A 55,874-nucleotide genomic window follows, 5' to 3' on the forward strand; every position below is an offset into this window, starting at 1 on the left:
GGCTCCGCCTGGGAGGGCGCCACCAAGCGGCTGCTCGACGCCGGCGTGCTGGTCAGCGTCCACTCCGACGACCCGGCGTACTTCGACGGCTACGTCGCCGAGTGCCTCGCACGGGTGCACCAGGAGACTCCGCTGACCATCGAGGAGATCGCCACCCTCGCCCGGAACGCCTTCGAGACCGCCTGGCTGCCGGCGACCCTGCGGGCCCGCTTCCTGGCGGAGATCGACGCCGCTCTCCCCGGTTGAGCCGGCCGGGCTCCTGATCGACCGCAGGACGCCCGTCAGCTGGACAGCGCGGCGGGGGTCTCGCCCATCGGTGTCGGTGAGGGGGCGGTGCGCGCCGTCTGGGCGAGCAGGATGCCGGTGAGGACGACGGCGCCGCCGACGATCTGCCAGCCGGAGAGCACCTGCTCCACCCACAGCCAGGCGACCACGGAGGCGAGCACGGGCTCGGCCGTGGCCACCAGCCCGGCGGCCGTCGGCGGCAGGTGGCGCAGCGCCGCGATGGACAGCCAGAACGGCATGATCGCGCCCATCACCGCGATCCAGGCGACGAGGACCCAGAGCGGCAGCTCCAGCGAGCCGATCGAGACGGGCACGCTGCGGGCGAGCACGCCGGCGTCGAACTGCCACCACGGCGCGGCCACCGCCCAGAAGACCGCCGCGGCGACGAAGGCCCAGCAGGTGAGGGTGACCGGGTCGCGGGTGACGGTGCCGCGCTCGCCGATGAGGTAGTAGGTGGCCAGGGCGAGGGCCGCCCCGAGGCCGGCCGCGACGCCCACCGCGTCCAGCGAGCCGCCACCCGTCCAGATCTCGGTGACCAGCGCCAGCCCCGACAGGGACAGCACCAGGGCCAGCCACACCCGACTGCGCACCTTCTCCCTGCGCACCAGCCAGACGTAGAGGGCGATGAACACCGTCCCGGTGAACTCGAACACCAGCGCGATGCCCACCGGCAGCCGGCCGATGGCCACGTAGAAGAGGTACTGCGTCATGGCGATGCCGATGACGCCGAGGACGGCCAGCAGCGGGAGCTCCCGGCGGCTCACCCGCAGCCGCCCCGGGGAGACCACCAGGAGCACGGCGAGCAGGCCCACGGCCGCCCCGGTGCACCGGAGGGCGGTCAGCCGGGGAGCGGAGATGCCGGCCTCGAGCGCGAGCGCCGACACGGTGCCGTTGACGGCGAAGAAGCCCGCCGCGGCCAGGGTGAGGCCGTAGCCGAGCGCGGGGCGGGCGGTGCGGGGCACGACGGCAATGTAGTCCCCGTCGCGCCCCTAGCCGCCTACGCCCCTAGCCACCTACTGGGTCGGCCGCCCGTCGGCTGCCGGATCCGCACCACGCGGGGGGATCGGCGAGCCGACGTCCTCGACACCCGCCGTGCCGTCGGAGGTCTCGCGGCGCGCCGCCTCCCCGGGCGAGGTGCCCGAGCCGTCGGACGGCTCCACCACGAGGGAGAAGTCGTCCCCGTGCCGGCTGATCCCGTCCACCACGGCCTGCCGGACGGCCTCCAGCGCGGCCGTGCGGCGCAGCATGATCGGGTCGTGCCGGATGTCCCGGGTGAGCGACACCGCCAGGCCGGCGATCACGATGGCGAACGGCAGCGCGCCGATGATCGTGAGGTTCCGCAGGCCCTGCAGGCCGACATCGCCCCCGGAGAGCAGCATCACCGCCGCCACGCCGCCGGTCAGCACGCCCCAGAAGATGACGATCTTCGACGACGGCTCCCGGTTGCCCCGTTCGGACAGCGACGCCATGACGATCGAGGCGGAGTCGGCGCCGGTCACGAAGAAGATGGCCACGAGCAGCATCACGATGACCGTCATGACGCCGGTCCAGGGGAGCGTCTCGAGCAGCCCGAAGAGCTGGGCCTCCTCGCTGGCCGCGCCGGCCAGGTCGACCCCGTCCTGCTGAGCCGACAGGGCGGAGCCGCCGAAGACGGCGAACCAGAACAGCGTGACCACGCTCGGGACGAGCAGCACGCCGGTCACGAACTCGCGGATGGTGCGGCCCCGGCTGATCCGGGCGATGAAGACGCCGACGAACGGCGTCCAGGAGATCCACCACGCCCAGTAGAAGACCGTCCACCCGGACAGCCAGGTGGCCATCGCGTCGCCGCCGACGGCCTCGGTGCGGGCCGCCATGTCGGCCAGGTCGCCGAAGTAGGCGCCCAGCGCGGTCGGCACCAGGTTGAGGATCAGCACGGTCGGGCCGACGAGGAAGACGAAGAACGCCAGGACGAACGCGAGCACGACGTTGATGTTGGAGAGCCACTGGATGCCCCGGGCGATCCCGGAGAAGGCCGAGGCGACGAACGCCGCGGTCAGCACGGCCAGCACGCCCACCACGACGGCGTTGCCGGCCTCGCCGACCCAGCCGATGATCTCCAGCCCGCTGCCGATCTGCAGCGCGCCGAGGCCGAGCGAGGCCGCGGTGCCGAACAGCGTGGCGAAGATGGCGAGGACGTCGATGACCTTGCCGGCCGGCCCGTCGGTCGCCTTCCGCCCGAGCAGCGGGGTGAACGCCGAGGACAGCAGCTGGGAGCGCCCCCGCCGGTAGGTGCCGTAGGCCACCGCGAGGCCGACCAGGGCGTAGAGCGCCCACGGGTGCAGCGTCCAGTGGAACAGCGTGGTGGCCATCGCCGTCGTGACGGCCTCGTCCGTCTCGCCGGCCACCGTGCCCGGCGGCGGTGACACGTAGTGCGCCAGCGGCTCGGCGACCCCGAAGAACATCAGGCCGATGCCCATCCCGGCGCTGAACATCATCGCGACCCAGCTGATCGTGCGGAACTCCGGCGGCTCGCCGTCGCGACCCAGCGGGATCCGGCCGTACTTGCTGGCCGCCAGCCACAGGATGTAGACGACGACGGCCGAGGCGAGCAGGACGAAGAACCAGCCCAGGTTCCGCTCGATCCAGGTGAGCGCGGAGCTGCTGGCGTCCCCCAGGCCGGTGGGGGAGAAGAAGCCCCACGCGACGAATGCGAGGGCGAGCACCCCGGACACGCCGAAGACGACCGTGTCCAGGCCGCGACTGTCGTCGGCGGCGGACGCGGGCGGCTCGGCCAGAGCGGGGTGCGGGCGGCGGCGGCGGCGGGAGGAGGCGGGCTCCTCGGCGGCTGCGGTCGGGTCGGTCGGGGTAGTCGTCACAGTGGTGTGGCGTCGGGAGCGACGCATCTCCGTTCACGGTCGACGATCGGGATCTGATTGCGGCCCGGAGGGGGCGCGGCGCGGTCCACCCTGCTCCAGGACACCGGTCGGGCGCACATTCCCGTGACCGCATCGCGACCGTCCAAACCTCGACCACCCGACGAATCCACCGTGTGGAGGAGCGGTCAGACTGCAGCCCATGGATCTGCCCGCTGCCCTCTACGAGCCCACGGACGACGGCTACCTGGCCACGGCGCTGACCATCGGCCCGTGGGACGCCGGCCTGCAGCACGCCGGGCCGCCGGCAGCGCTGCTGCTGCGCGAGGCCGAGCGGGCCGGCGGCATCGAGGGCGGGCAGACGGTCCGGCTGGCCTACGACATCTTCGCGCCCGTCCCGGTCGGGCCGGTCCGCCTCCGGTCCTCGGTGGTCCGCCCCGGACGGCGGATCGAGCTGGTGGAGACCGTGCTCACCGCGGGCGACGAGCGGCCGCTGATGCGGCTGTCGGCCTGGCGGATGCGGACCCGGCCCGACGGCGCCGCCCCTCCGACGCCGGCACCGCACCCGGCCGCGGCCGGGCCGGAGGACAGCCGCAGCGAGCAGGCCGCCTTCTTCAGCACCGACGTCGCCTACCACCGGGCGCTGGACTGGCGGTTCCCCACCGGCAGCTTCAACGCCCCCGGCCCGGCCTCGGCGTGGACGACCCCGCGGTGCAGCCTGGTCGCCGGGGAACCCATGACGCCACTGCAGCACCTGCTCGTCATGACCGACGCGGCGAGCGGCATCTCGGCGGAGCTGGACTGGACCACGGCGACGTTCGCCAACGTCGACCTGATCGTCTCCCTGCACCGGGCCCCGCGCGGGGAGTGGGTCGGGATGGACGCCGTCACCACCCTGGGCGGCAGCGGTGCGGCGCAGTGCACGGCGGTCCTCTTCGACGCCGAGGGCGCCATCGGCCGCTCCGCGCAGTCACTGTTCGTGGAGCCCCGATGACGGTGTGGCGCCGGCCGGACCGACCGGCCACAGTGGGCAGGACGACGGATCGAGGAGCGGGAGCGGCATGGACGCGCTGATCGAGCTGCGGGACTGGCTGTCCGGCCGCGGTCTCGAGGTCGTGCTGATCATCATCGGCTCGGTGCTGCTGGCCCGACTCGTCTCCTGGGCGGGCGGCCGGATCACCGACCGGATCGACGCGCGGTACACCGGCGGTGACGCCCTCGTCCGGACCGAGGCGGCCAAGCACCGGCACTCGCTGACCCAGGTGCTGACCTGGGCCGCCGTCGTCCTCATCTACTCGATCGCCGTGTTCTTCGTGCTCGACCGGCTCGGGGTGCCGATCACCGGGCTGGTGGCGCCCGCCACGGTGCTGGGCGTCGGGCTCGGCTTCGGCGCGCAGCGGATCGTCGGCGACGTCCTGGCCGGGTTCTTCATCATCACCGAGCGGCAGTACGGTTTCGGGGACGTCGTCGCCATCCAGGTGCTGGGTGGGATGGAGCCCGCTGCCGGCACGGTCGAGGACGTGACGCTGCGGATCACCCGCGTCCGCTCCGCCGACGGCGAGGTCCTCACCGTGCCGAACGGGCAGATCGTCAAGGTCACCAACCTCTCCCGCGACTGGGCCCGGGCGGTCGTCGACGTGCCGGTGCCGACCAGCGTCGACATCAACCGGGTCAACGAGGTGCTGCGCGAGGTGGGCCGGGAGGCCTTCCGCGACCCCGCGCTGCGGCCCCTGCTGCTCGACCCGCCCAGCGTCATGGGGGTGGAGAGCCTCGACCTCGAGCAGGTGAACGTCCGGGTGGTCGCCCGCACGCTGCCGGGCAAGCAGTTCGAGGTGGGCCGCGACCTGCGCGCCCGCGTCGTCCAGGCCTTCCGCAGCCAGGGCATGAAGGTGCCGACGGCGCCCAGCGTCGCGGCCGACGGCGAGCAGGCGCAGGAGGGGGACTCGTGAGCGACCACGACCGCCGGCCCACGGCCGAGCAGCCGACGGTGCAGCAGCCCGAGGTCCGTGCGGACTCCACCACCGACCGGCCCGGCTCCTCGTTCCGCTCCCGGATCCCCTCGCACCTGGGCCGCGCGCGCACGTCCACGGTGGTGCTGTCCGTGCTCTTCCTGGCCATCGGGACGCTGTACCTCAACATCCGCCCGGATTCCCCCGGACCGGCACCGACGAGCGACACGCAGACGGAGCAGCCGGCGGAGACCCCCGACGTCCCGGAGCCGACGCCGACCGAGGAGCCCGCCGAGCCGACGCCCACCACCCCCGGGACGACGACGCCCTCCACCCGGACGCCCACCGGCTCGACGACCACGCCGCGGGACACCACGCCGGACGAGGACACCCCGACGACGTCGGCGCCCGACGAGGGGACGGGCACCGGCACGGACGGCGGCACGGGAACGGACGGCGGCACGGGCACCGGCACGGGGGACGCGCCGGGCTGACGCCTCAGAACGAGGTGACCACGGCGATCCCCGGGCGGCGGCCGATCGCGGCCAGCGCGGCGGGCGCGTCGTCGAGCGGGAGCTCGCGGGTGATCAGCCGGCCGGGGTCGAGCCGGCCGGCCGCGACGAGCCCGAGCAGCTCGGGATAGGCGTGCGCGGCCATGCCGTGGCTGCCGAGCACCTGCAGCTCCAGGGCGAGCACCCGTTCCATGGGCACCTCCGCCCGCCCCTGTCCGGGAGGCAGCAGCCCCACCTGCACGTGCCGGCCACGGGGGCGCAGGCAGCGGACCGAGTTCGCGCAGGTGACCGGCGAGCCCAGGGCGTCGAGCGAGACGTGCGCACCGCCGGACGTCAGCGCGTGGACCGCCGCCGGCACGTCGTCGGCCGCGCGCACCACCTGCTCCGCGCCGAGCCCGCGGGCCAGTTCCAGCGCATCGGCCGACACGTCGACGGCGACGACCCGCGCGCCGGCGGCGACCGCGATCTGCACGGCGGAGAGCCCGACCCCGCCGCAGCCGTGCACCGCCACCCACTCCCCCGCCCGCACCCGGGCCACCTGCGTGACGGCCCGGAAGGCGGTGGCGTAGCGGCAGCCCAGCGCCGCGGCGGTGGCGAGGTCGAGCGCCTCGGGCACGGCGACCAGGTTGACGTCGGCGGCGTCCAGGGCGACGAACTCCGCCAGCGACCCCCAGTGGGTGAACCCGGGCTGGGTCTGGCGCACGCACACCTGGTGCTCGCCCGCCGCGCACTGGGTGCACCGCCCGCAGGCGTTGACGAACGGCACGGTCACCCGGTCACCGGCCCGCCAGCGCCGGACCCCGTCGCCGACCGCCGCGACGGTGCCCGCCAGCTCGTGCCCCGGCACGTGCGGCAGGACGACGTCGGGGTCGTGGCCCTGCCAGGCGTGCCAGTCGCTGCGGCAGAGGCCGCTGGCCGCGACGCGGACGACGACGCCGCCCGCCGGCGGCGCCGGCTCCGGCACCTCCCGCACCGACAGCGGACCGGCGAAGGACTCGAAGAGCAGCGCGCGCACGGGGACAGCCTGCCCCGTCCCTCCCGTCGACCGGACCGACACCCTCCCCGGAGCACCGGCACACCAGACTGGCGGCGTGCACGACATGGACACCCTCCGCCGGGCCTGCGACCGCGCACTGACCGGGCACGGCCCGCAGAGCGCCGCCGACCTGCTCGCGAGCATCCCCGCCGACACCGTGACGGACCGGTACGGCGACGGCGGCGTCGTGGCCGAGCTGGAGGAGGAGGTGGCCGCGGTGCTCGGGCTGCCGGCCGCGGTGTACCTGCCGAGCGGGGTCATGGCGCAGCAGTCGGCGCTCCGGGTGCACGCCGACCGGCGGGGCCGGCGCACCGTCGTCCACCACCCCGAGTGCCACCTCGAGCGGCACGAGGGCCGGGCGCTGGAGCGGCTGCAGGGCCTGATCGGCCGCCCGACCGGTGACCGGGACCGGTTGCTGCTCCGGGCCGACCTGGAGCCGGTCGCCGAACCGCCCGCCGCCCTGGTCGTGGAGCTGCCCCAGCGCGACCTCGGCGGGCAGCTGCCGCCCTGGGACGACCTCCTCGCCCAGGTCGCCTGGGCGCGTGACCGCGGCGCCGCCGCACACCTGGACGGCGCCCGCCTGTGGGAGGCGGCCGCGGGCTACGGGCGCCCGCCGGCCGACGTCGCGGCGCTGTTCGACACCACCTACGTGAGCTTCTACAAGGCCCTCGGGGCGCTCCCCGGGTGCTGCCTGGCCGGCCCGGTCGACGTCGTGGCCGAGGTCCGCGAGTGGCGGAAGCGGATGGGCGGCACCCTGTTCGGCCTGTGGCCCGGCGCCGCCTCGGCGCTGAGCTGCCTGCGCCGCCGCCTCCCACTCATGGCCGGCTACCTGGAGCGGGCCCGCGAGATCGCCGCCACGGTGCGCGACCTGCCCGGCGTCACCGTCGTCCCCGACCCGCCGCAGACGCCGATGCTGCACCTGCTGCTGCGCACCGGCGCCGACGAGTTCCGGGCCGGCGCCCGTGCGCTCGCCGAGGGTGGGCTGTGGACCTGGGAGCGGCCGGCGGCGACGGGGGACCCGGCCGTGCAGCGGGTGGAGCTGGCGGTCGGCGACGCCACCATGGCCCTGACCCTGCCGGAGATCCGCGACGCGGTCCGGTCACTCGCCGGCGGACAGCGCCCGTAGCCGCTCGGGGGTGGCGCCGTCGACGTCGACGACCTTGGTGCGCGAGGTCGCCCCGGTGACCAGCACGACGGACGACCGCCGGACCCCGAAGGCCTGCGCGACGGCGGCGAGCGCCGCGTCCGTCGCCTTGCCGTCCACCGCCCGGGCCGCGACCCGGACCACCAGGGCGCCGTCGTGCTCGCCGCCCACGACGGTCCGCCCGGCGCCGGGCCGCACCCGGATGGTCACGCGCACGGGGGCCAGTGTGACGCCTGTGATCGCGCGTCCTAGGATCGGCGGTGGCTCACGAGAGGCAGCGACAAGCACCTGGCTGGCTGCCCGGCAACCTCAACTCCGTCTGAGGTGCTCCAGGGGAAGAGCCGGTCGGACGGCGACCGCCGCCCGGCAAGGACGGAGTTCCTGCGCGCCGCGGGATCTCCCGCGAGCGACAGGAGACGGCGCAATGACCGATCCGCAGAGCTGGAGTTTCGAGACCCGGCAGATCCACGCCGGCACCAGCCCCGATCCCACCACCGGCGCCCGCGCGCTGCCCATCTACGCGACCACCGCCTACCAGTTCCGCGACAGCAAGCACGCCGCGGACCTCTTCGCGCTGGCCGAGATGGGCAACATCTACACCCGGATCATGAACCCGACGCAGGACGCGCTGGAGCAGCGCGTGGCCTCGCTCGAGGGCGGTGTCGCCGCGCTGGCCGTCGCCAGCGGGCAGTCCGCGACGACGCTGTCGATCCTCAACGTCGCCGAGGCCGGGGACCACGTCGTCGCCTCCGCCTCGCTGTACGGCGGCACCTACAACCTGCTGCACCACTCGCTGCCCAAGCTCGGCGTCACGGTCTCCTTCGTCGAGGACCCCGACGACCCGGAGGCGTGGCAGGCGCTGGTGCGGGACAACACCAAGGCGTTCTTCGGCGAGACGATCGGCAACCCCAAGGGCGACATCCTCGACATCGAGACCGTCGCCGGGGTGGCGCACCGCAACGGCGTTCCGCTGATCGTGGACAACACCATCGCCACGCCCTACCTGATCCGGCCGTTCGAGTTCGGCGCCGACGTCGTCGTGCACTCCGCCACCAAGTACCTGGGCGGCCACGGCACGGCGATCGCCGGGCTGATCGTGGACGGCGGCACGTTCGACTGGGCCGGCGGCAAGCACCCGGGCTTCACCACCCCGGACCCGACGTACAACGGCGTCGTCTACAAGGACCTCGGCGCGCCCGCCTACGCGCTGAAGGCCCGCGTCCAGCTGCTGCGCGACCTCGGCCCGGCGATCTCCCCGTTCAACGCGTTCCTGGTCGTCCAGGGCATCGAGACGCTGTCGCTGCGCCTCGAGCGGCACGTCGAGAACGCCACGAAGGTGGCGCGGTTCCTGGAGGGCCACGACGCGGTGGACCGGGTGAACTACCCGGCGCTGGAGTCCTCGCCGTGGCACGCCGCGCAGCAGAAGTACGCGCCCAAGGGCGCCGGTGCGGTGCTGACCTTCGAACTGCACGGTGGCCGCGAGGCGGGCCAGAAGTTCGTCGAGGCGCTGGAGCTGCACAGCCACGTGGCCAACATCGGCGACGTCCGCAGCCTGGTCATCCACCCGGCGTCGACCACGCACTCCCAGCTGACCGACGAGGAGCAGCTCACCACCGGCGTGACCCCGGGCCTGGTCCGGCTGGCCGTGGGCCTGGAGGGGATCGACGACATCATCGCCGACCTCGAGGCCGGGTTCCGCGCCGCGAAGTCCGCCTAGGCGACGACGGATGGGCGGGTGGGTCGAGGGGGATCCGGTCGGCGACCGGGTCTTCCTCGACCTGCCCGCGTTCGCTCCGGAGCGCGGCGGCGTCCTGCCGTCGGTGCGCGTGGCCTACGAGACGTGGGGGACGCTCGCGCCGGACGCCTCCAACGCCGTCCTGGTCGAGCACGCCCTCACCGGTGACAGCCACGTCGTCGGCGCGGCCGGCCCCGGGCACCCCACACCCGGCTGGTGGAGCGGGCTGGTCGGGCCGGGCGCGCCGCTGGACACCGACCGGTTCTTCGTCGTCTGCGCCAACATCCTCGGCGGCTGCCAGGGGACGACCGGGCCCTCGTCCCCGGCCCCCGACGGCGTGCGGTGGGGCTCCCGGTTCCCCGAGGTGACCGTCGGCGACCAGGTGCGGGTGGAGGCGGCCCTCGCCGACGCCCTGGGCATCGACCGCTGGGCCTGCGTCGTCGGCGGCTCGATGGGCGGCATGCGGGCCCTGGAGTGGGCGGTCGCCCTGCCCGACCGGGTGGCGACGGTCTTCGTCCTGGCCTCCGGCGCGGTGGCCACCGCCGACCAGATCGGTACCCAGACCACCCAGCAGGCCGCCGTCCGGGCCGACCCGCGATGGGCCGGCGGCGACTACGACCTCGACGATCCCCCGGCCGACGGGCTGGGCGTGGCCCGCCGGATCGCGCACCTGACCTACCGGAGCGCGCTCGAGCTCGGCGAGCGCTTCGGCACGACGGTGCAGGCGGACGGGCGGTTCGCCGTCGCCTCCTACCTCGACCACCACGCGGACAAGCTGGCCCGCCGGTTCGACGCCGGCAGCTACGTCCTGCTCACCGAGGCGATGAACACCTGGGACGTCGGCCGCGGCCGGGGTGGCGTCGAGGCGGCGCTGGCCCGCGTGACCGCGCGGGCGGTGGTCGCGGGCGTGGACAGCGACCGGCTGTACCCGATCGGGCTGCAGCAGGAGATCGCGGACGGCCTGGGCGTCCCGCTGCAGGTGATCCCCTCGCCGTACGGTCACGACGGCTTCCTGATCGAGACCGACGCCGTCGGCAAGCTCCTCCGCGACCTGCTCACCTAGCCGGCGAACCCTGCGATCTCGTGGCGATCAGGACGTGATGGCCACGAGTTCGCATGGCTCGAGCCGTCGGTAGCGTCGCAGCCATGAGCTACGACGTCGCCGCCGTCCGGGCGCTGTTCCCCGCGCTGGAGGCCGGTGCCGCCCACTTCGACGGTCCGGGCGGCACCCAGGTCCCGGAGCCGGTCGCGCGCGCTGTCGCCGACACCCTGACCTCCCCGATCGCCAACCGCGGCCGGGTCACCGCGGCGGAACGGGCGGCGGACGACGTCGTGACCGGCACCCGCCAGGCGCTGGCCGACCTGCTGGGCGCCGACCCGCGGGGCATCGTGTTCGGCCGCAGCGCCACCGAGCTCACCTTCGCGGTGTCCCGGGCGCTGGCGGCCGGCTGGGGGCCCGGCGACGAGGTCGTCGTCTCCCGGCTCGACCACGACGCGAACATCCGCCCCTGGGTGATCGCGGCCGAGGCGGCCGGTGCGACCGTCCGCTGGGCCGCGTTCGACCCGGCCACCGGCGAGCTCGGCGTCGACGACGTCGCGGAGGTCCTGACCGACCGCACCAGGCTGGTCGCCGTCACCGGGGCGTCGAACCTGATCGGCACCCGGCCGCCGGTGGCCGCGATCGCCGAGCGGGTGCACGCGGCCGGCGCGCTGCTCGCCGTCGACGGCGTGCACCTGACCGCGCACGCCCCGGTCGACGTCCGCGCCCTGGGCGCCGACCTCTACACCTGCTCGCCGTACAAGTTCCTCGGCCCGCACTGCGGCGTCCTGGCCGCCGACCCCCCGCTGCTGGAGACCCTGCGCCCGGCCAAGCTGCTGCCCTCGTCCGACGACGTCCCGGAGCGGTTCGAGCTGGGCACCCTGCCCTACGAGCTCATGGCCGGGACGACGGCGGCGATCGACGTCCTCGCCGGCCTGGTGCCCGGGTCGGGCAGCCGGCGGGACCGGCTGGTCGCCGCCCTGACGGCGCTCGAGGAGTACGAGGACGGTCTGCGCGTCCGGCTGGAGGCGGAGCTGGCCGCGCTCCCCGGCGTCCGGCTCTGGTCGAGGGCCGCGCAACGGACGCCGACGCTGCTGCTCACGTTCGACGGGCGCGACCCCGCCGACGCCTACCGCTTCCTCGCCGAGCGGGGCGTGAACGCCCCCGCCGGGTCGTTCTACGCGATCGAGGCCAGCCGCTGGCTCGGCCTCGGCGACACCGGCGGCCTGCGCGTCGGGCTCGCGCCCTACACCGACGCCGACGACGTCGACCGGCTGGTGACCGGCCTCCGGGAATGGCTGGCGGCCCGCCCCTGAGCCCGGCGCGGAGCCATGTCCACGGATCCGGCTCCGGGACCATGGGCATGGCTTCCGCTGCCCGGGCGCAACCCCCTAGGAGAGCGCGTCGCCGGGGACCATCCCCGCGGGCGGCAGTGGGCGGCGGACGACGGGGCGCACCTTGCGCGCCTCGGGCAGCCGGTCGTAGTACGCCGCCGCGTTGCCCCGGATGTGCGCCAGGTCGTCGTCGTTGGCCTCCCGCACGACCTTCGCCGGCACCCCGGCGATCACCGACCGCGGCGGGAACTGCTTGCCCTGGGTGACGACGGCGCCGGCGGCGACGATCGATCCCGAGCCGATGTGCGCACCGTTCATGACCACGCTGCCCATGCCGACCAGGACCTCGTCGTCGACCCGGGCGCCGTGCAGGACGACGCGGTGGCCCACGGTCACGTTCCGGCCGACCACCAGCGGGAAGCCGGGGTCGGAGTGCAGCGTGCAGCCGTCCTGGACGTTGGAGCCCTCGCCGATCTCGATGGTCTCGTGGTCGGCCCGGGCGACGGCGCCGTACCAGATGCTCGCGCGGGGCCCCAGCGTCACGGCGCCCACCACGACCGCCGTCGGCGCCACGAAGGCGTCCTCGTCGATCTTCGGTGCGCCGAAGGGCAGTTCCGCGATGTAGTTGTCGGGCACGCCGTCCTCCTCGTGGTCCACGGGCCCGTCCCGTGCCGGGTCCTGCTTACCGCACCGGGCGCCTCGCGGAGCGGTCATGACGCATCGGGGGTGAAGACGTCCTCGATCCGGCAGTCGAACAGGGCCGCGATCCGGAAGGCCAGCGGGAGGCTGGGGTCGAACCGGCCCTTCTCCAGCGAGATCACCGTCTGCCGGGAGACACCGAGCTCCTCGGCCAGGCGCCCCTGCGACCAGCCCCGGGCGGCCCGGCGGTCGGCCAGGTCGTTGCGCACTCAGGCGTTCCGTCTGCGCAGCACGGTGAACCGCACCGCGACGTCGGCGAAGCCGAGCAGGATGAGCGCGGCCAGCGGGTTCTGCGCCTCGATGCGCAGATCGGTGACCGCCAGGGCGAAGCTGGCGATCCCGGCCACGGCGATGATGTCGAGGAAGGCCCCGGTGGCGCTCTCCTGCCACCACTGGTGCTCCACCGTCTCCTCGACGTGGGTGACCGGTCCCTCGGGGATCGCGGGAGCCACGAAGAGCAACCACCCGATCCCGTAGGCGGGTGGCACGGAGCAGGCGGCGAAGACCCCTGCCCGCAACCAGAACTGGTCGTCGCCGAAGCTGCCGGCGAGCAGGCCGACGCCCGAGGCCAGCGCCAGGGCGGTGACCACGGCGGCGAGGTGGCGCAGCAGCACGGAAGTACTCCTAGGTGACAAGGAAGCTTGACACCTGGACACCATCACCCTCTGCCGCCACTGTCAAGCACCCTTGACAGTGGCGTCGTCAGATCAGGCCGTGCGCGTGCACCGCCTCGGCCACCTGGAGGAAGCCGGCCACGTTGGCGCCCAGGACCAGGTCGCCCGGCGTCCCGTACTCCTCGGCGGTCTCGTGGCACCGCGCGTGGATCCCGCGCATGATCTCCTCGAGCTTCGCCTCGCTCTGCTCGAAGCTCCACCGGTCCCGCGACGCGTTCTGCTGCATCTCCAGCGCCGAGGTGGCCACGCCGCCGGCGTTGGCGGCCTTGCCCGGGGCGAAGCCGATGCCGGCCGCGCGGAACAGGGCGACCGCGTCGGGGGTGGTGGGCATGTTCGCCCCCTCGACGACGTACTGGCAGCCGTTGCGGGCCAGGGTCCGCGCCGCCTCGCCGTCCAGCTCGTTCTGCGTGGCGCTGGGCATGGCGACCTCGCAGGGGACGTCCCAGATGCTGCCCCTGGAGACGAAGTGCGCCGTGCCGACCCGGTCGGCGTACTCGCTGATCCGGCCGCGCTCGTGCTCCTTGACCTGCTTGAGGACGTCGAGGTCGATGCCCTTCTCGTCGACCACGTAGCCGCTGGAGTCCGAGCAGGCCACCACCGTGCCACCGAGCTGGTGCACCTTCTCGATGCCGTAGACGGCGACGTTGCCCGACCCGCTGATCACGAAGCGCCGGCCGTCGAACGACTCGCCCCGCGCCCGCATCATCTCGTCGGCGAAGAAGGCGGCCCCGTAGCCGGTCGCCTCCGTGCGCACCAGCGCGCCGCCCCAGCCCAGCCCCTTGCCGGTGAGCACCCCGGACTCGTAGCGGTTGGTGATCCGCTTGTACTGGCCGAAGAGGAAGCCGATCTCGCGGGCCCCCACGCCGATGTCACCGGCCGGCACGTCGGTGTACTCGCCCAGGTGCCGGTACAGCTCGGTCATGAACGACTGGCAGAACCGCATGACCTCGGCGTCCGAGCGGCCCTTGGGGTCGAAGTCCGACCCGCCCTTGCCGCCGCCGATCGGCATCCCGGTCAGGGCGTTCTTGAAGATCTGCTCGAAGCCCAGGAACTTGACGATGCCCAGGTTCACCGACGGGTGGAACCGCAGCCCGCCCTTGTAGGGGCCCAGGGCGGAGTTGAACTCCACCCGGAAACCGCGGTTGATGTGCACCTCGCCGGAGTCGTCCTGCCAGGGCACGCGGAAGATGATCTGCCGCTCCGGCTCGCAGATCCGCTCGATCGTCTTCATCTCGGTGTACTCGCTGTGCCGGCCGAGGACGACGGCGAGGGACTCCAGGACCTCCCTGACGGCCTGGTGGAACTCCTTCTCGCCGGGGTTGCGCCGGAGCACCTCGGCGTAGATCTCCTGCACCCGAGCCAGCACGTCCACGTGCACCAGGGCCTCCCGTACTGCCGATCGATGGTGAGGGATCACGGTACGTCCCGCGGTCCACGGCTCAGGGCACCACCTCCGCCAGCGCCCCCGGCACCTCCCCGGGCAGCTCGCGGGCGAGGAAACCCTGCGGCCCGATGGACGAGGCCAGCCGCTCCCCGGCCCGCCCGTGCAGGTAGGCCGCCCAGACCGCCGCCTGCGCCGGATCGGCCCCGCGGGCCAGCAACCCCCCGGTGATGCCGGCCCGCACGTCGCCGGAGCCGGAGACGCCGAGGCCCGCGGTCCCGCTCTCGTCCTGCCAGATCCGCCCGTCCGGCCCCGCGATCCAGGAGGTGGCCCCGCCCAGCCCGACGACGGCCCGCGTCCGGTCGGCCAGGGTCAGCGCGCAGCCGCCGGGGTCCCGCGCGATCTCCTCCTCGGAGGCATGCAGGGCGTACCCCAGCTCGGTCGGGTTCGGGGTGAGCACAACCCGGCCGCCCAGGTGGTGCAGGCACGAGTCGTCGGCGGTGACGCAAGCAAGTCCCAGGGCATCGAGGGCCAGCGGTCCGGTCAGGTGCGGCAGCAGCCGCTCGCCGAAGGCCCGGGTCGCCTCCTGGTCGGCCATCCCCGGGCCGATCAGGACGGCGTCGGCGCCCTCGGCCAGGTCGCGGACGGCGTCCGCTGCCGCGACGTCGATGGCGCCGCCGTCGGTCTCCGGCAGGGCGCGCACCAGCGCCTCCGGGAGCGCCTGCGCGGCGAAGGGGGCCAGCGACGCCACGGTCGCGACCTGCAGCTTCCCGGCCCCGGCGCGCATGGCGGCCTGCGCGGCCAGGAGCACGGCGCCGAGGGTCTCGGTGCTGCCGCCGATCACCAGGATCGAGCCGCGGGCGTTCTTGCCACCGGACGGGTCGGGCAGCGGCCAGTCGCGCAGCACCGCCGGGGTGACCAGCGTCGGCTCACTGCGGTGCGGCATCGGGCTCCTCGGTGACGTCCTCGGACTCGGCGAGCAGGTGGTCGACCTCGTTGAACGAGACCAGCCGGAAGCCGCCGTCGGCGTCCCGCTCGTAGCGGGTCAGCGAGGCGTTGGCGACCTGCTCCTCCTGGTCGACGGCGAGCAGTTCCTGCTCGGTCAGCTCCTCCAGCACGTACCGGAAGACCATGATCACCGCCTGGTGCGCGACGACCACCAGCCGTTCGCAGTCGTGCCGCATGCCCTCGGTCGCCAGCAGGCTGCGGATCCGGAGGGCGACGTCGGCCCAGCTCTCCCCGCCCGGCGGCCGGTAGTAGAACTTGCCGAGCTGCTCCCGCCGTGCCGCCTCGTCCGGGTACTGCTCGCGGATGCCCGCGCCGGTCATCCGGTCGAACATGCCGAAGTCGCGCTCCCGCAGCCGTTCGTCGGTGCGGACGCGGATACCGAGTTCCGCCGTGGCCAGCTGCGCCGTGGTCAGGGCACGGGTGAACGGGGAGCTCAGCGCCACCGTGGGGCGCTCGCCCTCCGGCAGGGCGGCCAGCCGGTGCCCGAGGGCCTCGGCCTGCGCGCGCCCGGTGTCCGACAGCGGGACGTCGGGGTCGCGGACGTCGAGGTCCAGGCGGCCGGCCCCGGACCGCTGCGCCTGCGCGTCGGCGACGTTGCCCATGCTCTCGCCGTGCCGCACCAGCCACAGCACCGAGGGGCCCGGTTCCCGGTCGCCCACGAGCCCTCCCCGTCCGGGCCGCACGGTGCGGCCACCGGGACGCCGGTAGCCGCGCGCACGGACTCCGAAACCGTCGGACCCCGGCGGCAGGATGGCACCGTGACGCTGCCGACCGAATTCCCGGTACTGCCGTTCGCCGACCAGGCCGAGCTCGAGGCGTGGCTGGAGGCCGAGCACCTGACCGCCCCGGGGCTGTACGTGCGGCTGGCGAAGAAGGGCTCGGGCGTCCCGTCGATCAACTGGGAGCAGATGGTCGAGGTGCTGCTCTGCTTCGGCTGGATCGACGGCCGCGCGAACCGGCTGGACGACCGCTTCTACCTGCAGCGGATCACCCCGCGGCGGCCGAGGAGCGTCTGGTCGCTGAAGAACGTCACGACCGTGGAGCGGCTGACGGCCGAGGGCAGGATGCGCCCGGCCGGGCTGGCGGTCGTCGAGGCGGCCAAGGCCGACGGGCGGTGGCAGCGCGCCTACGCCGGCCCGGCCACGATCGGGATGCCCGACGACCTGGCCGCGGCCCTGGACGCCGAGCCCGCGGCCCGGACGGCGTACGACGCGCTCGACGGCCAGAACCGCTACGCCGTCCTCTGGCGGGTGCACACGGCGAGCACCCCGGCCACCCGGGCGAAGCGGATCGCCGACCTCGTCCAGCTGCTGGCCGAGGGCCGGCGCCTGCACTGAGGGTCACCCCTCGGCGGTGCTCGCCCGCTCGCGCCAGAACGCCGTGTCCCACCGGCGCCACCAGAGCATCAGCCCGACGCCGGCGGCCATGACCCCGACCCCGATGACCAACGGCGGTCCCACGCCCAGCCAGGCCTGCCCGGTGTAGCTGTTGCCCGCGTCGGCGAGGTCGCGGACGGAGAGGACCAGCAGCCAGGCCAGCATCCCGGCCCCGGCCAGCGGCCCGACGCCCAGCAGCAGCAGGTTGCGCGTGCTGGCGAACAGCCGGCGCCGGAAGTACACGGCGCAGGCCAGGCCGGTCAGGGCGTAGTAGAGCGCGATGAGCAGCGACAGCCCGGTGAGCGAGTCGTAGAGGGCGTTCTCGCTGATCAGGCCCACGACGACGTACCAGGCGACCCCCACCGCGGCCACCCACCAGGTGGAGACGTCCGGCGTGCGGTGAGGGGGCGAGATCGAGGCGAACCGCCGTGGCAGCGCCCCGCGCCGGGCCATGGACAGGCCGGTGCGCGAGGCCGGGATGATCGTCGTCTGGGTCGAGGCGATCGCAGACGTGGCGACCGCGACCAGGACCACCCAGTCCCAGCCGCCGAGCACCTCCGACGACAGCAGGGCGACGACCGCCTCCTCCTCGTCGGCGTTGCCCGCGAGGAAGCCGGTGCCGGCGAAGGAGACGACCGCCGTCGCCACGCCGAGGTAGGTCAGCAGGAGCACGACCGTGGAGAGCACCGCGGCCCGCCCCGGCGCCGTCCGCGGGTTCGTCGTCTCCTCGGTGAGGTTGACCGCCGACTCCCACCCCCAGTAGGCGAAGACGCCCAGCAGCAGGCCGCCGGTCAGCCCCGCCCCACCGGCGCCGAAGGGGTCCAGCCACTCCCAGGAGGGGCTGATCGCCCCGAAGGGGCTGTCCCCCTGCAGGCCCCGCGCGAGGGCGACGGCGGCGAAGACGGCGAGCGCGGCGGTCTGGGCGAGGATCAGCCCGTTCTGCAGCCGGGCCGACAGCTCCGTGCCGCGGACGCAGATCCAGGCCATGAGCAGGATCAGCCCGACCGCGAGCCCCATGACCAGCGGCGTGGACCCGGCCGCGGCATTCAGCTCCAGGGCCAGCAGGGTGAACCGGACGCCGACCTCGGCCAGCGAGCCCAGCACCAGGACGCCGGTCATCGCGATCGCCCAGCCGCCGATCCACCCGGTCCACGGCCCCAGCGCCCGGGTGACCCACGAGAACGTCGTCCCGCAGTCGGGGTCGACGCGGTTGAGCGCGGCGAACGCGCCGGCGATGAGCAGCATGGGCACGAAGGAGGCCAGCAGCACGCCCGGGGCGTGCACGCCCACCAGCGCCACGACCGGCCCCAGGACGGCGGCCAGCGAGTACGCCGGAGAGGTGGCCGCCAGGCCGATCACCAGCGCGTCGAGGAACCCGACGGCGTCCGGCCGGAGCGTCGGCTCCGCGGGGACGGGTCGGGCGGTCACGCCCGGATCGTGCCAGGAGGGCGCAGGGCTCAGCCGAGCCGGACGCCGAAGCGGAACCCGCTCTGGTCGACGCTGGTGACGGCGACGGGAGAGCCGTAGGTGCGGGCGTGCACCATCATCCCGTTGCCGATGTAGAGGCCCACGTGGCTGATCGGCGAGTAGAAGAACACCAGGTCGCCGGCCTGCAGCTCCGCCCGCGACACCTGGGTGCCCAGGGAGGACTGCGCGCGGCTGGAGTGCGGGAGCGAGATCCCGGCGGCCGCGTAGGCGTAGGACGTGAGGCCGGAGCAGTCGAAGGCGTCGGGCCCGGTGGCGCCGTACCGGTAGGGCGTGCCGAGCTGCGCCATCGCGACGCGGATCGCCTCACCGGCGGCACCGGGGGGCATCGGGAGGTCGCGCGGCGGCTGGATCGCGCGGCCGGCCACGGCGGTGGTGACGGCGGCCTGCTCGGCGGCCGACAGGCGGGCGAAGTCGGCCTGGTAGGCGGCGGCCTTCTGTTCGGCCTCGGCCTTCTGCGCCTGCAGCTGCTCGAGCCCGGCACGCGCCGCGGCGCCGGCCTGGTCGGCGACCGCCTGGGCCTCGGCGGCCGCCCGCTGGGCGAGGGAGGCCTCGGTGACGACGGTGTTGGTGTGCGCGGCGATCATGTCCAGCGTCGTCATCTGCTGGACGAGCTCCTCGGCGGACTCGCTCGTCATGAACGCGGCGACCCGGGACTGGGTCTTGCCGGTGAAGCCGGTCTGCGCGATGGCCCGGATCCGCGGCGCGAAGACGTCGAGCGCCTCCTGGGCCGCGGCGGCCTGCGCCGCCGCCTCGTCGGCGACCCGCTGCTGCTCGGCGACGATCAGCTCCGCCTCGTGCAGCTGCTCGTCGATGACGGTCAGCTGCTGCGCGGTGTCCCGCATCAGCTGCTGCGCCTGGGCGGCCGTCGTGGGATCGGCTGCCGCGGGGGCCGGCGCCAGGACCCCGGCGGCCACTGCGAGGAGCGTGGCTCCCAGGGCGAGGACGGCGCGGGAGCGACGCCGGGTCGTCGTGCGTGTGGACTGCACCGTCCACCTCCGTCCGATTGCGCCGGGCCCGGGGAAGGGGCTCGTTGGCTGCGCGTCAGAACGGACGGTAAGGACCCGGTGTCGACAAGTAGTGGGAGGCGCGCTGGTCAGGTGTCGTGGTCCCGCCACACCCGTCACAGCCGTACCGGGCGGAGCGCCCGCCACTCCTGCGCCCCGACGCGGGCAGGTCCGCACATGCACGTGCGCCCACGGCGCGTTCCCGTGGTGGGAATGTGCCGTGGGCGCACGTGGCCGCCTGCCGAGCCCGGCAGGCAGATGTTGTCGACGACCCCGCCGCAGGGGCCGGGGGTGGTTCTCAGCCGGCGAGGGGCTCCTGGGCCTGCAGGCCGGCCACGGTGTCGAGGTCGCGGAGGATCGCGGCGAGCTCGTCGGCGGTCCACGCCTCGCAGCAGTCGCACCCGTCGGCGGCGTAGCTGGCCAGGCCGAGCTTGCCGCCGGCCTGGTCCTCGGCGATGGCGAGATGCCCGGCGACGGGGTGGCGGTGGCAGGCGCAGCCGGAGGCGCACAGCCCCAGACCCCACCCGGAGATGACGACCGTGCGGCCGTCGTCCCGGACCTTGCCCACCTGGAAGACGGACGGCTTGCGACTCCTGCTCACGGAGTCCTCCCCTCGACGGTCCCGGGAACGTCGGGACCCGTGTACCTGTGCTGGAACGACCTGGAGGAGACATCGGCAGGATTTCGGTGACCCTGAATCCCGCGGCTCGACATTTCGTCCTTTTCGGGGGGAGCGGCAGTGCGCTCGTCCCAAAACCGAGCGTAGTGGCACCAGCACACGACGTCGCCGTCATTAGTCACCAGCGGTACCGCGGGTGGTTGTCGGAACTACACCGTTGCGATTCGCTCCGGTGACGGGTGTGACGGACGGGGTCCGACGCCGGTGACCGGTCGCCGCTCCCGGCGCCGTCAGCTGGCGGGCGACACCGAGCTCATGTTGAAGTCCGGCACCCGCAGCGCCGGCATGGCGCACCGGGTGAACCAGTCGTTCCACTCGCGGGGCAGCGTGCGCTCGGTCCGGCCGGCCTGCACGACCCGTCCCAGCAGGTCGACCGGGGACTCGTTGAAGCGGAAGTTGTTCACCGCCCCGGTCACCTCGCCGTCCTCCACGAGGAAGACGCCGTCGCGGGTCAGCCCGGTGAGCAGCAGCGTCTGCGGGTCCACCTCGCGGATGTACCAGAGCGTGGTCAGGAACAGCCCCCGCTCGGTGCCGGCCAGCATCTCCTCGGTGGTCGCCGTCGCCGTCGGGTCCTCGAGGATCAGGTTGTCGACGGCCGCCGTCGCCGGGGCGGTGGTCTTCAGCGCCCAGGCCCGGGGCCGGATCAGGTTGGCCAGCGTGCCGTCGGCGATCCAGTTCACCGCGGGCGTGGCCATGCCGTTGTCGAACACCGACGCCGACCCCGACGAGGCGCTGACCACCTGGAACGGTGCGGTCTCCAGGCCGGCTGCGTTCGGATCGCTGCACAGCGTCAGCGGGAGCGACGCCAGCCGCTCCCCCACCCGGTTGCCGCCGCCCGGCCGCGCGAAGACGTTGCGGCCCTCGTCGGCGTCGCGGGCCTCCATCGTCCAGTAGAGGTAGATCATCAGGTCGCTGACCGCCGACGGCGGCAGCAGCGTCTCGTACCGGCCGGCCGGCAGCTCGACCCGGCGCCTGGACCAGCCCATCTTGCGCTCGACGTCGGCCGCGAGACCGGCCACCGAGACGTCCCGGAAGTCCCGGCTGCCCACACCCGCCCACACCGAGCGGCTGAAGTCGGGGCTCTTGCCGTTGAGCTCCACCCGGCCGGTGGGCTGGTCGGCCCGCAGCCGCAGGCCGGTGGAGCTGCCCAGGTAGGTCGTGGACATCTGGTGCTCGGCGAACCCGAAGAGCAGCTCGCCGCGGTCGCGCGCCTCGCCGAACGCCTGACCGAGGTCGGGGGCGAAGTCGGCGAAGACGCCGATCGACGTCTCGGCGGCGGGGGCGTCCCAGTCCCCGTTCCCCGGCGGCGCCTCGCTGATCAGCGGGACGGCGTCCTCCGCGGGACCGGCGTCCCGGGCGGCCTGCTCGCTGGCGGCCACGAGTGCGGCGACGTCCGGCGTCCCGGTGCGGCTGACGGTGCCGGCGGCCACGCCGGCGCCCCCGTCGACGAAGGACACGACCACGACCTGGCGGGAGCGCATCGAACCGTTGGTGGTCAGGCTGTTGGCCGCCCAGCGCAGGTTGGCCTCCGAGCTCTCCACGACGAAGGCGATCTGGTCGTCGGCCGTCGACGCCGCGAGGCAGCTCTCCACCAGCTCCTGCGGGGACACCCGACTCACCGACCCGCCTCCTGCACCGTGTTCAGGATGTTCACGCCCTCGAACAGCGCCACCGGGCAGCCGTGGCTGACCGGGGCGACCTGGCCCGGCTGGGCCTTGCCGCAGTTCATCGCGCCGCCCAGCACGTAGGTCTCCGGACCGCCGACGGCCCGCATCGAGCCCCAGAAGTCCGTCGTCGTCGCCTGGTAGGCGACGTCGCGCAGCTGACCGGCCAGCTTCCCGCCCTCGATCCGGTAGAACCGCTGCCCGGTGAACTGGAAGTTGTAGCGCTGCATGTCGATCGACCAGCTCTTGTCGCCGACGACGTAGATGCCGCGCTCGACGCCGCCGATCAGCGCCTCGGTGGACGGGCCCGCCGGGTCCGGGCGGAGCGAGACGTTGGCCATCCGCTGCACCGGCACGTGGCCGGGGCTGTCGGCGAAGGCGCAGCCGTTCGACCGGTCCATACCGCGCAGCCGCGCCATGTTGCGGTCGACCTGGTAGCCCACCAGGACGCCGTCCCGCACGATGTCCCACTGCTGCCCGGCGACGCCCTCGTCGTCCCAGCCGACCGTGGACAGCCCGTGCAGCGCCGTCCGGTCGCCGGTGACGTTCATCAGCGGCGAGCCGTACTGCAGGGTGCCGAGCTTGTCGACGGTGGCGAACGACGTCCCGGCGTACGCCGCCTCGTAGCCCAGCGCCCGGTCGAGCTCGGTGGCGTGGCCGACCGACTCGTGGATGGTCAGCCACAGGTTCGACGGGTCGACGACGAGGTCGTACCGGCCGGCCTGCACGGACGGCGCCTTGGTCTTCTCGCGCAGCAGCTCCGGGATCTCGGCGAGCTCGGCCGCCCAGTCCCAGCCGGTCCCGGTCAGGTACTCCCAGCCGCGGCCGACCGGCGGGGCGAGCGTGCGCATGCTCTCGAACGAACCCGTCGCCCGGTCGACGGCGAGCGCGGTGATCTCCGGCTGGATGCGGATCCGCTGCTGGTGCGTCCGGGTGCCCGCGGTGTCGGCGTAGTACTTCTGCTCCTTCACGTGCATGCAGCGGGTCTGCACGTGCTCCACGCCGTCGGCCGCGAGGAGCCGCTCCGACAGGTCGGTCAGCAAGCCGGACTTCTCGCCGTCCGGGACGCCGAACGGATCGACGTCGTAGGCGGACACGAAGACGGCGTCGGGGTACACCGGCTCCGGGGCCAGCTCGACGCGGTCGGTGTTGATGGCGGCCGACACCGTCGCGACGGCGACGGCCTCCTCGGCCAGCCGGACGGCCTCGGCGGCGGTCAGGACGACGCCCGCGGCGAAGCCCCAGGTGCCCTCGTGCACCACGCGGACGGCGAGCCCCAGGTCCTCCCCGTCGACGGAGGCCTCGGGGCGGGCGTCGCGCAGGCTGATCGTCTGGGTGCGGATCCGCTCGACCCGGATGTCGGCGTGCTCGCAGCCCAGGTCGACGGCGCGGGTGAGCGCGGCGTCGGTGAGGGCGGACAGCGGGAGCGCGAGGAAGGACTCGTCGAGGGCGCGTGCTGACACGCGCCCTGTCTACCAACCCCCACCACATCTGCACACTCGTGGCCTCGGCGCGCGCCGGTCGTGCGTGTGCACGGGCAGGCAGGGGTAGGTGCCGCGCCATGGCCCCGCCTCCCGCACCGCCCACGGACGACGTGACGATGACCTTCGGCGGCACCGCGACGATGCTGCTGCGGATCGGCGGGTTCACCCTGCTGACCGATCCCAACTTCCTGCACCGCGGCCAGCGCGCGCACCTCGGCTACGGGCTGCGGGCCAAGCGGCTGACCGAGCCGGCCCTGCAGCCGACCCAGCTGCCGGCGCTCGACGGAATCCTGCTCAGCCACATGCACGGCGACCACTGGGACCGCGTCGCCACCCGGTCGCTGCCCAAGGAGACCCCGGTGGTCACCACCCCGGAGGCCGCGACCTGCCTGGCCGAGCGGGGCTTCACCGGGACGGCGGACCTGCGGGCCTGCAGACCCACGAGTTCACCCGGGACGACGGCACCCTGCGGATCACCTCGGTGCCCGGCGTCCACGGACCCGGGCCGCTGGCGCGAGTGCTGCCGCAGGTCATGGGCAGCGTGCTGGAGCTGATCCGCGACGGGGAGGTCCGCTGGCGCGGCTACATCAGCGGGGACACCCTCTACCGGCCCGTCCTGGGCGAGGTGCTGGAGCGCTGCGGGCCGCTGGACGTCCTCATCCCGCACCTGGGCGGGACGAAGGTGCTCGGCGTGACGGTCACCATGGACGCCCGGCAGGGCGCGGACCTCGTGGAGCTGCTGAAGCCGCCGGTCACCGTGCCGGTCCACTACGACGACTACACCCTGTTCCGGTCCCCGCTCGGCGACTTCGTCGCGGAGGTGGGCCGCCGCGAGCTGCCCGGGGAGCTGCGCACCGTCGGCCGCGGGGAGACCGTCTCCCTGCGGGCATGACGGAAGGGCCCGCGGCAGGAGGCCCGCGGACCCTCCGCGCCGGTCAGCCGGCGGCCGGGCGGGGACGTCGCACGAGGAGCGCGCGGACGTCGTCCCGGCGGTTCCACGCGACCGCCGCGGCCGTCGCGAGGAGCGCGATCGTCAGCGCCGGGCTGACCTCGAGGACGAACACGTTGGTCAGCGTCGCACCCGCCATCAGGACCACCAGGCCGGACGCCGCCGGCCCCGCGAGGCGCGGGACGAGCAGGCCGACGGCGGCGGCGACCTCCAGCGCTCCGACCAGGAAGCGCAGCCACTGGCCGCCCCCGATGTCGGCGAACATGTCCACCATCGCGGCGTCACCGACGAGCTTCGCCGCACCCGCGCCGGCGAAGACGGCGGCGAGGCCCAGCCGGAGCACCCACACGGCGACGGGTCCGGCGCGGCGGCCGGTCGCCGGCCGCCGCGCGGCCGGCACCACCGTGGTGCTCACCGGACGCCGCCGTCCGCCAGGAGCTCGTCGAGCTTCTCGTAGCCCTCGGTGACGCCGACCTCCATGCCGCTGGCGACGAAGCCGTCCCGGCCCTCGAAGGAATCGACCAGGGACGTGGAGGTGAGCCGGGTCCGGCCGCCGCCGAGGTCCTCGAGGACGATCTTCTCCAGGGCGACGTCGTCCGGCATGCCCTCGAAGGCGAACGTCTGCACGATCAGCTCGTCCTGGCGCACCTCGTGGAAGACGCCGTTGAAGCCGTAGTCCTCCCCGTCCTGCGACATCACGTAGCGGTAGGCCCCGCCGGTGCGGCAGTCGTAGCGTTCGATCCGCATCTCCATGCCCTTCGGCCCGGTCCAGCGGGCGAACAGCTCGGGGTCGACGTGCGCCCGGAAGACCTTCGCGGGCGGGGCGTCGAACTCCCGCACGATGCGGACGAGGGGGACGTCGGGGTCGACGACGATCTGGGTCTCGTGGCGCCTGGTCGGGTTGCTGGTGCTGGTCATGACGCGGTTCCTTCCGGGGGCGGTGGGGGTGCGCTCTCCTCCGGCATGGACCGGAGGACGTCGTCGAGGCGCCGGTAGCGCGCCTCGGCCCGACGGCGGTAGCGCTCGATCCACTTGGTCATCAGGTCGAACACCTCCGCCTCGAGGTGGACCGGGCGACGCTGGGCGTCCCGGCTGCGGCTCACCAGGCCGGCGTCCTCGAGCACCTTCAGGTGCTTGGACACCGCCTGGAGACTCACGTCGAAGGGGGCGGCGAGCTCGCTCACCGTGGCGTCACCGATCGCCAGTCTGGCGACCATGTCCCGCCGGGTGGGGTCGGCCAGCGCCGAGAACACCCGGGAGAGCGGATCTGCCACCATGTCGTCCTCCTCGTTATCAACCTTTCGGTTGAACACGAGGCTAGGGCCGGCCACCCGATTGGTCAACCGCTGGGTTGAATACGGCCGGCAAATGTGCAGCAACCGGGGTCCGGAGGACCGTCAGACCCCGATCACTGCGCACTCGACGTGATCAGCCGGCCGCCAGCCGGGCGGCGCGAGCCGCGACGTCCAGGCGCAGCGCCTCGGTGTCCACGGTGGTCGATCGGCCGTCCCGCACCACCTGCCGGCCGGCCACCCAGACGTCGCGGACGTGCCGCCCGGACGCCGACCACACCAGGTGCGCGAGCAGGTCCGCCGGGTCGCCGACGGGCTCGAAGACCAGGTCCCTGGTGTCGACGTGCACCAGGTCGGCGCGGCGGCCCACCACGAGCTGCCCCAGGTCCGGGCGGCCGACGGCGTCGGCCGCCGCCCCCGTCGCCAGCCAGACCGCCTCGGCAGCGGTCAACGCCGTGGCCGACCGGCCGGCGAGCCGGGCCAGCGACGCGGCGAGCCGCAGGTCGGCCAGCAGGTCCAGGCCGTCGTTGGAGGCCGGCCCGTCGGTGCCCATGCCCACCCGGATGCCGCGGTCGAGCATCGCGCGCAGCGGCGCGATGCCGCTGGCCAGCTTGGCGTTGCTCGCCGGGCAGTGCGCGACGGCGACGTCGTACTCCCGCCAGAGGTCGAGGTCGGCGTCGTCCATGTGCACGCAGTGCGCGGCCAGCACCCGCCCGCCCAGCACGTCGTGAGCGGCGAGCAGGGCCGGCACCGACAGCCCGTGGGTGGCCAGCAGTTCGGCGCCCTCCGTGGCGGTCTCGGCCACGTGCAGGTGCAGCAGCAGACCGCTCTCCCGTGCGGCGGCCGCCGCCTCGCGGAGCACCGGCAGGGGCACCGTGTACGCGGCGTGCGGGCCGATGCCGAACTCGACCGTCCCGTCGTCCGGGGCCCCGGCGGCCAGGTCGACGGCGGCCCGCAGCTGCTCCTCGAACGGCGGCAGGCCCGGCAGCGGGATCAGCGGCGTCGCGATGATCGCGCGGCCGCCGGTGGTGCCCACGGCGGCGGCGATCCGGTCCGGGTGGAAGTACATCTCCACGCTGGTGGTGACCCCGTTGCCCAGCATCTCCGCCGACGCGGCGGTCATCGCGACCTCGACGTCCTCGGCGGTCAGCCGGGCCTCCCGCGGCCACATGACCTCCTGCAGCCACCGGTCCAGCGGCAGGCCCTCGCCCTGGCCGCGGAACAGCACCATGGGCGCGTGCGAGTGGGCGTTCACCAGCCCCGGCATCAGCGCCCCGGGCAGCTCGACCAGCTCGGCGTCCCCGGGCGGAGGGGCCTCGGCGGCCGGCCCCACCCAGCTGATCACGCCGTCGTCGACGTCGACCACGGCATCGGGGACGACGGTGCCGGCACGGTCCCCGACGACGGCGGCGCGGGCGGTGAACCGGTGTGCCATGGGACCCCAACCTAGTGGCGCGCCACCCACGGGGCCCGGCGGCGCCCAGGACCCGCCGATACCGTGGAGCCCATGTCACTCCTCGCCGCCACCGCATCCGACGAGGGCGGGATCACCGGCTTCCTGCTGGACCTCGTCGACCGGCTCGGGGCCGTGGGGGTGGGCCTGGCCATCCTGGCCGAGACGGTCGTCCCGCCGATCCCCAGCGAGGCGGTGCTCGGGCTGGCCGGGGTGCTGATCAACGACGGGCGGATGAGCGTCGTCCCGGTGATCGTCTTCGCCACGATCGGTTCGCTCCTCGGCGCGATCTTCTTCTACTACGTGGGCCTGGCACTGGGACCGCGCCGCTCGCACGCCTTCCTCGACCGGCTGCCGCTGGTCGAGACCGAGGACGTGGACCGGACCTTCGAGTGGTTCGCCCGGCACGGCCGGGCGGCGGTGTTCTTCGGCCGCATGGTGCCCATCGTGCGCAGCTTCATCTCCGTGCCGGCCGGCGTCGTCCGGATGCCGCTGGGCCAGTTCCTGCTGTTCACCGCCGGCGGGAGCCTGATCTGGAACAGCGTCCTCATCGGCGTGGGCGTCGCGGCCGGCGACTTCATCCAGGACAACCTGAGGTACCTCGACTACGCGGTGGTCATCGCCGTGGTGCTCTTCGTGGGCTGGTTCGTCTACAAGAAGGCCACCGGCAAGTTGCGCCGGCCGCCGACCGCGGGCGCCGATCTGCCGATCGACGAGCGGGACCAGGCATGAGCCGGCTCCGGCCCGAGGTCGTCGCGTTCGACGTCAACGAGACGCTGCTCGACCTCGCCCCCGTCCGCGCGGCGCTGATCGACGCCGGCCACCCCGGGGAGCTGCTGCGTCCGGTGTTCGGCCGGACCCTGCTGCTCGGCTTCGCCGCGAGCATGACCGGCGGCTGGTGCCGGTTCCGGGATGCCTTCGACGACGCCCTCGCCCAGGAGACCGACCTGGACGCGCACCGGCGATCGGCCGTCGCCGACGCCTTCGGCGAGCTGAGCCCGCACCCCGATGTCGAGCCCGCGCTGCGCCGGCTGACCGAGGCGGGGATCCGGGTGGTCACGCTGACCCACGGCTCGCCGGGCGTCGCGGAGGCGGGCCTCGCCCGCGGCGGGATCTCGCCCCTGGTGGAGCGGACGCTGTCCAGCGAGGACATCCGGGCGTGGAAGCCCGCGCGCGAGGTCTACCTGTGGGCGGCGGGCGCGTGCGGCGTCGCCCCCGGGCGGATGGCGCTGGTCGCCGCGCACGCCTGGGACGTCCTCGGTGCCCAGCGGGCGGGCCTCACCGGGGCGTGGTTCTCCCGCGGCGAGCGGACCTACCCGGCCGTGTTCGACGCCCCGCACGTCGAGGCCGGCGACCTCCCGGCCGCCGTGGACGCCCTCCTGACGCTGCCGGCGGCGTGACCGACGTCCACGAGATCGGCACACCGCACGGTCCGGCCCGGGCGCACGTGACGACGGGCGGGGACCGCGGCACGCTCGTCCTGGGGCACGGTGCCGGTGGCGGGGTCGAGTCGGTGGACCTCGTCCAGGTGGCCGCCGAGGCCGCGGGCGCCGGCTGGCGGGTCATCCGGGTGGAGCAGCCCTGGCGGGTCGCCGGGAAGCGGGTCGCCGCAGCGCCGCCGAAGCTCGACGAGGGCTGGCGCGCGGTGCTCGACCACCTCCGCTCCGCCGGGCTCCTCGCCTCCCCGCTGGTGCTGGGCGGCCGCAGCGCCGGCGCCCGGGTCGCCTGCCGGACGGCGGCCGATCAGGGCGCCGCCGGGGTGCTGGCGCTCGCGTTCCCGTTGCACCCGCCGGGCAGGCCGGAGAAGAGCCGCGCCGGCGAGCTGACCGCCGTCCCGGTGCCGCTGGTCGTCGTCCAGGGCGAGACGGACGTCTTCGGCGGGCCGGCGGAGGTGGCCGCCGTCCTCACCGGGCGGGCCTTGGCCTCGGTCTACGCCGTCCCGGGCGACCACTCGCTCAAGCGCAACGTCGACGTCGTGGCGGCCGCCGCGCTGTCCTGGCTCGACGAACTCACCACCGGCTGAGTTCGGCAGCAGGCGTTGCTTTGGGTGGGAAAGCAGGCCATGCCCGGTCCAGTCGACTTTCTGCTTGCCCGTATCGCCGAGGACGAGGCCCTCGCACGGGCGGCGGTCCGGACGACCGAGCGCGGCGGCGCGGCCCGGAAGCCTTGGCGCGGTGGTCGAACTCCTCGCACTGTCGTACGCCGATCACCGGGACTACGACGACGAGTGGCGGCCCTGAGCGTCGGCGACCTGATGACGCGGAACGTCTGTGAGCCTGCCGGGCGCATGCGGCCCCTGCGCGACACATCAACGCCTGCTGCCGAATTCGTCGCAGCCCGATCGCTGCTCCCCACTCAGAAGGGCGGCGGCTCGTCGTCGGGCTCGTCGGGTTCGGCGAGACCGGGTGGTCGGGTGGTGCGGGTGACGCCGCTGGGTGTGGTGACGGTGAGGGTGCCGTCGGCGGCCATGCTGAAGGTCCAGCCGGTGGCGTGGGTCTTGAGCCGGTGGTGCCGGCGGCACAGGCAGCAGAGGTTCTCGCAGGCGGTGGCGCCGCCGTCGGCGTGGGCGAGGACGTGGTCGAGGTCGGCCCAGGCGGCCCGGTTGTGGCAGCCGGGGTGGCGGCAGGTGCGGTCGCGGGTGGTGACGAACCGGTGCTGGGCGGGGGTGTGCCGGTAGCGGTCGACCGGGGCGGGGCGGTCCAGCAGCGGGCAGCGACAGTCCCCGGCGGGGTGGGCGGGGCAGCCGCGGCGGGCCAGGCGCTCGAGTTCGGCGCGGGTGACGGTGGCCCGCAACCTGCCGCTGACGGGGTCGGTGAGGGCGAGGTGCAGGGCGCCGCCGGCCGGGGGCTGCAGGCCGCCGGGGCACAGGGCGTCGAGCTGTTCGAGCAGGTCGCGCAGCTGGGCGGCGGTGATCGGCTGCCCGTCCAGGTGCGCCGGTTCGACGCGCCTGCAGTCGGCTGTCCCGTCGGTGGCGGGCAGGTGGGCGGCGGTGCAGGCATCGTGCCCGGCGGAGGCGGCCTGCAGGGTCCGCAATGGGGCGAGCACGGTGAGGGTGGCGGTGACCGGGGCCCGACTGGTGTCCCAGGGCCGGGTGATGAGGTCGTACAGCACCCCGACCCGCAGCTGCCCGATCCGGTGCTCGTCGCCGTCGGCCTTGGCCATCCGCGCGTAGCGATCCAGCGTCTGGTGGATCGTCGTCGCCATCGGATGCGGCAAGAACACCGACAGCTCGGCCATGCCGTCGGCGGCCGGACGAACGACGACGTCCGTGCCGCGCTCGGCCCGCTTGCGTCGCCGGTCGGCCGCGGCCGGGTCCAGGTGCAGCAGTTCGGCGCGGGCGGCGGCCTGCAGCCCGCGGATGCTCAGCCGGTGCGCGCGGGGCAGCACCGCGGCCTCGACCTGGGCCAGCAGGCCGGGCTCGACCTCGCGGGAGGGGGCCAGCAGTTCGGCGGCCAGGGCGCGGGCCCGCGGCCAGTCCAGTCGGCCGTCGGCCAGCGCCGCCCACGTCGCGGTCAGCACACGGGTGAGCAGCAGGCAGTGCTCGGCCAGCGTGGTGGCCGCCGTACGGGAACAGTTGCCGATCATGGCCAGCTCGTCGACGAAGAACTCGCTCACCCCCGGCACCTGCTCCCCTCCCGGGCCCGGCGCCCAGTCGGGGGAGGCGGCGCCGGGTTCCCCGGGCCGCCGGTCGGCGGAGTCGGGGCGGCGCACGGCCAGTTCGGCGACCAGCTCCGCCCGGTAGGCGGCCAGCTGGGCCTCCAGCCGGGTGATCCGCTGCAGCTCTCCGGCGATCTCGCCGTCGGCACGGGAGGTCACCGGCAGCATCTCGCCGAGCCGCGTCGGCCGGGCCACCACTCCGGCCGGCAGCACGTCCGCCGGCGGCATGTCGCCGTCCCAGGGCACGGCGCCGACCGGGGTGACCGTGATCCCTACGCCGAAACCGCCGCCGTCGAACACATGGGCGACCGTACGGGCAGGGTCTGACAGTTTTCTGGTCGCTGACCAGGGAACTCCCCAGGATTCTCGTCCCGGGCCACGCGCAGGTCCGAGCCCGCCCGAGCTCCCGGATCAGTTCAGGAAATCGTCGAGGGCGATGCCGGCCACGGTTCGATGCCGGGCTCGCCAAGGCTCAGCGGCGCCGCCGACGGCGGCGCGCGAGCAGCACGATGACCAGCACGACCCCGGCGATGCCGGCCGCGGGCGCGGCGTAGCGCGCCATCGCGGCTCCGCCGGCGACCTCGAGCAGGTCGATCGGCTCGGGCTCCTCCTGCGGCTTCGGCACCGTGCGCGGCCCGGCGGACGGCACGCTGCGCACGGGGGCGCCCGTAGCCGGCCGGCTGGGCGGGGCGGTGGGGCCGCCGGGAGGCCCGCTGGGCGCCTTGGCCGCGGGCGCGGTGTCGGCGGCAGCAGGAGCGGTGTCGGCAGCGGCCGGCGCGGAGTCCTCCAGCGGCGGCACCGCCGTCACCGGCGCGGTCTTGGCCGCCGCCGTCTTCTTGGCCGGGGCGGCCTTCTTCGCCGGCGCGGGCTCCGCGGAGCCGCTCACCTTGTCGGTCGCCGCCGCGGCGGTCTTCTTGGCGCCCGCGGCCGCCTTCTTGACGGCCTGGCCGCCCGCACCGTTGCCGGCGGCCTGCTCGGCGGAGGCGGCCACCTCCTCGACGGCACCGCTGGCCGTTGCGGCCGCCTTCTGCGCCGCGCTCTCCTCGGCCGCCGCGGCCCGGTCGGCGTCGCCCTGCGCGTCGCCCTCGCCGAGTTGGGCGGCGAGCTTGTCGGCGAACTGCCCGAGCAGCTTGTTGCCGACGTCGGTCATGACCCCGCGGCCGAACTGGGCCGGGCGGCCGGTGATGTTGAGATCGGTCAGCACATCGACCCGGGTGATCGAGCCCTCCGCGGCCAGCCTGGCGGTGACCACCGCGGCCGCGGTGCCGTTGCCGCGCTGGTCCTTGCCGCGGGCGTCGATGACGGCCTTGTGCGCGGCCTCGTCCTTCTCGATGAAGGACGCCTTGCCCTGGTAGGTGAGATTGATCGGGCCGAGCTTGACCTTCACTCGGCCGGTGAAGTCATCGCCGTCGACGGAGTCGAGCGCCGCTCCGGGCATGCACGGGGCGATTCGCTCGATGTCGAGGAGCACCCGCCAGGCCTCGTCGATCGGAACGGGCACGGTGAACGAGTTCTCCAGCTGCACGGGTACCTCCTGGAGGTGCGCTCGGCCGGCCCACCCGGGGAGGGCGGGCCGGCCGGTACGGACGGTTACGGACCGGCGATGGGGACGCTACAGCCCACAGGCCGCCGATACCGCACGGCGCGTGAGCACCGTCGCGAGGTGTTGGCGGTAGTCGGCCTGCGCGTTGAGGTCGCTGCTCGGGCTGGTGCCCTCACCGGCGTGCTCGGCCGCTGCGGCGATGGCCTCCGCGGTGGCGTCGGCACCGGCCAGCGCCGCCTCGACCGCCGACGCGCGCAGGGGCGTCGGGCCCATGTTGGTCAGCCCGATGCGCGCCTCCGCGATCCGGCCGCCCTCCATCCGCACGGCCGCGGCGACCGCCACGATCGACCACGCCTGGGCCACCCGGTTGAACTTCTCGTAGTGCATGGCCCAGCCCTCGCGCTTGGGGACGCGGATCTCGACGAGCAGCTCCCCCTCCTCCAGCGCGGTGGTGAGGTAGTCGACGAAGAACTCCGCGGCGGGAACGGTGCGGCGACCGGACAGCCCGGCGATGACGAACTCGGCGTCCAGGGCCAGGGCCACCGCCGGCAGGTCACCGGCGGGGTCGGCGTGCGCCAGGGCCCCGCCGAAGGTGCCGCGGTGGCGCACCTGCCGGTCGGCGACCGTCTCGGTCGCCTCGGCGATCAGCGGCGCGTACCGCGCGATGAGCGGGTCGGAGAGGACGTCGGAGTGCGTCGTCATGGCGCCGACGACGATGGCGTCCCCCTCCTCCCGGACGCCCCGCAGCTCGGCGACCTTCGTCAGGTCGACGACCGTCTCCGGTGCGGCCAGCCGCAGCCGCATGACCGGGATCAGCGACTGCCCGCCGGCGAGGATCTTCACGTCCTCCCCGCCGGTGGCCACCGCCTGCAGCGCCTCGTCGATCGTGGACGGGCGGGCGTACGCGAACGGCGCGGGAATCATCGGTCCCCTCCCAGCGAGGAAGCGTCGGTGGCGACACCGGCGGTGGTCTCGGTCTGCGCCCCGCCGTAGGCGTTCGTCCCGGCGGTGGCGCGGCCGCCGCCGTCCCCGCCCTGGTGGATGGCGCGCCACACCCGTTCCGGCGTCAGTGGCATGAGGATGTCGGACACCCCCAGGTGCCGGACGGCGTCCAGTGCGGCGTTGACCACGGCGGGGGTGGACGCGATGCAGCCGGCCTCGCCGACGCCCTTGGCGCCGATGGGGTTGCCCGGCGCCGCGTGCACGGTGTTGCCGGTGTCGAAGTGCGGCAGGTCGGCCGCCGACGGAACCAGGTAGTCGACGAAGGTGCCGGTGGTCAGGTTGCCGTCGGCGTCGTAGACCGCCTCCTCGTAGAGGGCCTGCGCGATGCCCTGGGCCAGGCCGCCGTGCATCTGCCCCTCCACGATCAGCGGGTTCACGACCACGCCGATGTCGTCCACCGACGCGTACTTGCGGATCGTGACCATGCCCGTCTCGGTGTCGACCTCCATCGCGCACAGGTGCGTGCCGTGCGGGTAGGAGAAGTTCACCGGGTCGAACGTCGCCTCACCGTCGATCGACGGCTCCATGCCCTCCGGGAAGTTGTGCGCGGCGAACGTGGCCAGCGCGATCTCCTGGATGGACAGGCCCGTGCCCGGCGTCCCCCGCACCGAGAAGCTGCCGTTGGCGAAGTCGAGGTCGTCCTCGTTGGCCTCCAGCAGGTGTGCGGCCACCCGGCGCGCCTTGGCGAGGACCTTGTCCGCGGCCTTCATCACGGCGGCGCCACCGACGACCAGCGAGCGCGAGCCGTAGGTGTCCATGCCGCGCGTGGAGATGGCGGTGTCACCGTGCAGGACCTCGACGTCCTCGAACGGGACCCCGAGGGAGTCGGCGACCAGCTGGCTCCACGCCGTCTCGTGACCCTGACCGTGTGGGGTGCTCCCGGTGACCACCTCGACCTTGCCCGTGGGCAGCATCCGGATCGAGGCGTTCTCCCAGCCGCCGGCGCCGTAGGAGAGCGAGCCCAGCACCCGCGACGGGGCCAGGCCGCACATCTCGGTGAACGTGGAGATGCCGATGCCCAGCTGGACGGGGTCGCCGGACTCCCGCCGCCGCTGCTGCTCGGCGCGCAGCTCGTCGTAGCCGAGCAGCTCCAGCGCCTGCTGGGTGGCCTGCTCGTAGTCGCCGCTGTCGTACTCGAGCCCCGCGGCCGTGGTGAAGGGGAACTCCTCGGCGTTGATCCAGTTCTTGCGGCGCAGCTCCAGCGGATCCATCCCGAGCTCGACGGCGAGCTCGTCCATGATCCGCTCGATGGCGAACGTCGCCTCCGGCCGTCCGGCGCCGCGGTAGGCGTCGGTGGGCACCTTGTTGGTGAAGATGCCCCGGCAGTCGAACCGGTAGGCCGGGAACTTGTAGATGCCGACGTACATGAAGGCGCCGAGCACCGGGACACCCGGGCTGACCAGCCGCAGGTAGGCACCCATGTCGGAGAGGATCCGGCAGCGCAGGCCCTTGAGGTTGCCCTCGCGGTCGGCCGCGATGTCGATGTACTGGATCTGGTCGCGACCGTGGTGCGCCGACATCAGCGACTCGCTGCGGGTCTCGGTCCACTTGACCGGCTTGCCCAGCCGGCGGGCCACCAGCAGGCAGAGCACCTCCTCGGGCGTCACCTGGAGCTTTCCGCCGAAGCCGCCGCCCACGTCGGGGGCGATGACGCGCAGCTTGTGCTCCGGGACGCCGGTGACCATCGCCAGCATGACGCGCAGGATGTGCGGGATCTGGGTGGACGACCACAGGGTGTAGTTGTCGCCCTGCGGCTGGACGACCACCGACCTCGGTTCCATGAACGCGGGGATCAGCCGCTGCTGGACGAACCGGCGGCTGACGACGACCTCGGCGTCGGCGAAGGCCTGCTCGGTGTCGGCCCCCGTGCCGGCCTCACCGGCGTCGAAGACGAAGTTGAAGCTCTCGTTCGACTCCAGGTGGTCGTGGCACAGCGAGGGGTTCTGGGCCGTCGCCTCCTCCATGTCCAGGACGACGGGCAGGAGGTCGTAGTCGACGTCGACGAGCTCGACGGCGTCCTGCGCCGCGGTCTTGCTCCGGGCCACGATCACCGCGACCGCCTCGCCGACGTGGTTGACCTCGTCAACGGCGACCGACGGGTGGCCGGGATTGACCATGTCGGGGGTCACCGGCCAGGCGCACGGGATCGAGCCCTGCTCGTCCTTGAAGTCCTGCCCGGTGAAGACGGCGATGACGTTCGGCGACTGCTGTGCGGCGCTGACGTCGACGTTGGTGATCTTCGCGTGGGCCACGGGGCTACGGACGACCGCGAGGTGCAGCATTCCGGGCAGGACCATGTTGTCGGTCCAGGTGGTCTTGCCGGTGATCAGCCGGGCGTCCTCCTTGCGGCGACGCGCCTTGCCGATCTCCTTCTGCGGTGCGTCAGCGGTGGTCGGCTCCTCGACGAGGGTCATGACTGCGCTCCGAGGGTGTCGGCGGCATCGGTCCGGCCGTGCATCTCACCGGCGGCCTGCTGCACCGCGCGGACGATGTTCTGGTAGCCGGTGCACCGGCAGAGGTTGCCCTCGATCCCCTCGCGGACCTCGTCCTCGCTCGGGTCGGGGTTGTCGTTCACCAGGTCGATCGAGGCCATGATCATCCCGGGGGTGCAGAACCCGCACTGCAGCCCGTGCATCTCGTGGAAGGCCTTCTGCATCGGGTGCAGGGTGCCGTTCGACGAGATGCCCTCGATCGTGGTGACCTCGCTGCCGTCGGCCTGGACGGCGAAGACGGTGCAGCTCTTCACGGCCTCACCGTCGAGGTGGACGGTGCAGGCGCCGCAGTTGCTGGTGTCGCAGCCGACGACGGTGCCGACCTTTCCGAGCTGCTCCCGCAGGTAGTGGACGAGAAGCGTCCGCGGTTCGACGTCGTCGCTGTAGTCCGCGCCGTCGACCCGCACAGAAATCTGGGTCACTGCCCCTCCGCTCTGAGGTGTGGCACCGGTCACTGCCGGAGTGTCAGAGCGGAGTCTGTCAACGGAGCGGCCACTTAGCCAGACCTGCTCCGCCATTCGTTGGGTCCGGACCGTCCCGTTTGGACCATGGAGTCAGGAATGCCCGGGATTCCGGGCCGATCCGGGTCGCCGACCCGGCCCGGCACTCAGCGGGCAACGTTGCACGGTGGTTGCAGGTCAGGCCGCAGGGACGCGCTGGATCGCCGCCGCGCCGAACGCCGCCGTGCGGGCGGCGGCCTCCCCGGCGCGGTGCCGCAGAACCGCCGAGACCGCGAGCGGCAGCAGGCCGGCCGCGGCGAGCCCGGCCCCGACCGCGCTGGGCGCGCGGTAGCCGAGGCCCGCGGCGATGACCAGCCCGCCGAACCAGGCGCCGAGGGCGTTGGCCAGGTTGAGCGCCGAGTGGTTCAGCGCGGCCCCCAGCATCTGGGCCTCCCCCGCGGTCTCCATCAGCCGCAACTGCAGCAGGATCGCCAGCGTCGAGCCGCTCACCGACACGAGGAAGACCCCGGCCACCAGACCGGGGGCCCACGGCGCCGCCAGCGCCGTCGCGGCGAGCAGCGCCATCAGCGCGACGAGGGAGCCGGCCACCGAGCGGAACAGCGACCAGTCGCCCAGCCGCCCGGCGAGCGCCGTCCCGATGACCCCGCCGATGCCGTAGACGAGCAGCACCACCGGCAGCGTGCCGCGGGAGAGCCCGGCGACGTCGGTGACGACCGGGGCGATGTAGCTGTAGAGCGCGAACAGGCCGCCGAAGCCGACCACGCCGATCCCCAGGGTCAGCAGCACCTGCGGGCGGCGCAGCGCGCCCAGCTCACCGCGGACCGTGGCCTCGGGCCGGCCCGGCTGCGAGGGGACGACGGCGAGTACGGCGGCCACGGTGGCCGCCGCCAGGACGACCACCAGCCAGTACGCCGTCCGCCAGCCGGCCGCCTGGCCCAGCCAGGTCGCGGCCGGGACGCCGGCGACCAGCGCGACGGACAGGCCGAGCATCACCGAGCTGACCGCGCGCCCCCGGAGCCGCGGGGCGACCAGGGAGGCGGCCACCAGCGAGGCGACGCCGAAGTAAGCGCCGTGCGGCAGCCCGGCCAGCAGGCGGGCGACCAGCAGCGTCCGGTAGCCGGGCGCCAGGGCGGTGAGCACGTTGCCCACCAGGAACGCCCCCATCAGCCCGACCAGCAGGGCGCGCCGCGGGAGGCGGGCACTCAGCGCCGCGATCACCGGGGCACCGATGACGACGCCGACGGCGTAGGCGGAGATGACGTGGCCGGCCGTGGGGATGTCCACACCCACGCCGTCGGCGATGTCGGGCAGCAGGCCCATGGTCACGAACTCGGTGGTGCCGATCGCGAACCCACCGAGCGCGAGCGCGACGATCGCGACCACGGTCCGGACCGTGCTCGGGGACGGGGCATCGACGGAGGAGGGCACGGAGGGGGGCGCTGCACTCACTCGGACTGCCAAGTGCCCGCCGGTGGCCGGCATTCCCGTGCCCGGCGAGTCCGGGTCAGCGGGACCGGTGGCCTCGCCGCAGACGCATCAGATGCTCGGCCGCGGCGGCCCGGCGCGCGGAACCGGCCGGCAGGCACTCCAGGCAGGCCTGCCAGACCAGCACGTCGTCGTGAGCCTCGGGCAGCCGGGCGTAGCGCAGGAGCAGTTCGGGGCGGCGGCTGCGCAGGACCGCCTGGCGGAGCAGCGCGGCCACCCGCTCGCGGGCCACGGCGACCCCCGGCGCGCGGGAGCCGGGCAGCACCGCACCGGGATAGCGCTCCAGCGCCTCGCCGACGGCGCCCCGCGCCAGCAGCCGGCGGACCCGGTCGAGGTCGGTGTCCAGCCGCCCGAGCAGCCGGTAGGGGCGAGAGGCCACGAGGTCGCCCCCCACCAGGCGGCGCAGCCGGGAGAGTTCCGCGCGCACGGTGACCTCCGCCGCCTCGCCGGGATGGCACTCGGCGGCCAGCTGCACCGCCGTCCGCCCCTCCCCCGCGACAGCGGCCTCGGCCAGCAGGAGCAGCAGCTCGGAGTGCCGCAGCGAGAGCTCCACCGGGCCGGCCGGCAGGGTGAGCCGGGCCCGCTCCCGGCCGAGCACCTCCAGCCGCGGGGCCGGCCGCTGCTGGAGCGGCGGCGGACGGTGGCTCGCGCGCCGCTGCAGCTGTTCCCGGTGCTGCCAGCGCAGCTCGGACTCCACTGCCGCGACCGTCGCCCGCACCAGCGTGAGCATGTGCGGGCTGGCCACGTGGTCACCGCCGGTCACGTCGATCGAGCCGAGCAGCGTGCCCGTGACCGGATCGTGCACGGGCGCCGCCGAGCAGCTCCACGGCTGGGCTGTGCGCCGGTAGTGCTCGCTGCCGTAGATCTGCACGGAGTGGTCGACGGCGAGCGCCGTCCCCATGGCATTGGTACCCGCGATGTCCTCGCCCCAGCGGGCACCTTCGACGAAGTGGATGCCGGCAGCGCGGCTGCGCAGCCGGTGGTCCCCCTCGACCCAGAGCATGCGCCCGGACGCGTCGGTGACCGCGACGATCATCCGGTCGTCCTCGGCGTCCTCGACCAGCAGGCGGCGGATCACCGGCATCACCGGCGCGAGCGGATGGGCCGCGCGGTAGGTCAGCAGCTCGTCGTCCACCAGCTCGACCGGCGGCGCAACTCCGTCGGGATCGACCCCGCTCCCGAGCGACCGCCGCCAGGAGTCCACGATCACCGACCGGACGGTGTCGTCGGGCAGCCCGCAGCCGGTGATCAGGCGTTCGTGGGCAGCACGCAACCGGCGGATGTGGTCCGGGCCCGGCCGCCCCGCCGGGAGCGCCAGCCACGGATTCACAGCCGTGGGCATCGGAGGCTCCGCGGACGGTGGCTCATGTCACGCCCATCGTGGCTGGTCCGGGCGGATTCCACCAGTACCAGCGATCGGCGAGGACCTCCGGGTGCGACGGCCTCAGTGCGGGGGAACGGCCAGGTCGTCGGCGCCGGGCTCCGGCAGCTGCCACGGGCGCACCACGACGACGAGCACGCCGATGGCCAGGCCCAGCGCCGAGACGACGACGACGCCGATGGCCACCGCGTCGTTGCCGAGCAGCCCCACCACCGGCGAGACGACGGCACCCACACCGAACTGGATGGCCCCCAGCAGGGCCGCGGCGGTACCGGCGGCGTCGCCGTGCCGGGAGAGGGCGAGCGCCGGCGCGTTGGGCAGGGCCAGACCGCAGGCGAAGAGCACCGCCCACAGGGAACCGGCGACGGCGGGGAGCCCCCCGGTCCCCGTGCCGGCGAGGACCACGAGCGCGGCACCGGCCGCGGCGCCGAGCACGGTGCCGGCCACCAGCAGCTGCTGCGGCGACCAGCGGCGGAGCAGCACGGGGTTGAGCTGGGTGGCCGCGATCAGCCAGACGGCCCCCGCGCCGAAGAGGAGGCCGAACTGCTGCTCGTCGAGGCCGAACTGGCCCTGGTAGACGAAGGCGGACCCCGAGACGTAGCTGAACAGCCCGGCCATCGTCAGGCCGGCCACCAGCACCAGGCCGACGTAGGTGCGGTCGCGGAAGAGGCTGCGGTAGCCCCGCAGGGTGCCCACGACCCCGCTGCCCTGCCGTCGCTCAGGGGGCAGCGTCTCCGGGAGGACGCGGTAGCCGACCACGATCATCAGCACGCCGTACACGGCCAGGACGGCGAAGATCCCCCGCCACGAGGTGAAGCGCAGCAGCTCCCCGCCGAGGGTGGGCGCGAGCACCGGCGCGGCGCCGAGGACGAGGAACAGCCGGGAGAGCATCGTCGCCGCGGCCCGCCCGTCGTAGAGGTCGCGGACGATGGCGATGGCGATCACCGCGCCGGCCGCCGTCCCGACGCCCTGCAGGACGCGCAGGCCGCCGAGGACGGCCAGGTTCGGGGCGACGACCACCAGGAGCGACGCGAGCACGTGCAGCGCGGTGCCGGCCAGCAGCGGCCGGCGCCGGCCGTACCGGTCCGACAGCGGGCCGAGCACGAGCTGTCCCAGGGCCAGGCCGACCAGCGTGCCGGTCAGCGTGAGCTGCACCGCCGCCGACGTCGTCTCCAGCTCACCGGTGATGGTCGGCAGCGCCGGCAGGTACATGTCGATGGTGAGCGGGCCGATGGCGACGAACCCGCCGAGCACCAGCGCCGTCCGGGCCGTGCCCGGTCGGGGGACGGCGGGCGGCGGGGCGGGCGGCGCGGCGGGCGCGGCGACGGGGCGGTGCTGGAGTGTGGTCACGGGTCCCTCGTTCGAGCTGGACGACGCGGTGACCGACGCTGGCCGTGCCGCAGTACGAGGAGGACAAGTGCTCCCGTTCCGGCCTCATTCCGCCGCGGCGGCAACCGGCGGAGTGTTCATCCGCACGTTCCCCGGTGGACGCGCGGGCAGGAGCGCCGCCGGGCTGCCGGCCCGGAGGGCGCCCCACCAGAGGCCGGCGCCGTAGGCGAGGTCGTCCAGCCGGCGGGCGAGGCCGAAACGGACCGGTCCTCCCCGCCCGCGGTGCGGCCACCACGCCGCCGCGGCGTCGGCCACGGCCGTCGCGAGCACCCACCGCCGGGCCCGCCGGGACAGCACCGCCGCGACCAGCGCCACGGGCCAGTGGTGCCGGGTTCCCGAGCGGGCCAGCGCCCGTCCGGACGCGCCCGCGCCCCGGGCGACGAGAAGGGCGGCGAACCCCACCGGCGGGCGCTCCCCCGGCGCGGCGAGCCGGGGGGCGAGTCGGGCGGTGGAGATCCCGAGGATCCCCAGCGCGGCGATCCGGCACCACCGCCGTCCCGACAGCACGAGCGCCCAGGCCAGCGCCGTCTCCGGGGCGATGACGACCGGTGCGACCGCGCTGCCGTGGCGGGCGGCGAGCAGGGCGGCGCCGGTGCCGTAGAACGCCCGCCGGCGCAGCCACCCGGCCGTGGTCGCCGGGTGCTCGTGGGCCACCGCAGCCGCGGGCTCGTAGCGGACCCGCCACCCGGCTGCGTTCAGCCGCCAGACCAGGTCGACGTCCTCCGCGACCCGCATCGTCTCGTCGAAGCCGGACCCCAGGGCACCCCGTCGGACGAGCAGCGCGGCGCTGGGCACGTAGGAGACCGCCGACCCGGGCCGCACCGCGGCCGCCCGCGGGCCCATGTCGAGGGCACCGACGGCAGCCTCGTAGCCGGCGAACCAGCCCGCGCCCCCCTCCAGCGGCACGATCCGCGGGGCGACGGCGGCCAGCCGCGGGTCCGCCAGGTGCGGCCGGAGCCGGGCCAGCCAGCCGGGACGCGGGACGACGTCGGAGTCGAGGAAGGCGACGAACGGCGTGGCCGCCGCGGCCAGGCCCGCGTTCCGGGCGGCCGCGGGACCGCGCGCGGCGGGATGGCGGAGCACCTGCGCCCCGGGCGCGCGGACCGGGACGGCCGAGCCGTCGTCCACCACGACCACCGGCAGGCCCGCCGTCCCCGGATCGGCGCGCAGCGCCGCCAGCAGCCGGCGCAGCGCCGCGGGCCGGTCCCTGACCGGGACGACGACCGTGACGTCGTCCGCGGCCCGTGCGGGCAGCTCGGGACGGGCCAGGCCGGCGTCCAGCAGCCGGGCGGCGAGGGCCGCGGTCGTCGCGTCCCGCACCACCAGCCGGCCGTCGACGAGCAGCGTCCGGGCACGCGGGGCCAGCCGGACCAGGCGCAGCGGCGAGCCCCCGAGCAGCGCCGCACCGCCGTCCCTCGCGCGGGTCCGCTCGTCGAGCCGCACCACGAACCCGTCGGGCAGCCTCCCCTCGGGAGCGGACGGCGTCACGGGCCGATGGTCTCAGGCCGGGACCGGCGCTCCCCGCTCGACCGCGGGGGTCGAGGCCGGGACGGCGCCCCGGAAACCACGGGCCACGAGGTACACCGCCAGGGACATCTCCCACGCGAACACCGGGAGCGCGGCGAGCGTGCCGGGCAGGGACACCTGGTCGTAGAGCCCGGCGAGCACCGCGGTCGCCGAGACGAAGATGAGCGGTCCGGCGACGAGGCCGAGCGCGGGGATCCAGCGGGGGACGAGCCCGGAGCGGAGCAGGAGCCAGGCCAGGAGGACCGTGTTCACCCCGAGCGCGACGTTCGGGCCGAACAGGAACGTCCAGTCGTGCAGGGCCACCAGCGCCCGGCCGGTGGCGACCAGCGCGCCGTCGTCGGCGCCGGCCACGCCGTCGCGCAGGGTGAGGACCGCCAGCAGGGCGAGGATGCCGATGACGATGAGCGTGGCCTCCAGCAGCCGCCCGCAGACGTACCCCAGGGCGAAGCCGGAGTGCCGGTGACGGAGGACCGGGTACAGGGTGATGGCAGTACCGGCGACGGAGACGGCCACGAGGATCTCGAGGAAGGCGCCGAGCCGGATGCCTGCGTCCGAGCCCGTCCCGAGCACGTAGGACCCGTCGCCGAGCACCGGCTGGTAGAGCGCCAGTGCGGCCATCGCGGGGAACGCCGCGACCAGGAAGAACACCCCGGTCACCGTCGCCGTGCGCCTGGAGTCGATCATCGCAGGTCTCCGATCGTCGTCGCGGGTGTACGGCGTACACCTCATCGCCGCGGACGGTAGGTGTACGGTGTACACCTGTCAAGGAGGGTGGATGGCGGACAGTGGCCCGGAGGGGCGTCGTACCCCGCTGAGCCGCGATCGGGTGCTCCGCAGCGCGGTGGCGCTGGCCGACGCCTCGGGCATCGACGCGGTCAGCATGCGCGGGCTCGCCCAGGAGCTCGGGGTCGTCCCGATGGCGCTCTACAAGCACGTGAGCGGCAAGGAGCAGGTGATCGACGGGATGGTCGACCTGGTCATCGGCGAGTTCGAGCCGCCGGATCCCGCCCTGGACTGGCGGGGCGCCGTCCGTTCCCGCGTCCTCTCGGCCCGGCGGGCCGTGCTGCGACACCCGTGGGCACGGCAGGCGATCGAGTCCCGCACCCACCGCTCGCCCACCGTGCTGGGCTACATGGACGCCGTGGCGGGCACGTTCATCGCCGGCGGGTTCTCCCCCGACCTCACCCACCACCTCATGCACGCGCTCGGCAACCGGATCTGGGGATTCACCCCGGAACTGTTCGCGGAGGCGCCCGATCCCGACCGCGGCGCCGATCCTCCGACGGTCGAGGCGCAGCAGGCGATGGCGCGGGAGTTCGCCGAGCGGTACCCGCACATCCTGGCCATCGCGACCGCCGCGACAGGGGGTGACCTGTCCCGCGTGGGCCAGGGGTGCGACGAGCAGTTCGAGTTCGAGTTCGCCCTCGACCTGCTCCTGGACGGCGCCGACCGCCTCCGCCGGGACGGCTGGAGCTCGCTCCACCGCCGACCCCGCCCCGACCGGTGACCACCCGCCGGAGTGTGGTTAGGTCAGCCTTACCTGTTCGTCCGGAGGAGTTCCCATGCCCACCCGTCCCACGCTCCGCGGCGCCGCCCTGCTGGCCGCCACCGCCCTCCTCGTCGCCGGGTGCGGCTCGGACGACAGCGACGGCGGCACCGGCGCCGCGGGCGGCGGCGGGTCCACCGGGTCCTCGGGCGCCTTCCCCGTCACCGTCGGCACCGCGTTCGGCGACGTGACCGTCGAGGAGGAACCGGCGCGCGTCGTGGCGCTCGGCTGGGGCGACGCCGAGACCGCCCTGGCACTCGGCGTCCAGCCGGTCGGCGCCAGCGACTGGCTGGCCTTCGGCGGCGAGGGCGTGGGCCCGTGGCTCGAGGGCGAGTACGACGAGGCGCCCGAGCTCATCGAGACCCTCGAGCCCAGCTACGAGGCGATCGCCGCGCTGGAGCCCGACCTCATCCTCGACACCAAGGGCCCCGGCGACGAGGACCGGCACGAGGCGCTGAGCCGGATCGCCCCCACGATCAGCCAGCCGGAGGGCGTCGACCCGTACCAGATCGGCTGGGAGCAGCAGCTGGACGTGGTCGGCCAGGCGCTGGGCCGCACCGACCGGGCCGAGGAGTTGGCCGCGGAGGTCGAGGAGGCCTTCGCCACCGCCCGCGAGGAGCACCCGGAGTTCGAGGGCACCGAGGTCGCCGTCGGGGCCTACACCGCCGAGGGGTGGGGCGCCTACGTCCGCGGCGACGCCCGGGTGGACTTCATGGAGTCCCTCGGCTTCGTCAACAAGCCGGAGATCCAGGACCTGGCCGGCGAGAACTTCTTCGTCGAGGTCAGCGACGAGCAGCTCAACCTGCTCGACGCCCCGCTCACCGTCGTCTTCCCGATCTTCGTGGACGCCGCCGAGATCACCTCGAGCCCCCTCTGGACGACGCTGGGCTCGGTGCAGCAGGGCAACGCCGTCGTCCTCGAGGACTCGGACCTGCTGAACGCGTTCTCCAGCGGCACGGCCCCGGGGATCCTCTACGCGATCGACAACGCCGTCCCGGAGTTCGCCGCCGCACTGGGCGACTGACCCGCCGCACCGGTCCTCAGGTCAGGCGGCCGGTGGGGTCCACCGACCAGGCGCGGGCCGCCGCGACGAGGCGGTCGGCCAGCTCCGCCAGCAGCGCCGCCCCCTCCTCGGCGGAGGCGCCGGCGGGGTCGCCCAGCACGCCGGTCGGGCTGACCCCGCGAACTCCCTCCGCCCGCAGTCGCGGGAGCAGGTCGCCGATCGGCGCCGTCTCCCCCGCCACCGCGCGCTCCTCCCGCACCTCAGCAGGTTCCACGTGCAACATCAGTGACGTCTCGGTGCGCCCGGCGTGGGCGTCCCCGCCCCGCACCCCGCAGGGGAACCAGGCGACGTCCCGGCCCTCGGAGCGCAGCAGCGGGACGGCGGCCCGGAGCGCGTCGAGGTTCCCGCCGTGCCCGTTCACGATCAGCACCCGGCCGGCCCAGCGCCCGGCGGACCGGCCGTACTCGACGAGCAGGCCGGTGAGCGCCGCGGTGCCGATGGAGATCGTTCCGGGGAAGCCCTCGTGCTCACCGCTCGCCCCGTAGGCCAGGGCGGGCGCCAGGAGCGCGTCGTCCAGCGATCCGACGGCCCCCTCCGCGACGGCGCAGGCGACCGACGTGTCCGTGCCCAGCGGCAGGTGGTGGCCGTGCTGTTCCACCGCCCCCAGCGGGACGACGAGCAGCGGCGCGTCGGGCAGCTCCGGCCACCGGGCTCCGGCGAGGGGCCGGACTCCCTGCCCACCTTCAGGGCGCCTCACTCGGTGGTCCGGAACACCCGAGCTGCCAGCGAGATCAGGCCGAGGGTGATCACCGCGACCGCGAGCAGCTGCACCCCCACGGGCACCGCCCAGCCGAACCAGGTCAGGTGCGGCAGCAGCCGCTCCTGCTCGACCGCGGTCAGCGACAGGTGGTCGAGGGTGAAGTGCCGCATCGGCTGGACGACGTAGGTCAGCGGGTTGAGCCGGGTGAGCACGCTGAGCCAGTCGGGAAGGTTCGCGATCGGGAACAACGACCCCGACAGGAACATCATCGGCATGATCAGCAGCTGGCTGACCGGCATCGCCGCCTGGATCGTCTTGATCCGCGTCGACAGCAGCACGCCCAGGGCGGTCAGCAGCAGCGCCCCGAGGAACAGGCAGCCGATCAGCGCGAGGATCAGCCCCGGCGCGTACGGGATGCCGACGGTGCCGAGCAGGGCCAGCAGCACCAGGCTCTGCACCGTGGCCACGATGGCGCCGCCGAAGCACTTGCCCCAGATGATCGAGGCGCGGGAGATCGGCGCCACCATCATCTCGCGCAGGAAGCCGAACTCCCGGTCCCATACCAGCGAGATGCCGGCGAATGCGGCCGTGAACAGCACCGACGTCGCGAGCACGCCGGGGTAGAGGAACGTCCGGAAGCTGACGTCGCCGCCGGTGTCGACGATGCTGCCCAGCCCCGTGCCCATCACGAAGATGAACAGCACCGGCTGCAGCAGCATGGTCACCATGCGGGCCTTGTCCTGCCGGAGGCGCAGCAGCTCCCTCCGGGTGACCACCCAGGCGGCCCGCAACTGGTGGGACATGTCGCTGCGGACCTCGGGCAGCAGGTCGACCGGCCCTGCGGCGTCGGGGCGGGCCGTGGTGTCGCGGGACGCCATGTCATCGCCTCCCGGCGAACGGGTTCACGGAGCCCTGGGGCCCCTCGGAGTCACGGATGGTGCGGCCGGTGTAGGTCATGAAGACGTCGTCCAGGCTGGGCCGGGTGACGGTCACGGAGTGGATGTGCACGCCCAGCTCGGTGAACAGCCGTGGGACGACCTGGGCACCCTCGGGGACCGCGATCGTCACCTGCCCCTCGTGGACCCCCGCCTCGACGCCGAGCCGCTCGCGGATGCGGGCGATGGCGAGCTCGTCGTCGTCGGTGCGCAGGGCGATCCGGTCGGTGCCGATGCTGGACTTCAGCGCCTCGGGAGTGTCCTCCACCGCGATCTCGCCGTGGTCCATGATCGCGATCCGGTCGCAGTGCTCGGCCTCGTCCATGTAGTGCGTGGTGACGAAGACGGTGATCTCGGTGCGCTGGCGGAGGTCGTGCAGGTAGTCCCAGATCGCCGCGCGGGTCTGCGGGTCCAGCCCGATCGTGGGCTCGTCGAGGAACAGCACCTGCGGGGCGTGCACCAGGCCGCGGGCGATCTCCAGGCGGCGCTTCATGCCACCGGAGAACTTCATGACGACGTCCGAGCGGCGGTCGGCCAGCGCCACCATCTCCAGTACCTCGGCGATCCGGCGCTCGGCGTCGGCCCGGCCCAGCCCGTAGAGGTCGGCGTGGAACCGCAGGTTCTGCTCGGCGGTCAGCTGCAGGTCCAGGGTCTGCTGCTGGAAGACCAGGCCGATGCGGCGACGCACCTGGTCCCGCTGGGTGACGACGTCGTAGCCCGCGACCCGGGCCGAGCCGGACGTGGGGTTGCGGATGGTGCAGAGCATCTCGATGGTCGTCGACTTGCCCGCTCCATTGGGCCCGAGGAAACCGTAGGTCTGCCCGGCCTCCACGCGCAGGTCGATGCCCTTGACCGCCTCGACCTGGTGATCGCCGGACTTGTACGTCTTGGTGAGCGCGGCGACCTCGATCGCCGCCCCTCTAACGGTGTTAGACACGCGGGACAATGTCCTCTAACACCGTTAGGGTGTCAAGCGTGTTTCCCGAGAATGCCACCGAGCGGGCGCCGGTGTCCCGCGACTCCGTGGTGGACGCCGCCCTCGGGCTGCTCGCGGAGGGCGGGCTCGAGGCCGTCTCGTTCCGGCGGATCGCGAAGGTGCTCGGGGTGTCCGGACCCACGCTGTACTGGCACGTCGACAACAAGCGCCAGCTGATGGACCTCATGGCGGAGGAGCTCGTGCGCCGGACCGGCGGCGCCTACGCCGGGCCGGAGCCCGGGCAGCCGTGGTGGGAATGGCTGCGGGACGTCGCCGAGCGGATGTTCGACGCCGTGGTGTCCACCCGCGACGCCCCGCGGGTGCTGGCCGGCAACCGGCCCAGCCCGGAGTCCTTCGCCCACATCGAAGGCGTCCTGCGGGTCCTCGTCGACGCCGGCATGACACCGGGCGAGGCGCAGCAGACCCTCTTCACCATCGGCGCCTACGTCATCGGCAGCGCCACGGAGTGGCAGGCCGAGGCCGAGCGGGCGTCGATCCAGCCGCTCCCGGATGCCGGTGACGAGCGGGCGAACGCCTTCCGGGCCCAGGTGCTCGCCGACAAACCGCTGCTCCTGGCCGCGATCGACGAGCGCCTCGGCGACACGGACACCGCCGCCTTCGGGTTCGGCCTGGGGTTGCTGATCGACGGCCTCCGGGCCCGGTACGTGCCTCCGGGCTGAACGGGTGTCGGCAGACCGGACGTGGGCACTGCACACCCCATGAGCGACGACCAGACGTGCAAGGTGGCCGAACTGCTGAAGGGTGAGCGCTTCGGCTTCCTCACCACGATCCGCCGGGACGGCACGCTGACCAGCCGCCCCATGACGCTGCAGGAGGTCGAGTTCGACGGCGACCTGTGGTTCTTCGCCGAGCGGGGCTCGCACCCGGTCGAGCACGTCCTCGCCTCGCCGCAGGTGAACGTCGGGGTCGGCTCGGGCGGCTCCTGGGTCTCGCTCACCGGCGACGCCGAGGTGGTGGAGGACGCGGCGAAGAAGCGGGAGCTGTGGAACGGCGCCGTCGAGGCGTGGTTCCCGCAGGGGCCGGACGACGGCAGCGTGGTGCTGATCAAGGTGCACGCCGACTCCGCCGAGTACTGGGACGCACCCGGCGGCCGGCTCTCCACGGCGTTCAGCTTCGTGAAGGCGAAGGTCACCGGCGAGCGGATCGACGCCGGGGAGAACGAGAAGGTCGACCTGCCCTAGCCGGTGCCCTCGGGTGTCAGGCGATCGGGCTGCCCTGCAGTCGCTCGATCGCCGGCGCGTGAGCCTGAGCCGGGATCCGCGCCCCGACGAGGTGAGCCCCCGCGCGGGCGGCCGGCTCCGGCCTGGCGAACAGGTAGCCCTGCGCCGAGCCGCAGTCGAGGTCGGCGAGCGCCCGTCGCTGCCCCTCGGTCTCCACGCCCTCGGCCACGACGTCGAGGCCCAGTGTGCGAGCGAGCTCGACGATCGAGGTGATGAGGGTGACCGCCGAACGGCCCAGCGGCAGGTCGGTGACGAAGCTCCGGTCGATCTTGATGATGTCCGCGGGCAGGTGCCGCAGGTAGGACAACCCCGAGAAGCCGGTGCCGAAGTCGTCGATGGCGATCCGGATGCCCAGGGCGCGCAGCGAACCCAGCTGCGCCACCACGGCGTCCATGTTGCGGACGAGGACTCCCTCGGTGACCTCGAGCGTCAGCTGATCGGCGGGGAAGCCGGTCTCCGCCAGCGCCGCCACGACGTCGGCGGTGACGTCGCCGTCCTGGAACTGGCGCGGGGAGAGGTTCACGGCCATGCGGAGCGGATCGCCGGTCTCGGCCGTCCAGGCCGCACCCTGGCGCAGCGCCTCGTGCAGCACCCACCGGCCGATGCCGGTGATCGCCCCGGTCTCCTCGGCCAGGGGGATGAACTCGACCGGCGGCACCAGGCCGCGCTCGGGATGGTTCCAGCGCACCAGCGCCTCGAAGCCGGTGGTCCGGCCGTCGGTCAGGCGGACGGTCGGCTGGTAGTGGACCTCCAGCTGGCCGGCGTCGACGGCGCTCTCGAGGTCCTGCGCCAGCCCCGCCCGGCGGCGGGCGGCCTCGGCCATCCCGTCGGCGTAGACGACGAGGCGGTTCTTGCCCTGGGCCTTGGCGAGGTACATGGCGAGGTCGGCATTGCGCAGCAGCGCGCCGGCCGTGCGGTCGGTGGAGTCCGCGGAGACGGCGACGCCGACGCTGCCGTGCACGGTGACCATCCCGTCGGAGAGCGGGACCGGGAGCGACAGCGCCACGAGCGCGCGCTCACCCACCGCGCGGGCGACCTCGGCACCACCGTCGACCACGATGGCGAACTCGTCGCCACCGACCCGCGCGACGGCATCGCCCGGCCGGATGCAGCCCCGCAGCCGCTCGGCCAGCACGAGCAGGAGCTCGTCACCGGACGCGTGCCCGCGGCTGTCGTTGACCGCCTTGAAGTCGTCGAGGTCGATGAACAGGAGGCTCACCGCCCCACCCCGGGCCAGCAGGCGGTGGGTGATCTCCTCCAGCAGCGTCCGGTTGGCCAGGCCGGTCAGCGGGTCACTGAGCACCTGGTCCTCGTTCAGCCGCCAGGAGGCGAGGTGGGCGATGCTGGCGGCGAGCACGAAGGCGGCATGGATGCCGGCCCAGACCCAGGGATCGTGCCGGGCATCGTGGCTGAACACCGCGTGCGGGTACATGGTGCCGAAGACGCCGTGGTGGACGACCACGACGACGAGGGCGATGCCGTACGGGATCCAGTCCTGGTACAGCGAGACGACGCCGATGATCACGAAGAAGACGAAGTGCGCCTCGGTGACGCCGCTCCAGAGGTGCACCAGGGCGACGGAGGCGGCCAGGAGACTCGCCGTCGTCGCGGCGGCGCGCGCTTTGCGGCCCAGCCGGGGGACCACGGCCGGGACCACCGGGCCTGCGACGGCGGCGAGGACGGCGACGGCGGCCGGCTGACCGCCCCCCTGCAGCCACGCGACGAGCACCAGCAGACCCGCGGAGACCAGGCAGAGCCGGACGATGGCGCGGTGCCGCCGCTCCCAGACGGCCTCGGGCAGCAGGCGACCCTCGGGCAGCAGTCCGGCCAGCCGGTCGCACAGGCGGAGGATCACCCCCGGGCCATCGGCCGATCTGCCCCGCCGCTGAAGCGTGCTCCCCCTTCCGGGGTGGGTCAGCGCAGGTCGAGCCCGGCCAGCGGCGACTCGTCGCAGATCTTGCTCGGGATGGACGGGATGCCGAGCAGCGTGGGCTGGCCGCGGACGGGGCCCTTGTGCGAGTGGTCGACGGAGCTGCGGGGGGTGACCAGGTCGAGGTCGCGGGCGGCCAGCGCCGTCTCCCCGTACCCCTGGACGCACTCGGGGTCGGGGCCGTCCAGCGGGAGACCGGTGAAGAACTTCGCCGCCATGCAGCCGCCCCGGCAGGCGTCGAAGTGCGCGCACTTCGTGCACGCGCCGCCGGTCTGCGGGTTGCGCAGGTCGGCGAAGAGCTCGGAGGACTGCCACACCCGCTGGAAGCCGCCCTCGTCGCGGACGTTGCCGGCCAGGAAGTTCTCGTGGATCGCGAACGGGCAGGCGTAGACGTCGCCGACCGGGTCGATCAGGCAGACCACCCGGCCGGCGCCGCAGAGGTTGAGGCCCGGGAGGGACTCCCCCAGCGCCGAGAGGTGGAAGAACGAGTCACCGGTGAGCACCTGGTCACCGTTGGCCAGCAGCCAGGCGTACAGCTCCCGCTGCTGGGCCTGCGTCGGGTGCAGCCGGTCCCAGACGTCGGCTCCGCGGCCCGACGGGCGGAAGCGGGTGATCCGCAGCTGCGCGCCGTAGCGGTCGGTCAGCGCCTTGAAGTCGTCGAGCTGCCCGGCGTTCTCCCGGGTGACGACGACGGAGACCTTGAAGTCCTTCATCCCGGCCTCGGCCAGGTTCTCCAGGGCCCGCGTGGCGGTGGCGAAGGAGCCGGTGCCACGGACGGCGTCGTTGACCTCGGCCGTGGCCCCGTCCAGGGAGATCTGGACGTCGACGTAGTCGGTGCGGGCCAGCTGCTGCGCCCGAGCCTTGTCGAGCTTGATGCCGTTGGTGGAGAACTTGACGCCGACGTCGTGGCCGATGGCGTAGTCGAGCAGGTGCCAGAAGTCGGGGCGCACCGTGGGTTCGCCACCGCCGACGTTGACGTAGAAGACCTGCATCCGCTGCAGCTCGTCGATGACCGCCTCGGCCTCGGCGGTGGACAGCTCGCGCGGGTCCCGCCGCCCCGAGGAGGACAGGCAGTGCACGCACGCCAGGTTGCAGGCGTAGGTGAGCTCCCACGTCAGGCAGATCGGGGCGTCCAGCCCGTACTCGAACTGGTCGACCAGCCGGCCGCCTACCGGGCGATCGCTGCGGGCGGGCAGAACGGCGGTCATGCGGTCCTTCTCTCGATCATCTGGGAACGGGCGAGATCGGCGAGCGCCTTCACGTAGGCCGGCCGCTGGGCCTCGGTCACGCCACAGGCCACCAATGTGGCCGTCGCGGTGGGGTGGTCGGCCAGCGACTCCACGACCGCGACCAGCGTCCTCGACTTCAGGAAGGAGAGCTTCCGGTTGCCGAAGTGGTAGACCAGCGCGCCGAACGGCTCGGGCCGCAGCGCGACCGAGCGGGCCTTCTGCCAGGGCGCCGACGCGTCGAACTCCACGGCGGGCGGTGCCGCAGCGGGGGACATCACCGACCGTCGGTCAGTAGACGCCGCACATGCCGTCGATGGAGACCTCTTCCACCAGCGACTCCTCGACCACCGTCTCCTCGACTGCGGGGGTCTCGTTCTCGACGTCCTGGACGGGCTCGGGCATGGCGTCTCCTGGTGAACTGGGTCACGGACAGATGCCGTTCACGGTAATGGCACCCGGTGCCACCGACAACACCGGCGGGCGACTACCGCCCTGCCCGGCCCCGCGGGCGGCACCGACCGGCGAAGATGGGGCGGTGAGCGAGACGGCGGTGGCTGCCCAGCCGCGGGACGGCGCCCGGAGCCGGGCCGAGCGGGCGGCCCTGGACCTGTTCACCTCCCGCGGCTTCGAGCACGTGACGAGCGACGAGGTCGCCGATTCGGCGGGGATCAGCCGGCGCACGTTCTTCCGCTACTTCGCCACCAAGGCCGACGCGGTGTGGGGGGACTTCGCCGGCCACGTGGCACGCCTGGAGCAGTTGCTCACCGCGACGGGCGACGCCGGGCCGGTGCTCGCCACGGTGTGCGCCGCCTACGTCGAGGTCAACGACTACCCGGACGCCGAGCTGCCGCTGCTGCGCGAGCGCATGCAGCTGATCCTGGCCGAGCCGGCGCTGCTCGCGCACTCCCAGCTGCGCTTCGCCGAGGTGGACCTGGTCGTCGCGCGGTACGTCGCGCGACGCACGGGGGACACCCCTACGGCACTGGTGCCGCGCCTGGTGGCCGCGACCACCCGCGCCGCCGCCACGACGGCGTTCGAGGCCTGGCTCACCGACGCGCGCACCCCGCTGACCCAGTACCTGCACCAGGCCTTCGACGAGATGGCGGCCGGGTTCCCCGGCCTGCGCCGCTGACCCGCACCCACCCCCCGATGGCCGCGCTCGGCGATCCGGCGCAGCCCATGTGGCGGCCGTCTCACCGCCCGGACTAGCATGGCACTGAGTGCCACCGGCCGTCGAGGGCCGGCCACGAGCCCGCGGAACGGGCTCCCGAGGAGGTCTGACGATGGCAAGTACCTGGTTCGAATCCGTCGCCGAGGCGCAGCGCCGGGCGAGGAAGCGGCTGCCCAAGGGCGTGTACGGCGCGCTGGTGGCCGGCTCCGAACGCGGGCTGACCGTCGAGGACAACCTGGCCGCCTTCGCCGAGCTCGGCTTCGCCCCGCACACCGCCGGTCTGGCCAACGAGCGGAACACGGCCGTCACGGTCATGGGCCAGTCCCTGTCGATGCCGGTGCTGATCAGCCCGACCGGCGTGCAGGCCGTGCACCCCGACGGCGAGGTCGCCGTCGCCCGCGCCGCGGCCGCCCGCGGGGTGGCGATGGGGCTGTCCTCGTTCGCCAGCAAGCCGATCGAGGAGGTCGTCGCGGCCAACCCGCAGACCTTCTTCCAGATGTACTGGGTCGGCACGCGCGAGGAGATGCTGGCCCGCATGGACCGCGCCAGGCGGGCCGGCGCCGTGGGCATGATCGCCACCCTCGACTGGTCGTTCGCCTACGGCCGCGACTGGGGGAGCCCCTTCATCCCGGAGAAGATCGACTTCGAGGCGGCCCGCCGGTACGCGCCGCAGGTGCTGGTCAAGCCCCGCTGGCTGCTCGACTTCGCGAGGACCGGGAAGATCCCCGACCTCACCGTGCCGAACATGGTGGCGAACCCCGGCGACCCGGCGCCGACCTTCTTCGGGGCCTACGGGATGTGGATGCAGTCGCCGATGCCGACCTGGGAGGACGTCGCCTGGCTGCGCGAGCAGTGGGACGGCCCGTTCATGCTCAAGGGCGTCATGCGGGTCGACGACGCCAAGCGCGCCGTCGACGCCGGCGTCACGGCCATCTCGGTCTCCAACCACGGCGGCAACAACCTGGACGGCACTCCTGCGTCGATCCGCGCGCTGCCGTCGGTCGCCGCGGCCGTGGGCGACCAGGTCGACGTGCTCCTGGACGGCGGCATCCGCCGCGGTGGCGACGTCGCCAAGGCCCTGGCCCTGGGAGCGAAGGCCGTGATGATCGGCCGGGCCTACCTGTGGGGCCTCGGGGCCAACGGCCAGGCCGGCGTGGAGAACGTCCTCGACCTGCTCCGCGACGGGCTCGGTTCGGCGATGACCGGCCTCGGCCGCGCGGACGTCTCCGCGCTCAGCCGCGACGACCTGGTCATCCCCGAGGGCTTCGAACGCCGGCTCGGGGACGTCGCCGTCGCCAACGCCCTGCTGGGCACCTCGCCGGCCCGCGCGCGCAGCCGGGAGGCCTGACCCGCGACGCATCCTCGGTCCCGCGGGCGGGCCTGGGAGCCGGGGGCCCGGCAGCCCGTCAGGCGCGGCCGACGGTACTGAGCAGGTCCTCGAGCTGGGCTGCGGCAGCGTGCAGGTCCCGGACGACCGCCACCTGCCGCTTCTTCGTCATCCGGCTGGAGGGCGCGGAGGCATTGATCGCGGCAATGCTGGCCCCGCGGTGGTCACGGACGACCACCGCCACGGAGATGATGTCCTCGGCCACCCGGTGGTTGATCGCGTACCCGCGCTCCCGAACCTCGGCCAGCTCGGCATCGAGCTCGGCACGATCGGCCGAGGTGAGCCCCTCTCCGTTGCCCGACCCGTCCAGCGAGAAGATCTCGTCGAGCTGCTGGGCGGTGAACGAGGCGAGGATCGCCTTGCCGGTCGCCGTCCGGTGGGCAGGGAGGAGCTGACCCGTCCGGTCGGCGACCCGCAACGGCTGGCCGCTCTCGGCTGCGGCCAGGTACCGGATCTTGCCCCCCTCCAGCTGCGCCAGGTGCACGGTCTCGTCGGTCTTCCTGGCCAGATCGGAGAGGATCGGACGGGCGTACGTACGGATGTCGAGGTTGCGCACGGCCGCCAGCCCCAGGTCCAGCAGCGCCGATCCGGCCACGTAGGTGCCCATGCCGTCCTCCTGCCGGACGAAGCCGTGGTGGACGAGCATCGCGAGCAGCCGGTGAGCAGTGGAGGGGGCGATGTCCAGAGCCACAGCGATCCCCGACAACCGCAGTCGCGGCTGGTCGCGCAGCATCAACACCAGGCGCAGCGCGTTGTCGACCGACGAAATCGGGTACGACGGGCCGGCCTTGGTGCCGTTGCTCACCGTCTCAGGCATCTGATGATCCTAGTCGCCGCATTCGCCTTCCCGCTCCGCATCGAGCCCCCGGCCTGCACGTCCGACTGCCGGTTCAGGTGAGCTGGGCCGGGAGCGCGACATTGATGGTCTTGACCTCCGTGAAACTGAGGAGCTCGTCGAGCCCCTCCTCCGACCCGGTACCGCTCTCCTTCCGGCCGCCGAAACCGGTACCGGGGAAGTGGGTCGAGTTCCCGTTGATCCAGACGTATCCGGCCTGAACGGCGCGCGCCGCCACCAGGCCCCGGTTCAGGTCGTTGGTCCAGATGGAGGCGGTCAACCCATAGTCGACGCCGTTCGCGAGGGCGAACAAGTCGTCGACGTCGGACCACCGGCTGACCGCCAGCACCGGGCCGAAGACCTCGCTCCGGAACAGGCGCATCTCGGGGGTCACGTCGGCGAAGACAGTGGGCTGGAGCCAGAACCCACGCTCGAACTGCGCACCGCCAGGGCGCCGCCCCCCCGTCATCAGCCGAGCGCCGTCCTCCTCCGCCGCCGCGACGTGGCCGATCACGTTCTGCAGGTGCCGGGCGTTGTTGAGCGGGCCCATGTCGGTGTCGTCGCGCGTGGGGTCACCCAGGCGCAGGGCCGAGACCTTCTCGACCACCCGGGCCAGGACGTCCTCGTAGAGGTCCTCGTGGAGGAGCAGCCGGCTGGTCGAGCCGCACGACTGACCCTGGTGGCCGAAGTTCATGCCGGCGACCGCGGCCGTGGCGACCTTCTCGGGATCGGCGTCGGGGAACACGATCATCGGGTTCTTGCCGCCCAGTTCCAGCGAGACGTGCTTGACCGCGGACTCCGCGGCCTGCCGCTGGATGGCCCGGCCGGTCGGGACCGACCCGATGAACGTGAGCCGCTTGACGCGAGGGTGCCGGACCAGCGCT

59 protein-coding genes and 1 riboswitch (2 of these 60 running past the window's edge) are annotated in these 55,874 nt (G+C 73.9%); of the genes, 21 read left to right on the forward strand and 38 right to left on the reverse strand.

Annotated features, from left to right (window positions below; genetic code table 11):
* A protein-coding gene (gene add, locus BM142_RS13725) for an adenosine deaminase (protein WP_092199673.1) crosses the window boundary here: on the forward strand, nt 1-246 show its 3' end. Its footprint begins 786 nt before the window's first position; 246 of the gene's 1,032 nt are visible here — the last part of the coding sequence; its start codon lies beyond the left edge, outside the window; it ends in the stop codon at nt 244-246.
* Between the two features lie 35 nt (nt 247-281).
* On the opposite strand, the gene BM142_RS13730 is transcribed toward add, so the two are convergent.
* The gene (locus BM142_RS13730) at nt 282-1,247 is read right to left on the reverse strand and encodes an EamA family transporter (protein WP_092199676.1); all 966 of its coding nucleotides are present in this window, start codon (nt 1,245-1,247) and stop codon (nt 282-284) included.
* Between the two features lie 51 nt (nt 1,248-1,298).
* Nucleotides 1,299-3,143, reverse strand: a complete 1,845-nt coding sequence (locus BM142_RS13735; RefSeq protein WP_254790917.1) for a BCCT family transporter — start codon at nt 3,141-3,143, stop codon at nt 1,299-1,301.
* Nucleotides 3,144-3,342: 199 nt separating this feature from the next.
* On the opposite strand from BM142_RS13735, the gene BM142_RS13740 reads away from it, so the two are divergent.
* The 3 genes from BM142_RS13740 (at nt 3,343) to BM142_RS13750 (ending at nt 5,583) form a co-directional block, all read left to right on the forward strand.
* On the forward strand, nt 3,343-4,134 hold the full coding sequence (locus BM142_RS13740) for a thioesterase family protein (protein WP_092199681.1): 792 nt from the start codon (nt 3,343-3,345) through the stop codon (nt 4,132-4,134).
* 67 nt (nt 4,135-4,201) lie between these two features.
* Nucleotides 4,202-5,089 carry a mechanosensitive ion channel family protein gene (locus tag BM142_RS13745; RefSeq protein WP_092199684.1) on the forward strand — a complete coding sequence of 296 codons (888 nt, stop codon included), beginning with the start codon at nt 4,202-4,204 and terminating at the stop codon, nt 5,087-5,089.
* A complete protein-coding gene (locus BM142_RS13750; protein WP_092199687.1) occupies nt 5,086-5,583 on the forward strand; it encodes a hypothetical protein in 498 nt (165 codons plus the stop codon). Before BM142_RS13745 ends, BM142_RS13750 begins: the two co-directional genes overlap by 4 nt.
* 4 nt (nt 5,584-5,587) lie before the next feature.
* Here the strand turns inward: BM142_RS13750 and BM142_RS13755 are convergent, their stop codons facing one another.
* Nucleotides 5,588-6,616 carry a zinc-binding dehydrogenase gene (locus BM142_RS13755; protein ID WP_092199690.1) on the reverse strand — a complete coding sequence of 343 codons (1,029 nt, stop codon included), beginning with the start codon at nt 6,614-6,616 and terminating at the stop codon, nt 5,588-5,590.
* Between the two features lie 85 nt (nt 6,617-6,701).
* Between BM142_RS13755 and BM142_RS13760 the strand changes: the two genes are divergently transcribed.
* Nucleotides 6,702-7,763 carry a threonine aldolase family protein gene (locus tag BM142_RS13760; protein ID WP_254790949.1) on the forward strand — a complete coding sequence of 354 codons (1,062 nt, stop codon included), beginning with the start codon at nt 6,702-6,704 and terminating at the stop codon, nt 7,761-7,763.
* Here the strand turns inward: BM142_RS13760 and BM142_RS13765 are convergent.
* Nucleotides 7,737-7,997, reverse strand: a complete 261-nt coding sequence (locus BM142_RS13765) for a DUF167 domain-containing protein (RefSeq protein ID WP_092199696.1) — start codon at nt 7,995-7,997, stop codon at nt 7,737-7,739. The genes BM142_RS13760 and BM142_RS13765 overlap by 27 nt on opposite strands.
* 47 nt (nt 7,998-8,044) lie before the next feature.
* Nucleotides 8,045-8,160, forward strand: a riboswitch (SAM riboswitch).
* A 45-nt stretch (nt 8,161-8,205) separates the two neighbouring features.
* On the opposite strand from BM142_RS13765, the gene BM142_RS13770 reads away from it, so the two are divergent.
* The 3 genes from BM142_RS13770 to BM142_RS13780 all read left to right on the forward strand — a co-directional run bounded on the left by BM142_RS13770 (nt 8,206) and on the right by BM142_RS13780 (nt 11,871).
* A complete protein-coding gene (locus tag BM142_RS13770; protein ID WP_092199699.1) occupies nt 8,206-9,498 on the forward strand; it encodes a bifunctional o-acetylhomoserine/o-acetylserine sulfhydrylase in 1,293 nt (430 codons plus the stop codon).
* Between the two features lie 10 nt (nt 9,499-9,508).
* A complete protein-coding gene (gene metX / locus BM142_RS13775) occupies nt 9,509-10,579 on the forward strand; it encodes a homoserine O-acetyltransferase MetX (protein WP_092199702.1) in 1,071 nt (356 codons plus the stop codon).
* A gap of 83 nt (nt 10,580-10,662) precedes the next feature.
* The gene (locus tag BM142_RS13780) at nt 10,663-11,871 is read left to right on the forward strand and encodes a cysteine desulfurase-like protein (protein WP_092199705.1); all 1,209 of its coding nucleotides are present in this window, start codon (nt 10,663-10,665) and stop codon (nt 11,869-11,871) included.
* Between the two features lie 75 nt (nt 11,872-11,946).
* Here BM142_RS13780 and BM142_RS13785 read toward each other — a convergent pair whose 3' ends face one another.
* The 6 genes from BM142_RS13785 to BM142_RS13810 all read right to left on the reverse strand — a co-directional run bounded on the left by BM142_RS13785 (nt 11,947) and on the right by BM142_RS13810 (nt 16,310).
* Nucleotides 11,947-12,546 carry a gamma carbonic anhydrase family protein gene (locus BM142_RS13785; RefSeq protein WP_254790919.1) on the reverse strand — a complete coding sequence of 200 codons (600 nt, stop codon included), beginning with the start codon at nt 12,544-12,546 and terminating at the stop codon, nt 11,947-11,949.
* 53 nt (nt 12,547-12,599) lie between these two features.
* Complete coding sequence (locus BM142_RS13790) at nt 12,600-12,797, reverse strand: helix-turn-helix transcriptional regulator (protein ID WP_092199711.1); 198 nt, start codon at nt 12,795-12,797, stop codon at nt 12,600-12,602.
* The gene (locus BM142_RS13795) at nt 12,798-13,202 is read right to left on the reverse strand and encodes a hypothetical protein (protein ID WP_092199714.1); all 405 of its coding nucleotides are present in this window, start codon (nt 13,200-13,202) and stop codon (nt 12,798-12,800) included. It abuts the gene before it with no gap.
* Nucleotides 13,203-13,290: 88 nt separating this feature from the next.
* Entirely contained in the window at nt 13,291-14,640 is a 1,350-nt protein-coding gene (gene gdhA / locus BM142_RS13800; RefSeq protein WP_217640715.1) for an NADP-specific glutamate dehydrogenase, read from the reverse strand.
* A gap of 61 nt (nt 14,641-14,701) precedes the next feature.
* Nucleotides 14,702-15,589, reverse strand: coding sequence for an NAD(P)H-hydrate dehydratase (locus BM142_RS13805; RefSeq protein ID WP_092199717.1), 888 nt, complete (start codon nt 15,587-15,589; stop codon nt 14,702-14,704).
* Complete coding sequence (locus tag BM142_RS13810; RefSeq protein WP_254790921.1) at nt 15,573-16,310, reverse strand: histidine phosphatase family protein; 738 nt, start codon at nt 16,308-16,310, stop codon at nt 15,573-15,575. The genes BM142_RS13805 and BM142_RS13810 overlap by 17 nt, the downstream gene beginning before the upstream one ends.
* Before the next feature lie 99 nt (nt 16,311-16,409).
* Between BM142_RS13810 and BM142_RS13815 the strand changes: the two genes are divergently transcribed.
* The gene (locus BM142_RS13815) at nt 16,410-16,988 is read left to right on the forward strand and encodes a YdeI/OmpD-associated family protein (protein WP_092199720.1); all 579 of its coding nucleotides are present in this window, start codon (nt 16,410-16,412) and stop codon (nt 16,986-16,988) included.
* A 3-nt stretch (nt 16,989-16,991) separates the two neighbouring features.
* Here the strand turns inward: BM142_RS13815 and BM142_RS13820 are convergent, their stop codons facing one another.
* The 5 genes from BM142_RS13820 to BM142_RS13840 form a co-directional block, all read right to left on the reverse strand.
* On the reverse strand, nt 16,992-18,455 hold the full coding sequence (locus BM142_RS13820; RefSeq protein ID WP_175527268.1) for an APC family permease: 1,464 nt from the start codon (nt 18,453-18,455) through the stop codon (nt 16,992-16,994).
* Between the two features lie 29 nt (nt 18,456-18,484).
* A complete protein-coding gene (locus BM142_RS13825) occupies nt 18,485-19,501 on the reverse strand; it encodes a C40 family peptidase (protein WP_092199725.1) in 1,017 nt (338 codons plus the stop codon).
* A 316-nt stretch (nt 19,502-19,817) separates the two neighbouring features.
* Complete coding sequence (locus BM142_RS13830) at nt 19,818-20,120, reverse strand: hypothetical protein (protein ID WP_092199728.1); 303 nt, start codon at nt 20,118-20,120, stop codon at nt 19,818-19,820.
* A 308-nt stretch (nt 20,121-20,428) separates the two neighbouring features.
* Entirely contained in the window at nt 20,429-21,817 is a 1,389-nt protein-coding gene (locus tag BM142_RS13835; RefSeq protein WP_092199731.1) for a metallopeptidase TldD-related protein, read from the reverse strand.
* A complete protein-coding gene (locus tag BM142_RS13840; protein ID WP_092199734.1) occupies nt 21,814-23,325 on the reverse strand; it encodes a TldD/PmbA family protein in 1,512 nt (503 codons plus the stop codon). The genes BM142_RS13835 and BM142_RS13840 overlap by 4 nt, the downstream gene beginning before the upstream one ends.
* Nucleotides 23,326-23,423: 98 nt before the next feature.
* On the opposite strand from BM142_RS13840, the gene BM142_RS25200 reads away from it, so the two are divergent.
* A complete protein-coding gene (locus BM142_RS25200; RefSeq protein WP_254790923.1) occupies nt 23,424-23,900 on the forward strand; it encodes an MBL fold metallo-hydrolase in 477 nt (158 codons plus the stop codon).
* Nucleotides 23,879-24,238 carry an MBL fold metallo-hydrolase gene (locus tag BM142_RS25205; protein WP_254790925.1) on the forward strand — a complete coding sequence of 120 codons (360 nt, stop codon included), beginning with the start codon at nt 23,879-23,881 and terminating at the stop codon, nt 24,236-24,238. Before BM142_RS25200 ends, BM142_RS25205 begins: the two co-directional genes overlap by 22 nt.
* A 43-nt stretch (nt 24,239-24,281) precedes the next feature.
* On the opposite strand, the gene BM142_RS13850 is transcribed toward BM142_RS25205, so the two are convergent.
* The 4 genes from BM142_RS13850 to BM142_RS13865 all read right to left on the reverse strand — a co-directional run bounded on the left by BM142_RS13850 (nt 24,282) and on the right by BM142_RS13865 (nt 27,022).
* Nucleotides 24,282-24,710 (reverse strand): DoxX family protein, encoded by a 429-nt coding sequence (locus tag BM142_RS13850; protein WP_217640716.1) that lies wholly within the window; start codon nt 24,708-24,710, stop codon nt 24,282-24,284.
* Nucleotides 24,707-25,213 carry an SRPBCC family protein gene (locus BM142_RS13855; protein WP_092199737.1) on the reverse strand — a complete coding sequence of 169 codons (507 nt, stop codon included), beginning with the start codon at nt 25,211-25,213 and terminating at the stop codon, nt 24,707-24,709. The genes BM142_RS13850 and BM142_RS13855 overlap by 4 nt, the downstream gene beginning before the upstream one ends.
* A complete protein-coding gene (locus tag BM142_RS13860; protein WP_092199740.1) occupies nt 25,210-25,572 on the reverse strand; it encodes an ArsR/SmtB family transcription factor in 363 nt (120 codons plus the stop codon). Before BM142_RS13860 ends, BM142_RS13855 begins: the two co-directional genes overlap by 4 nt.
* A gap of 151 nt (nt 25,573-25,723) precedes the next feature.
* On the reverse strand, nt 25,724-27,022 hold the full coding sequence (locus BM142_RS13865) for an amidohydrolase family protein (protein ID WP_092199743.1): 1,299 nt from the start codon (nt 27,020-27,022) through the stop codon (nt 25,724-25,726).
* A 72-nt stretch (nt 27,023-27,094) separates the two neighbouring features.
* On the opposite strand from BM142_RS13865, the gene BM142_RS13870 reads away from it, so the two are divergent.
* The 4 genes from BM142_RS13870 (at nt 27,095) to BM142_RS25675 (ending at nt 29,280) form a co-directional block, all read left to right on the forward strand.
* Nucleotides 27,095-27,772, forward strand: coding sequence for a DedA family protein (locus BM142_RS13870; RefSeq protein WP_092199746.1), 678 nt, complete (start codon nt 27,095-27,097; stop codon nt 27,770-27,772).
* On the forward strand, nt 27,769-28,440 hold the full coding sequence (locus tag BM142_RS13875) for an HAD-IA family hydrolase (protein WP_092199749.1): 672 nt from the start codon (nt 27,769-27,771) through the stop codon (nt 28,438-28,440). Before BM142_RS13870 ends, BM142_RS13875 begins: the two co-directional genes overlap by 4 nt.
* On the forward strand, nt 28,437-29,063 hold the full coding sequence (locus BM142_RS13880; RefSeq protein WP_092199752.1) for an alpha/beta hydrolase family protein: 627 nt from the start codon (nt 28,437-28,439) through the stop codon (nt 29,061-29,063). The genes BM142_RS13875 and BM142_RS13880 overlap by 4 nt, the downstream gene beginning before the upstream one ends.
* A 64-nt stretch (nt 29,064-29,127) precedes the next feature.
* Nucleotides 29,128-29,280, forward strand: coding sequence for a DUF6221 family protein (locus BM142_RS25675; RefSeq protein WP_417852094.1), 153 nt, complete (start codon nt 29,128-29,130; stop codon nt 29,278-29,280).
* A gap of 115 nt (nt 29,281-29,395) precedes the next feature.
* Here BM142_RS25675 and BM142_RS13885 read toward each other — a convergent pair whose 3' ends face one another.
* The 10 genes from BM142_RS13885 to BM142_RS13930 form a co-directional block, all read right to left on the reverse strand.
* Entirely contained in the window at nt 29,396-30,997 is a 1,602-nt protein-coding gene (locus BM142_RS13885; protein WP_092199755.1) for an HNH endonuclease signature motif containing protein, read from the reverse strand.
* 172 nt (nt 30,998-31,169) lie between these two features.
* Complete coding sequence (locus BM142_RS13890) at nt 31,170-32,222, reverse strand: SRPBCC family protein (protein ID WP_092199757.1); 1,053 nt, start codon at nt 32,220-32,222, stop codon at nt 31,170-31,172.
* Between the two features lie 87 nt (nt 32,223-32,309).
* A complete protein-coding gene (locus tag BM142_RS13895; RefSeq protein WP_092199760.1) occupies nt 32,310-33,164 on the reverse strand; it encodes an FAD binding domain-containing protein in 855 nt (284 codons plus the stop codon).
* Nucleotides 33,161-35,656, reverse strand: coding sequence for a xanthine dehydrogenase family protein molybdopterin-binding subunit (locus BM142_RS13900; protein ID WP_092199763.1), 2,496 nt, complete (start codon nt 35,654-35,656; stop codon nt 33,161-33,163). Before BM142_RS13900 ends, BM142_RS13895 begins: the two co-directional genes overlap by 4 nt.
* Complete coding sequence (locus BM142_RS13905) at nt 35,653-36,156, reverse strand: (2Fe-2S)-binding protein (protein ID WP_254790927.1); 504 nt, start codon at nt 36,154-36,156, stop codon at nt 35,653-35,655. The genes BM142_RS13900 and BM142_RS13905 overlap by 4 nt, the downstream gene beginning before the upstream one ends.
* A 216-nt stretch (nt 36,157-36,372) precedes the next feature.
* A complete protein-coding gene (locus tag BM142_RS13910) occupies nt 36,373-37,578 on the reverse strand; it encodes an MFS transporter (protein ID WP_254790929.1) in 1,206 nt (401 codons plus the stop codon).
* Between the two features lie 121 nt (nt 37,579-37,699).
* Nucleotides 37,700-39,022 (reverse strand): GAF domain-containing protein, encoded by a 1,323-nt coding sequence (locus BM142_RS13915; RefSeq protein WP_092199772.1) that lies wholly within the window; start codon nt 39,020-39,022, stop codon nt 37,700-37,702.
* Between the two features lie 102 nt (nt 39,023-39,124).
* Nucleotides 39,125-40,411, reverse strand: coding sequence for a multidrug effflux MFS transporter (locus BM142_RS13920; RefSeq protein ID WP_092199775.1), 1,287 nt, complete (start codon nt 40,409-40,411; stop codon nt 39,125-39,127).
* 84 nt (nt 40,412-40,495) lie between these two features.
* Nucleotides 40,496-41,938 carry a mycofactocin biosynthesis glycosyltransferase MftF gene (mftF, locus tag BM142_RS13925; protein WP_092199778.1) on the reverse strand — a complete coding sequence of 481 codons (1,443 nt, stop codon included), beginning with the start codon at nt 41,936-41,938 and terminating at the stop codon, nt 40,496-40,498.
* Between the two features lie 12 nt (nt 41,939-41,950).
* Nucleotides 41,951-42,661: a DUF4386 domain-containing protein gene (locus BM142_RS13930; RefSeq protein WP_092199780.1), complete on the reverse strand. Its 711-nt coding sequence runs from the start codon at nt 42,659-42,661 to the stop codon at nt 41,951-41,953.
* A 91-nt stretch (nt 42,662-42,752) separates the two neighbouring features.
* Here BM142_RS13930 and BM142_RS13935 point away from each other — a divergent pair, with 91 nt between their 5' ends.
* Both BM142_RS13935 and BM142_RS13940 read left to right on the forward strand, forming a co-directional pair.
* Nucleotides 42,753-43,484, forward strand: coding sequence for a TetR/AcrR family transcriptional regulator (locus tag BM142_RS13935; protein ID WP_092199783.1), 732 nt, complete (start codon nt 42,753-42,755; stop codon nt 43,482-43,484).
* 55 nt (nt 43,485-43,539) lie between these two features.
* Entirely contained in the window at nt 43,540-44,547 is a 1,008-nt protein-coding gene (locus BM142_RS13940) for an iron-siderophore ABC transporter substrate-binding protein (protein WP_092199786.1), read from the forward strand.
* Nucleotides 44,548-44,563: 16 nt separating this feature from the next.
* On the opposite strand, the gene mftE is transcribed toward BM142_RS13940, so the two are convergent.
* From mftE to BM142_RS13955, 3 genes are read right to left on the reverse strand one after another with little or no spacing between them, the layout of a single operon-like run.
* Entirely contained in the window at nt 44,564-45,283 is a 720-nt protein-coding gene (gene mftE / locus BM142_RS13945) for a mycofactocin biosynthesis peptidyl-dipeptidase MftE (RefSeq protein ID WP_092199790.1), read from the reverse strand.
* Complete coding sequence (locus BM142_RS13950; protein WP_217640717.1) at nt 45,280-46,164, reverse strand: ABC transporter permease; 885 nt, start codon at nt 46,162-46,164, stop codon at nt 45,280-45,282. Before BM142_RS13950 ends, mftE begins: the two co-directional genes overlap by 4 nt.
* Before the next feature lies 1 nt (nt 46,165).
* Nucleotides 46,166-47,158 (reverse strand): ATP-binding cassette domain-containing protein, encoded by a 993-nt coding sequence (locus tag BM142_RS13955; RefSeq protein ID WP_092199793.1) that lies wholly within the window; start codon nt 47,156-47,158, stop codon nt 46,166-46,168.
* Between the two features lie 38 nt (nt 47,159-47,196).
* On the opposite strand from BM142_RS13955, the gene BM142_RS13960 reads away from it, so the two are divergent.
* Nucleotides 47,197-47,877, forward strand: a complete 681-nt coding sequence (locus BM142_RS13960; protein WP_175527269.1) for a TetR/AcrR family transcriptional regulator C-terminal domain-containing protein — start codon at nt 47,197-47,199, stop codon at nt 47,875-47,877.
* Nucleotides 47,878-47,916: 39 nt separating this feature from the next.
* On the forward strand, nt 47,917-48,399 hold the full coding sequence (locus BM142_RS13965; RefSeq protein ID WP_092199798.1) for a pyridoxamine 5'-phosphate oxidase family protein: 483 nt from the start codon (nt 47,917-47,919) through the stop codon (nt 48,397-48,399).
* A gap of 16 nt (nt 48,400-48,415) precedes the next feature.
* Here the strand turns inward: BM142_RS13965 and BM142_RS13970 are convergent, their stop codons facing one another.
* Genes BM142_RS13970 through mftA form a run of 4 tightly spaced genes read right to left on the reverse strand, consistent with a single transcriptional unit; the run spans nt 48,416 to nt 51,999 of the window.
* Nucleotides 48,416-50,293 carry a putative bifunctional diguanylate cyclase/phosphodiesterase gene (locus BM142_RS13970; protein ID WP_092199801.1) on the reverse strand — a complete coding sequence of 626 codons (1,878 nt, stop codon included), beginning with the start codon at nt 50,291-50,293 and terminating at the stop codon, nt 48,416-48,418.
* A gap of 59 nt (nt 50,294-50,352) precedes the next feature.
* Entirely contained in the window at nt 50,353-51,576 is a 1,224-nt protein-coding gene (mftC, locus tag BM142_RS13975; protein WP_092199804.1) for a mycofactocin radical SAM maturase, read from the reverse strand.
* Nucleotides 51,573-51,872, reverse strand: coding sequence for a mycofactocin biosynthesis chaperone MftB (mftB, locus tag BM142_RS13980; protein WP_092200042.1), 300 nt, complete (start codon nt 51,870-51,872; stop codon nt 51,573-51,575). The genes mftC and mftB overlap by 4 nt, the downstream gene beginning before the upstream one ends.
* Before the next feature lie 13 nt (nt 51,873-51,885).
* Nucleotides 51,886-51,999 carry a mycofactocin precursor MftA gene (gene mftA, locus BM142_RS13985; RefSeq protein ID WP_092199807.1) on the reverse strand — a complete coding sequence of 38 codons (114 nt, stop codon included), beginning with the start codon at nt 51,997-51,999 and terminating at the stop codon, nt 51,886-51,888.
* A gap of 133 nt (nt 52,000-52,132) precedes the next feature.
* Here mftA and BM142_RS13990 point away from each other — a divergent pair, with 133 nt between their 5' ends.
* On the forward strand, nt 52,133-52,729 hold the full coding sequence (locus BM142_RS13990) for an acyl-CoA-like ligand-binding transcription factor (protein WP_254790931.1): 597 nt from the start codon (nt 52,133-52,135) through the stop codon (nt 52,727-52,729).
* A 151-nt stretch (nt 52,730-52,880) separates the two neighbouring features.
* On the forward strand, nt 52,881-54,116 hold the full coding sequence (gene mftD / locus BM142_RS13995) for a pre-mycofactocin synthase MftD (protein WP_092199813.1): 1,236 nt from the start codon (nt 52,881-52,883) through the stop codon (nt 54,114-54,116).
* Nucleotides 54,117-54,174: 58 nt separating this feature from the next.
* On the opposite strand, the gene BM142_RS14000 is transcribed toward mftD, so the two are convergent.
* Nucleotides 54,175-54,972, reverse strand: a complete 798-nt coding sequence (locus tag BM142_RS14000; RefSeq protein ID WP_092199816.1) for an IclR family transcriptional regulator — start codon at nt 54,970-54,972, stop codon at nt 54,175-54,177.
* Nucleotides 54,973-55,045: 73 nt separating this feature from the next.
* On the reverse strand, nt 55,046-55,874 hold the 3' portion of the coding sequence (locus BM142_RS14005; RefSeq protein WP_092199819.1) for an aldehyde dehydrogenase family protein. The gene runs 656 nt beyond the window's last position; only the last 829 of its 1,485 coding nucleotides appear in the window; its start codon lies off the right edge, out of view — the gene reads right to left on this strand; the stop codon is at nt 55,046-55,048.

Source organism: Blastococcus tunisiensis, assembly GCF_900112815.1.
GTDB classification, from domain to species: domain Bacteria; phylum Actinomycetota; class Actinomycetes; order Mycobacteriales; family Geodermatophilaceae; genus Blastococcus_B; species Blastococcus_B tunisiensis.

Coding starts and splice junctions, on each gene's coding strand:
- BM142_RS13855 (WP_092199737.1), bottom strand. CDS start 25,213: ATGACCAGCACCAGCAACCCGACCAGGCGCCACGAGACCCAGATCGTC.
- BM142_RS13940 (WP_092199786.1), top strand. CDS start 43,540: ATGCCCACCCGTCCCACGCTCCGCGGCGCCGCCCTGCTGGCCGCCACC.
- BM142_RS14000 (WP_092199816.1), bottom strand. CDS start 54,972: ATGCCTGAGACGGTGAGCAACGGCACCAAGGCCGGCCCGTCGTACCCG.
- BM142_RS13900 (WP_092199763.1), bottom strand. CDS start 35,656: ATGACCCTCGTCGAGGAGCCGACCACCGCTGACGCACCGCAGAAGGAG.
- BM142_RS13745 (WP_092199684.1), top strand. CDS start 4,202: ATGGACGCGCTGATCGAGCTGCGGGACTGGCTGTCCGGCCGCGGTCTC.
- BM142_RS13965 (WP_092199798.1), top strand. CDS start 47,917: ATGAGCGACGACCAGACGTGCAAGGTGGCCGAACTGCTGAAGGGTGAG.
- mftC (WP_092199804.1), bottom strand. CDS start 51,576: ATGACCGCCGTTCTGCCCGCCCGCAGCGATCGCCCGGTAGGCGGCCGG.
- BM142_RS13935 (WP_092199783.1), top strand. CDS start 42,753: ATGGCGGACAGTGGCCCGGAGGGGCGTCGTACCCCGCTGAGCCGCGAT.
- mftD (WP_092199813.1), top strand. CDS start 52,881: ATGGCAAGTACCTGGTTCGAATCCGTCGCCGAGGCGCAGCGCCGGGCG.
- BM142_RS13875 (WP_092199749.1), top strand. CDS start 27,769: ATGAGCCGGCTCCGGCCCGAGGTCGTCGCGTTCGACGTCAACGAGACG.
- BM142_RS13915 (WP_092199772.1), bottom strand. CDS start 39,022: ATGCCCACGGCTGTGAATCCGTGGCTGGCGCTCCCGGCGGGGCGGCCG.
- BM142_RS13770 (WP_092199699.1), top strand. CDS start 8,206: ATGACCGATCCGCAGAGCTGGAGTTTCGAGACCCGGCAGATCCACGCC.
- BM142_RS13895 (WP_092199760.1), bottom strand. CDS start 33,164: ATGATTCCCGCGCCGTTCGCGTACGCCCGCCCGTCCACGATCGACGAG.
- BM142_RS13740 (WP_092199681.1), top strand. CDS start 3,343: ATGGATCTGCCCGCTGCCCTCTACGAGCCCACGGACGACGGCTACCTG.
- BM142_RS13780 (WP_092199705.1), top strand. CDS start 10,663: ATGAGCTACGACGTCGCCGCCGTCCGGGCGCTGTTCCCCGCGCTGGAG.
- BM142_RS13930 (WP_092199780.1), bottom strand. CDS start 42,661: ATGATCGACTCCAGGCGCACGGCGACGGTGACCGGGGTGTTCTTCCTG.
- metX (WP_092199702.1), top strand. CDS start 9,509: ATGGGCGGGTGGGTCGAGGGGGATCCGGTCGGCGACCGGGTCTTCCTC.
- BM142_RS13950 (WP_217640717.1), bottom strand. CDS start 46,164: ATGGCGTCCCGCGACACCACGGCCCGCCCCGACGCCGCAGGGCCGGTC.
- BM142_RS25200 (WP_254790923.1), top strand. CDS start 23,424: ATGGCCCCGCCTCCCGCACCGCCCACGGACGACGTGACGATGACCTTC.
- BM142_RS25205 (WP_254790925.1), top strand. CDS start 23,879: ATGGGCAGCGTGCTGGAGCTGATCCGCGACGGGGAGGTCCGCTGGCGC.
- BM142_RS13760 (WP_254790949.1), top strand. CDS start 6,702: ATGGACACCCTCCGCCGGGCCTGCGACCGCGCACTGACCGGGCACGGC.
- mftA (WP_092199807.1), bottom strand. CDS start 51,999: ATGCCCGAGCCCGTCCAGGACGTCGAGAACGAGACCCCCGCAGTCGAG.
- BM142_RS13860 (WP_092199740.1), bottom strand. CDS start 25,572: ATGGTGGCAGATCCGCTCTCCCGGGTGTTCTCGGCGCTGGCCGACCCC.
- BM142_RS13865 (WP_092199743.1), bottom strand. CDS start 27,022: ATGGCACACCGGTTCACCGCCCGCGCCGCCGTCGTCGGGGACCGTGCC.
- BM142_RS13870 (WP_092199746.1), top strand. CDS start 27,095: ATGTCACTCCTCGCCGCCACCGCATCCGACGAGGGCGGGATCACCGGC.
- BM142_RS13805 (WP_092199717.1), bottom strand. CDS start 15,589: ATGCCGCACCGCAGTGAGCCGACGCTGGTCACCCCGGCGGTGCTGCGC.
- mftB (WP_092200042.1), bottom strand. CDS start 51,872: ATGTCCCCCGCTGCGGCACCGCCCGCCGTGGAGTTCGACGCGTCGGCG.